Source organism: Paenibacillus sp. GYB004 (assembly GCF_036577605.1).
Taxonomy (GTDB): domain Bacteria; phylum Bacillota; class Bacilli; order Paenibacillales; family NBRC-103111; genus Paenibacillus_AB; species Paenibacillus_AB oceani.
On record NZ_JARBDB010000065.1, the window covers coordinates 115,343 to 173,013 of the forward strand.

Consider the following 57,671-nt stretch of genomic DNA (forward strand, 5'->3'; position numbering starts at 1 on the left):
ATAGACGGTAAAGAATTGGAATTCGTCCTGCTGGACTTTATGCCGGCGTTTCTCGGTGACCATCTGAGACCGTTTTCACGTTCCGTCTTCCATCATGTCACCCAGTTCGAGAAGTCGGGAACTTCTTCGGAATGGCTGCAGCCGTGGCTGCACATCTCCCAGGATAAGCAACTGCTGGTCGAGCAGCTGCTTCAGGATATTCAGGAGGAGATTGAGGAGCGGGAGGAAGGCTACGAGTTTTCCGTTCAGATCAACGTAGTCAAGCTGCTGATCCTGATCGACCGTGAATTCCGTAAAACGGATCGCCAGCGTCATCAAGCCGCCTGCCAGAAGCCGCAATATCAGCAATTCCAGGATGTGATCCGCCATATTCACGAAAATTACGGACAGGACATTCCGCTCGAAAAGGGCGCTTATATCGCCAATATGACGCCGGCCTACTTCAGCCATCTGTTTAAGAAGGCAACCGGGCAGACATTCGTCGAATATCTTCACGAGGTAAGGATCGAGCGGGCCAAAGAGCTAATCCGGCTCGGCGTGCATACGATGACGCAGATCTGCTTCCAAGTCGGCTTCCGGCATCTGAGCCATTTCATCCGTACGTTCAAGAAACGGACCGGCCTGACTCCGACCGAATACAAAAAATCGGTGATGAATAACTAAAAAATGCGTGTTAAAAAAGTCCGGTTTTCAGCAGCGGGAAGATGGGATGAAGCTAGGAGATGAGGAGTGGAGCGCAGTGGAAGCTTTTGTGAGCAGCGGAAGTTCCGGCTGAAATCCATATTTGATGTCGAGTAGGCTTCGTGATCAAAAGCGGACTTTTTGAATATCCTCTAAAAATAAATCAATCGTAATAATAAAATAGTGCAAGAGATGCCAGCCGTTACGCGTTATAGTACGTGTAGCGGTGTTGTTTTTCGATAAGGAATTGTGCTTTGCCGGTTTGAAGGGGCGAATGAGCTTTCCTTACCAATTTTGTCAACTTAAAAGGAGTCGAACTCAAGCCATGAGTATTTTAAAGGTGGGTATTATCGGACAAGGTCGTAGCGGTCGCAACATTCACGGCAACCAGCTGATCCGGATGTCTGACAAGTTTAAGATTACTGCAGTAGCTGACGGAATGGAAGACCGCCGCATCCGCGCGGAGAAGGAATATGGCTGCAAAGCGTATGCTAGCTACGAGGAAATGGTTGCGAACGAAGACTTGGATCTCGTCGTAAACGCTTCCCCAAGCGATTTGCACTATCCGATCTCGCTCGACCTGCTCCAAAAAGGATTCAACGTGCTTTGCGAGAAGCCGCTTGCCAAAACGCCTGAAGAAGTGGACAACCTGATTGCCGCTTCGAAAGCATCCGGCAAAGTGTTGGCTGTATTCCAGCAGTCCCGCTACATGCCGGCATTTCTGAAAATGCGCGAAATTATCGATTCCGGCGTGCTCGGCCGCATCGTACAAGTTGACTTTACGAATAACGGATTTGCCCGCCGCTGGGACTGGCAGACGCTGCAAGAAAATAACGGCGGCAACCTGCTCAACACGGGCCCTCATCCGGTAGACCAGGCGCTGCAGCTGTTCGGAACGGACATCATGCCTCAGATTACTTGCATCATGGACCGGGCGAACACGTTCGGCGACGCCGAGGATTATGTAAAAATCATTATGCGCGGACAAGGTCGTCCGACGATCGATCTGGAGATCTCGTCCTGCTCGACATATCCGAGACCGCAATTTACGATCCAAGGAACGAACGGCGGCTTGACGGGCAATACCCAGAAGCTGCAATGGAAATATTTCAAGTCGGAAGAAGCGCCTCATCAAGAACTGACCCGCGGTCCGCTGTTTAATGCCAATGGCGATCCTGCTTATTGCAGCGAGACGCTGACTTGGTACGAGGATTCGTGGCAGTATGCGGCGGTTGAAGGTCTGTCGATGTTCGACAACAACACGGCGTCGCTGTATTCGATGCTTCACAATTCGCTGACGACCGGTGCAGAGCTCGAAATTACGCCGGAGCAAGTTCGCCAGCAAATGGCTGTTATGGCAGAATGCCGCCGTCAAAACCCGCATGTTTATGCGAACGGCTAATTCGAGATAGAAGGGCCCCAGAACGCTTGATAAAGCGGTTCTGGGGCTTTTTGAAATCTGCCGGAACGTTTATGTTCTTTGCGTGCTAAAGGGAAGCTGAGCCCGAATTTAAGCTGAACCACGCTCTAACGGACATGGTGGAGGCTATTTCGCTAAAAAACAGTTAGTTATGATGTAACGGTCACCACAGCGCTTATTTACTCTGAACCACCTTCAAAAGTGGCATTCCTCATCAAATAGTTGCATCTATGTCCTTTAGAAATTAAATTGATCGAAATTCACCGCAAAAACGGCCGCTGTGTCCGTTAGAGTTTTAGTTCCCTAGGCGCTTGGACTTGTATCCGCCGGGGAAGGTCCGAGCGGCCGGTGTTTGAAAAACAGTAGTCGAGCGCAAGGGGCGAGGGACAAGCCGAACCGGAGCCGGTGCAGAAAGACCGCTGGGCCGCTGAAAACGACCGGGCTTTTTCTGAGCCTAAGGGGTGAGTACGAAAAGTAGGGCGGGTGAGCTCAATCGAGTTTCAAGTGAGTTCAAGCGAGTTTCAAGCGAGACTAACTGGAGGGAAAGAGGCTAGCGAGCAGCCTTTTGATCGTCCAAGACCTGTTCCCGGATAAATGATCCAAGAAGCAGGCTTTTGGCGGAGGGGACGAGCTATGATTGATTAGGCTGAGAAATAGCGGCTTCCGCGTTGAAATTTGATGATTCCGCCGATATTACGAAACAAAGCCTGCTATCTCGCAGGCTTTGTTGTTTCGTGCACAGAGCAACGGGCGCACGATGGTTTATCGCACGCCGGTTGCCTGTTACTCTATGAGGCTTTTTTCAGGTGCTTGCTTCCGGCCTTGCCGCCGCTTTGTTCAGCCGCCGCCTGTCCGTCTCTTCAAAGTACTCGTCTTTTTATGCGTTTGACTTTTCATATGCGGCTGCTGGCCGGCATTAGGTTTATGCGAATTGTTGGCGTTTGCTGCCGCCGCTTTTTTCTCCGCCAGCTTTTGTTTGACTGCATCGGCGAGCGACACTTTTTTGGTCATAGTCCACATCTCCTTTATTAGTAGATATTCCTATTGTATAACGAAATCGTCCGTTTAGCAGAATCGGATGTCCAGATACGGCAAATCATACTCCAGATTGCGGCAAGTAAACTCGATCATCTCCTTGGACCACGGGTGCAGATGGTCCAGATCCAGGCTTCGGAAAGCACCTGAGAGCACAAGCAGCTCCCGCAGCCGGAGAAAATGCGGCAGACGCTGCAGCCATTGTGAGGATAACGTATGCTCCGTGCAATAACCTTCCATGAACGCGTCATAGAAACGTTGAGCGACTAAGTGCCGGCGATCCGTACCGTCGCTAGGAAGCGGCGTCGCGTAAAAAAGCGGATTCGCAATGTCGCATGCAAACCAGCTGTATTCGCATTCGTCGAAATCAAATAATGTCAGCATGCCGCCATCCACATGAAAATTGTTCATATGAATATCGCCGTGAATGAGGCCGAAACTATTGGGACATCGCGGCAGTCCGCTCAGCAAAGACACAAACCGTTCCACGGGCGGCAAAATAGACGCATAGGATTCCGGTACATATTCGTGCAGTTGGGTTACATACTGGTTGTTCTGCCAAGAGCCGCGTACCGGAGCAGGTTTCGGAACCGCATAGGATCGGGACAGGGCATGGATTTTGCCGGTCAGCCGGCCCAGTTCCCGGATCAGCTCGTCGTCTTCCGTATACGAACGGTGATCCGGCTTGCTGCCCGGCGCACGAGCAAACGCTGACGCGATGAAGTAGCAATCTCCCGAGCCGATAGTGACGATTAGCTCGCCGTCCGGAGTACGGACCGGTACAGCCGCATTAACGCCGTGTTCGGTTAAATAGCGAAGCCAGTCCAGCTCGGCCTGAACTTGTCCGGCGCTCCGGTGGGAGCTGTGTATGACTCGCAGGATATAAGGCTTGCCGCCGCGGCTGGAGGCGTACACAAAGTTTTGGAACCCGTGCAGGTTGGTCAAGTCGTTCGGATCAAATCCGAACCGGACGGCACACTGATGGAGCAAGGTATCGTTAAATAACATGCGAATTTGTTGATGCAAGCGAACGTTTCCTCCTTCTATTCGGATTACGAACAGATCGGGGAACCGCTTTTCTCTTCCGGCATCAGCAGCAAAAGCAAGCAACGCTTGAATCGTTGCACGGCAGCACCTCCTTTACATAATTCGAAGCTGTATACATGGGGTCAAGGGGAGTCGGACCCCTGTCCGAGATATCGCGCGGGTACAGGGAGAAGTGGCTGTCACCCTACAGTCAGTCGCCCCGTCACCGGCTGCTCTTCCGACCAGCCGGATTGTCATCGTACGGACAGACTACACTACTCCGCCTCCCGCAACGCCGCCAAATACTTGCGAACTTCTTTCGGGGTTCTGAAGATGACCACCTGGTGACTGGCGCGAACTTCGTCCAGCTTGGTAAGCAGCTTCGGTCTGTTCCGCTTGCGGAAATTCCAGACCCAGCGCAGGAAAGCGAGGTCGAGTTTCTCTTCGCATCCTTCTCCCATATCGGCTCGGGATCGCCCGTGGTACTGCACTCTTCGCTTGATGACGCGGTACAAGCACAAATAACGGGGGAAGTCGAACAGGAAAACCGTATCCGCCCGGTCCAGCCGCGTATCCAGTGTCCGCGAGTAGTTGCCGTCCATGATCCAGCTGTCCGTCTGCATCATCCGCTGCAGTTCCCGGTCAAACGATTCCGCTTCTGTGGCGATCCAGCCCGGCTTCCAGTAATATGCATCCAGATGGACGACCGGCAAGCCTGTACGTTCACCGACCTGCCTGGAGAAGGTTGACTTGCCCGACCCGGCGCATCCGATTACGATGACTCGTTTCAATGTCCAGCTCCTTTCCTGGTCTGCCCGCGTGAAAAATGTTCGTTGTGCGTCAGTTGGTATCTCCCAAGTAACATGGACCATTCTTCCCGGCTTGCAGCAGCTTCGATATCGTATCCGGATACAGCCTGATTTCATCCAGCTTTGCAATCTCGACCCATTCGGCGCCCACTTGAGCGGAATCGGGGTTGGAACCGGAGAAGCCGCCGGTTTCTACGCCAATCAGCTCGCAGCTGAAGTAAAACTCGACCTGATGCACATCGGCGTCCCATTCGGCGAATTGATGGTTTTGTCCGATGTATTCCCTCACATGAAGCAGCTCGCCTACTTGCACCCGCCGGCCGATCTCCTCCAGACATTCGCGGACGACGGCGTCTTTCAGCTCCTCCTTCGGCTCCTGACCGCCGCCGGGAAACAAATAAAAATACCCTTTGTCATCTTTGTTTTTGGTTAGCAAAATATGTCCGTCACGGATCAGGACCGCCTTTGCGGAATTGCGAATCGGTTTCATTGGAGATCCTCCGTTTTCTGGTTCGTTGGCTGAAATGAGAAGACGAATCGGTCCGGCCTATTCGTGCCGGGTAGCGGATAAGTCCGGCTATTAAGAAGACGAATCGCCTTGACGGTCGGTTGACTTGAATGGTTCTGCGGGCTCCAGACTGAGCAGATCGGAGTAGCTGCTGCCCCGGTGTTTTAGAAACTGGTCCAGAAAGGAGCCGGCGAGCCGTTTTATCGTCACGTGCTTCGCCTCAACATCTTCATTTTGATAATGGAGGGGCACATCGCTAAAGGTCATATGGTCGGCTCCGATGATTTTGACCATCGAAAGAAACCCGGAATACGAGTCGGTAAGCTGTCTGACGCCCTCGATGAGAGGGAGAGCCACCTCATCCGACATCTGGCCTTTGAGTGAATCGGCAGTCGTATTTTGCTCCCTCAAGATGAGCAGGGGAACGTTGGCCCGTCCGTGATACTCCTCCCGGATCAGGTGAAAGCTGGGATCAAGCAGGATGCCTGTGCGCAAGCGGGAATCCCGGCTCAACGCTACGTACGCTCCGGCTCCGCCTAGCGAATGGCCGGCCACGGCGACGGACGTTAAGTCGAACCGCATGCTTATAGGAGCCGTCCCATTCGAGTGATTCCAATCCTCAAGCCGGTCCAGCACGAAAAGCAGATCGCGTACCCGCTGCTCCAGAAGCGCTTCCCACAACTCCTTATCGTTATTGCGTATCTGGGAAACGAGCTCCGATTGCCGCACCAAGCGGCCGTCGGGCAAAACCGAGAAAATCGATTCGTAAGGGGAGCCAAGCGTCACGACAACATAACCGCGGTTCACAAGCTCCTTTGCGAAATATGTATACATATCTTTGACGACACCGAATGCCGGGCTGAATAAAACGACCGGAAAAGGGCTGCCGGCTTCCGACACTTCGGCGTTTTCGCATATTCCGGTCTCCATCCGTTTCATATAGTCCGGGTCGACCCCCATTAAAGCGAGCAGCTCCAAAGCTTTTTCGGAAGAGGGGGCGAACAGATCGGCGTAGCTGGAAGGACGAACGGAATCGCCAGGCCAACCGTCGGAGTGCGCCGGGTAAAAAAGGGTGACCGGGATCGTTCTAACCTTCGCGGACTTACCGGGTGCTCCGGCGTCCCACCTCGATTCGTCCCGGAATAGGTGGATACATCGTCCGATGATCATGTTGCCTCCTCCGATGCCTGTACTAATGTTATGATCAAGAATAGCATACATAAGACAAAGGGGAAACGGAAAAGTCGGCTATAGCCGGACTATCGGATCAAGGTACGACGGCCGGAACGTGCAGGCGTAATCGTCGCCGCCTCGCGGCAGGGGGACGAACAATGGTATAATGTTGTTAGATGTGCACACAACCCATCACACGGCGGAAATCGTCGTTTGTACAAAGGAGTGATCAGCAATGAGCGCCGATGTAAACTCTTATCAGCTGGCAACTTTCGCCGGAGGCTGTTTCTGGTGTATGGTGAAGCCGTTCGACAAACAGCCGGGCATCATCCAGGTCGTATCCGGTTATACGGGCGGCCATGTAGAGAATCCGACCTATGAGCAAGTATGCTCGGACCGAACCGGCCATGTCGAAGCGGTGCAGATCACGTTTGATCCCGAGGTGTTTTCGTATGAGCAACTGCTTGACCTGTTCTGGCGGCAAATCGATCCGACGGACGCCGGCGGGCAGTTTGCCGACCGCGGCCATTCGTATTCGACGGCCATTTTCGTCCATAACGACGAGCAGAAAAGGTTGGCCGAACAGTCGAAGCGCAGTCTGGAAGAGAGCGGACGGTTCGACAAACCGATCGTTACGCCGATTTTGCCGGCCGCGCCTTTTTACTCGGCTGAAGCTTACCATCAGGGCTACTACAAGACGAATCCGCTCCGCTATCAGGCTTATTATACCGGTTCGGGCCGCGCGAAGTTTCTGAAGGAGCGCTGGAAGGATGGCAATCGCGACAGCGAGCTGCAGACACGTCTGACCCCGATGCAATACGAGGTTACCCAAAACAGCGGAACCGAGCCGCCGTTCCGCAACGAATTTTGGGATCACAAGGAAGAAGGCATCTATGTCGACATCGTATCGGGAGAACCGCTATTCAGCTCGCTCGACAAGTTCGATTCGGGCTGCGGCTGGCCATCGTTCACGAAGCCGATTCTCGATGAGCAGGTAACCGACCATGTCGATATCAGCCATAATATGATCCGGACCGAGGTCCGCAGCAAAGAGGCCGATTCGCATCTGGGCCATGTGTTCCATGATGGGCCGAAGCCGACCGGCCTGCGGTACTGCATCAACTCCGCAGCGCTGCGCTTCATTCCGAAGCACAAAATGGAGGAAGAAGGCTACGGCCGGTTTCTTTCCTTATTCGGACAGGCGTAAAACTCACAAATACAGATACAGATATGGATGAAGTCGGGCCTTCGAGGTCCGGCTTTTTTCTTTCGGCAGGAGCCATAAGAGCAATTTGCACTCCTTATTTGTTCGGAAACGAGGCTTGTTGCGAAAATAAGAGCGGTTAGCAGCTGCTAAATCGCCCATATCAGAGGATTTCCTCCGAATCTGCAGAAAAAAGAGGCGCAAACCGCTCTTATCCTTGAACTGCCAGAAGGCAAAGCGCGAAATAGAAGCCGCAAATCGCTCCTATCGCATGACAGCAGGTACAAACCGCCGGATAAGAGACGCTGGTACCTGGCGTCTTAACACCATCAAGAAGCCGAAAGATCAGTCCCGCTCACAAATCAGGAATTTGCCAATCGATCTCGTCCATCCCGCGTTCGCGCAAAAACTGGTTTGCTTTCGAAAACGGCTTGCTGCCGAAAAAGCCACGGTAGGCCGATAACGGACTCGGATGCGGAGAACGGATAATAAAATGGCGCGACGTATCGATATGCTGCATTTTCTGCTGGGCGGGACTGCCCCACAAGATGAAGACAACAGGCTTCTCGCGTTCATTAAGCAAAGCGATGATCCGGTCGGTAAAAGCTTCCCAGCCTTTGCCCCGGTGCGAATTCGCGTTGTGGGCCCGGACGGTGAGCACCGTGTTGAGCAGCAGCACCCCTTGCTCCGCCCATTTGACCAGATGGCCGTTGTTCGGGAACTTGCAGCCGAGATCGTCCTGCAATTCCTTATAAATGTTTTGAAGCGACGGAGGGGCGGGTACGCCGGGTTTGACCGAAAAGCTCAAGCCATGGGCTTGCCCGGGACCGTGATACGGGTCCTGACCGAGGATGACGATCTTCGTATCCTCATAACCGGTCAGATGCAGCGCAGAGAAAATATCGTACATATCCGGGTAAACGGTGCCACTGCGGTACTCCTCGGCGAGAAAGTGCCGAAGCTCGGAATAATAGGGCAGGGCGAATTCCGCTTCGAGCAGCGGAGCCCAGTCGTTCTGTAGTTGGACAGCCATAATCTCTCTCCTGATCGTAGGTTGGTTTCTATTAGTTTATCATAGATTGGCCGCCGGTTTCATGTGATCTAAGAAGAACTTTCCATCTTCCAGTATACAAAATCAAAGCGCATACGCCGCGAAAACGGCCCGAACGAGCCAGCATGAAATGCGGACCGGATCATATATATGGGATGTAACGCTTGTCAAGATCGGAGTGGATACGATGAGCCTCAACAGTCCGTATGTGGAGCGGTCCACGTTCCGGGTGACCGGGATGACCTGTGCCGCCTGTGCCGCGCGGATCGAGAAAGCTTTGGGCAGGATGGAAGGCGTCGACGGGGTGACCGTCAATCTGGCGATGGAACGGATGGCCGTGGCGTTCGACAAGGAGAAGATCGGCGTCCCGCAAATCGGGGAGAAGGTGCGGCAGCTCGGGTACGGGATGCAGGAGCTGGCGGGCGAAGGAAGCGAGGGAGGGGAGCTAAGCGGGGACGAGGAACGGAGGCGGCTGCGCAACCGTTTTTTGTGGTCGGCGTTGCTCACGCTGCCACTGTTGTGGACGATGTTTACGCATTGGGCGTTCACTTCTTCCGTTTGGGTGCCGGAGCTTTTTATGGACCCGTGGTTCCAGTTTGCGATGGCGGCTCCGGTGCAGTTCTGGTTCGGCAGACAGTTTTATTTCGGCGCATACCGCGCGCTTCGCGGACGGTCGGCGAACATGGACGTGCTGGTCGTGCTCGGCACCTCCGCCGCTTTTTTTTACAGCCATTATTTGACGACGACCGGAGCCGCCGCTCACGGGCATCATGACGGACATACGATGCTGTATTACGAAACGAGCGCCATGATCATAACGATCGTTCATCTCGGCAAATGGCTGGAGGCGCTCGCCAAGAAACGGACGTTATCGGCGATCCGCAGGCTGCATGAGCTGCAGGCGAAAACCGTCACGCTGTGGACCGGGGGCGGAACCCGCGAGGTGCCGCTGGAGCAGGTGAGCGCGGGCGACATCGTTCTGATCCGTCCCGGGGAACGGGTGCCAGTGGACGGGAGAGTCGTCGCAGGGAGCTCGGCCGTGGACGAATCCACGGTGACGGGCGAAACCGATCCGGCCGACAAACGCGAAGGCGACCGCGTGCTGGCGGGTTCGATCAACAAGACAGGGGCGCTGCGGGTCCATACGAAGGCGGCTGGAAGCCAATCGACCGTCGCTAAAATGATCAAGCTGCTCGAAGAAGCGCAAAGCTCCAAGCCGTCGATTCAACGGGTAGCGGACCGGATTGCCTCGGTTTTCGTGCCGGTTATTGTCGGGCTGGCCGCGGTCACCTTTGCCTACTGGTATTTCGCCGCCCCCGGAGATCCCGCCGCTCCGCTTATTCGCGCCATCTCCGTGCTGGTCATCGCTTGCCCGTGCGCCATCGGTCTAGCGACGCCGACATCGATTCTGGCCGGTACGGGAAGGGCGGCAGCCCGCGGCGTTTGGTTTAAGGAAGGCCGGCATCTGGAGCAGATGCACTTGATCGATACGGTCGTGCTCGACAAAACCGGCACGATCACCGAAGGCAAGCCGAAGCTGATGGAGACGGCGGCAGCCCCCGGGATTCGTCCGGAGGAGCTGCTGCGTATAACGGCGGCGGCCGAATGGAATTCCGAACACCCGCTCGCGCAGGCGATCGTCTCCGAGGCGGTCCGGCAAGGCTTGACGGTGCCTCAGCCGTCCCGGTTCGAGGCGATTCCCGGTTACGGCATACTCGCGCTCGTAGGCGACAGCGAGGTCGTCGTCGGAACCCGGCAGCTTTTGCAGCAGCACGGAGTGCCGATGCAGGAAGACCCGAAGCGGATCGGCAAGCTGGAAGCGAAAAGAATGACCGTGCTGTTTGTCGCCGCAGCCGGCCGGTACATCGGTTTTCTTGCCCTGCAGGACGCGATTCCGGTTTCGTCGAAGGAAGCGGTGAAGCGTCTTGGCCGGCTCGGCCTGGACGTGATGATGATGACGGGAGACAACGAGCGGACGGCGAAAGCGATAGCGGGGGAGATCGGCATACGCGAAGTGTACGCGAATGTGCTGCCCGAAGAGAAGGTGGCGATCGTGCGCAGACTGCAGCAGAAGGGGCGCCGGGTGGCGATGGTCGGAGACGGGATGAACGATGCCGCCGCGCTTGCCGCCGCCGACATCGGCATCGCCGTCGGCTCGGGCACCGACATCGCGATCGAAGCGGCGGACGTGACCCTGCTGCGTCGCGATCTGACAGGGGTTGCGACGGCGGTCCGGATCGGAAGCAAAACGATCGCCAACATCCGCCAAAATCTGCTGTTCGCGCTCGTCTATAACATGCTCTCCATTCCCTTTGCGGCGGCGGGCATCCTCGAGCCTTGGATGGCGGGAACGGCGATGACGCTCAGTTCGATATCCGTCGTATGCAACTCGCTCCGGCTTCACCGGGCGTCGGTGTAACGATTTGGCTGTCATACAGGGTAAGGAGGTCCCGGATTACCGCAATCAGGGCTCCTTACTTGTATTTCGGCATAGATGAAGGATTCCCTCGTAAAAAACAGTTGTAGAACGAAATCGCGTATGATATGATTTGATTGAAATTTACACGAGTAAATTTATGACGGAGTTGTTGATCTTACCTAATTTTCAGGCTCTCTTCCCCCCTCAAGAAACAACGCCCGAGTCTGAAAGTCGGAAATTTCCGTTGATGGAAGCGCAGAAATGGAAACGCTGTCATGATTACAAAGGAGGTATATGTCATGTCAACCAACGGGCAACAGGACTCCACTCCAACATCCGCTGCAAAGATGAGCAGAAGAAAACTGATCGCTTCAATTGGCCTTACCGGAATGGCCCTTGCCGCAGGAGGGAACGTCACACAAGCTCTGGGCGATCCGCCGCAAGGATTGCCCGGCGGCACGAATAACGGCGTTTCCGGCAAAGGGGGAACGATGCGCAAACGAAACGGGAATCGCTTCTTGACCGCCATAGTAACGGCAGATACGATCGATGACTTGCGTGATTTAGCGGGCGTTAGCGACGGTGATACGGTAATGATCACGTCGGGCGGACGCGCCGGATTGTTCCGCTGGGATTCGGGCGATCGGTCGGCTGATTGCGCGAACGACCCGCTGATGGGAATGTATGTGCCGCTGAATGGGAACAACGGGAGCGGCGGCGCATTTATCCGCATACTCGACTCGGAAATAACGCCGCAAATGTTCGGGGCGAGCGGAGACGGTACCGGCGACGATTCTGGAGCCATCAACGCTTTTTTTGCCGCGATCAACACCTTCGGCCTGCGAAGCGGCAAATGCGTCGGACATTTTAGAGTCGGTGCGCCGCTTGCCGCACAGCTCGGGGCTTACAAAGGACTTACGATGGACGCAACGTTCACGTCTTCCTTCGCGGATGAAGGCTATATGCTGAGCATCACAAACAGTTATCGTCTAAATATGGTCGGCAAGCTGGCGCTCATCGGAAACGGTTCAACAATCGCTACAAGGACCAACGGAAAGGGGCTGCTGCTTGACGGCGTATTTCAAGGTTCGATTACGAAGATCGATGTCCGCCAATTTCAGCATAACGGCATCGAGATCCGAAACAATACCGGATTTTCGTCCTTTCTGAGAATCGGTGAGGTGCTGACGTATTTATGCGGCTCGGCAAAAGTGACCGGATCGAACGGGATTTCCGCAAACTGGAGCAACCGGATAGACGCTGGAGGGTCCAGTTTGCCGAATCAGCGGTCCACGATAACCGTCGATACACTCCCTCCTATACTGGATATCACCGATTATGTCTCTATCAACGGTAACCCCTATGCGGTAACGAATGTGGACCGTTCGGCGATGACGTTATCCGTTTATCCGTGGATCGATATCGGACTGAACGCGGGAACGCTAGATTACTTCGTCGGATCGGGAATATTTATCAGGGGCGGGGACAGTTCGGGCGTAAGCTTCGGTACTTTGAATACAACGGCATGCGGAATTGGCGCGAACATATGGGCCTTGTATCCCGGCGAGGTCCAGTATTTCTCCAACGAGAGCTGTGGAATCGGCTATATCCTTGGACGAGCACCAGATTTTGCAACGGTGGGGGGAGGAATAGGCACCCAGTACTGCGAAAACTGTGCGGTGAATTTCCTGAAGGCGTCTGTTTACGGACAAGGGTCGTTCCGTATTGATTCGACGGTGGATCAAGCGCAAGGCTCGAAGCATCGTGCCTTGTCCCCGCGGGACTCCATGGGCGCTTTCAGTGAGCGATACCTGCTGATGAGCGGGCTCCGGATGGGGGCGGCCTACGGCTATGAGACCGAGGCGATGCAAAGCGCCAGCGCTCCGGCCGGATTTTCCACCCTCCTCTTGCGGCTTGGCGGTGGCGGTTATCCGGTCCACTCGATCCGGAAAGATTCCGCCACGATCCGCCTGCAGGATGTGTCAGGTTTGCGCACCGGGTTTGGTCATAACCAGATGTTCCTTTATGCGAGCGGGACGTCCGCGACCGGAGCGCCTGCCGGTACACTCACTTTCCAGCCGCAGGACAGCGGGTACACAGTGAACGGAAGCGGCGCCGCGGCGTTTTCCAATCTGGCGGGACCGACGATGTTCCATTGTTACTTGTCCGGAACGGCCTGGGTCGTCCAGCAGGCAGGAGGGCTCGTATTCAAGGCGGTCCAAGCCGTAACGAGCGTCAGCGTCGCCGCAGGGGATTCGCATACGGTCGATGTGTCCGTATCCGGCGCGGCTATGGGTGATTTTACGCAGAGCTCCTATTCGGTCCATATCGAAACACTGCTTATGTCGTCAGCGGTCTCGGCACCGGGAACAGTCAGATTGAGCTTTTACAATCCGTCCTCGTCCGCGGTCACCCTTCCCGCGGGTACAGCTCATATCCGAATATCCCGTTAAGCGGCGTTTTGCTTAGTCTTCTAACTTATCCGGGAGCTTGTCCGGTCGAGGATCGTTCGTATATTTCGTGCTTCAAGGTGCGGCTCGACAACGGAGCGCCCGTATTCAGATGGTTCATCACTTCCTCGATCGTCGCAACGCCGATCTCCGGGCGGGGATAATGAACCGTGGTAAGCGGCGGCGATGTATGGCTGGACATGAGAATGTTCTCGCTGGATGCGATGGACAGCTGTCCGGGCACGGACACTCCGTTATCGCGGCAGGCGGACAGGACGCCGATAGCCATCAGATCGTTGGCGCAAACGATGGCGGTAAACGGCAAGTCCGTCCCGCCCGACAGACGTTCGGACATTTGTTTGTAAGCCATCTCAAGCGATCCGAAGGAGCCGTGCACCAGCCACTCGTCGCGGAATTCGAGCCCATGTGCCAGCAAAGCCCGGCGAAAATGTCGGAAACGGACGTTCAGGTACGACTCTCTGTTCAATGCTCCCATATATCCGATACGGGAATGGCCGAACCGAATCAGGTGCTCGATCATCGCCCGATAGGCTTCACACCAGTTGATGTCCGCACATGGAACGATATCGTTCGCCTGATCGGGGGTCATGACCGAAAAGAGGGGAACGCCGATTTTGGCGAAATGGTCGACTGTATCCGTTTTTAGTGATTGTCCAAGCAATATAATGGCATCGACGCGTCCCGAAAAGAGCGTTTTCAGATGGTCTTCCTCAAGCGGATCGTACGTTTGGAAGATTAAAGACTGGCCGTCTTTCCCGGCCCGATGCTCCAGTCCAAGCGCAATTCCCGTCTCAAACGGATTGCCGATATGATTAAACAGCACACCGATCTGGTTCGTTCTTCTTGTCTTTAAACTGCGCGCCGTCAAATTCGGACTGTATCCGAGCTCGCGGATCGCCTGAAGCACCTTTTGACGGGTTGCTTCTTTCACGACCGGTTTATTATTGATGACATAGGACACGACGGCGACGGATACGCCTGCGTGTTTGGCCACTTCGTCTCTCGTAACCATGCGTTATTCTCCTTGTAGAGCCGTCTGTTGCAACTCGTTTTCAAGTTAACGATATAGAGGCCGGCGGGTAAAGTCAAGCTTTACGCGCAATTGCGCACAGGTTCGGAAAGAACGAGTCGCGGGTAGTTTCTTAATGTCTATTGACACAAAGACGGGGGCGTTCGTATAATAAGTTCAACCAAAATTTACACGAGTAAATTATATCTAATGTACAATAAAACGGAGGGATGCCTATGGGATTGCAAATAACTCGATGCGAATAAAGAAACGATCGGGAAAGCAGTGAATCGAGGATGAAGGAGGAACAGGGGGCATGAACAAACGTTCTTGCATCATACCGGCACTTACCGTGCTTGCGATAGTGAGCGGCGGCTGCAGCCAGGCTGCCACAAATGATATGCCCAAACAGGAGCCGGTCCGGAACGATCCGGTCACGTTGAAGCTGTTTAATCAAGGAGCCTACTTATTTCCGGAGCTTCAGCAGAAAGTCGAGCGAGTTGTAAAAGCCAAATATCCTCACATTACGCTCCAATACATAACCGGGGCAAAGCTCGAGGAGACGGTGGCAAGCGGGGAAGTACCGGACCTGTTTTTTACGTTTTGGACACAAATCCCGAGGTTAGCTAAAGATTTTGACATTGTGGAAGATATGACCCCTCTCATCCAGAAGCATCAGGTCGACTTGAACCGGTTTAGTCCGAACTTTATGGAAGATGTCAAGAAAACGTCTGGCAAAGGGGAAATATTGGCGCTTCCGTACTATGCGAACTTTTTTGCGATTTATTACAACAAAGATCTATTCGATCGTTTTGCCGTTCCTTATCCGACCGACGGCATGACGTGGGACTCGATGATCGACTTGGCGAAACGGATGAGCCGCATCGAGGGCAACACCGCTTATCCGGGACTGGATCCGTCCAGTTTGTTATGGGTATCGCTGCAGTTCGGAGCTTTCCATATCGATCCCGCCACTAACAAGGCTTCCATTCACACGGAAGTTTGGAAAAAACCGTTTGAACTTATGAAAACGATCTTGACGCTCCCCGGCAACGAAATCAACACAGCCAGCCATTTCATCAAAAATCAGAACGTGGCGATGCTGCTCAATCCGAACATTCTGGATCAGATGGTGAAGGTGAATTTCAACTGGGATCTGGTGCAATATCCGATATTGAAGGAAAATCCGAACAAATACCCGGCGATATCCGTTCACAGCTTGTTCGTCTCCAAAACGAGCAAGCACAAAGACCAGGCAATGCAGGTGATCGATGTGTTTACGTCCGAGGAAGTACAAATGTGGCTGTCGAGGCAGGGCAAAGGCTCGACACTGAAGTCCGAGGCGATCAAAGCCGCTTTTGGAGCAGACGTGCCGCTGCTGAAAAATAAAAACGTCGCAGGCGCATTAAAAAGCCAGCCGCTCGCCATGCCGGCCGTCCATCAATTGGAAACGAGCGCGTCAACGGTTACGAACAAATATTTCGGTTCCTATCTGTCAGGGGAAATGGATTTGAACAGCGCGCTGCGTCTGGCGGATGAGGAAGTCAACAAGCTGATAGAAGCCGAAATGCAAAAAAAATAACAAAACAGGTGATTGTGTGATGTCAAGCATTCAATCTTATAGCGGCATTTACCCGCATCTCGCCGTAACGAACGGGGATACGGAAATGGAGTGCGGAATCGGAGCTGTTGCCGCCTGGGCGGGCAAACTGTGGTATTTGACTTATCCTCCTTCATCACCGAATGGAAGCTCCGGCGACCGATTATACACGTTAAATGAAGACATGTCCGTCGAGGCATATCCCTATAGCGTGGGAGGCACTCATGCGAACCGGATGATCCATACCGAATCGAAGCAGCTTATTATCGGCCCGTACTTTATCGATGAGAAAGGCGGAGTCCGAGTGATTCCGCCCGACAAGATGAAGGGAAGGCTGACCGGCGTCGCGCGCCATCTGACAGACCCGGCGAATAAAGTGTACTTTTTCGCAATGGAATCCGGCTTTTACGAGGTAGATGTTCACTCGCTGGAAGTGTCGGTATTTTTCCTCGATCCGAGTCCGGTGCTGTCGAGCCGGCCGTATCCGTACCTGCTGCCCGGAGAGCATGCCAAAGGCGCCTATACGGGTCAAGGGCGATTTGTCATTACCAACAACGGCGACGGCGGCGCTTTGGCGGAGTGGAACGGCAAGGGGGATCCCGGCAAGACAGAGAGCTGGACGATCGTCGACCGCAACAAATATACCGACGTTACCGGTCCCGGCGGAATCTGTGGAGCAAGCGACGAGTCGTCGCCGATATGGTCGGTCGGCTGGGATCACAAATCCGTCCTGCTGTCCTTGTGCGAGGGCGGAGTCTGGTCCCGATACCGGCTCCCCAAAGGAAGTTATACGCACGAAGCGGACAACGGCTGGTATACGGAATGGCCGCGTATCCGCGAAGTTGGCGAAGGCAAATGGCTGATGGGAATGTTCGGCATGCTTTACGAATTTCCGTCCCATTTTCGCAAGCGGTGCGCAGGGGGATTACGACCGCTGGCCGTTCACCATAAAATGATCGTCGATTACGCCGAATGGAACGGCCGGATCGTGATGGCTTGCAACGACGCATCCCGATTCGACAATCCGATACTGGGCCGTTCGCAATCCAACCTTTTATTTACCTCACTGGACGAACTCCGTCTTCTAAGCAAGCCCCTTGGCTGGGGAGGCGTATGGGTGAAAGAGCATGTAGAGGCGAATGAGCCTTCAGAGCCGTTCCTGCTTGCCGGTTTCGAGAAACGGGTCCTGCATGTGTCCCATAACGAAAAGTACGACGTGACGTTCCAACTGGAAGTGGACCGGAACGGCAGCGGAACATGGGAGCAGCTCGATGTTGTACATGTGTCGGGTCAAGGGTACGCCTATTATATCGTCCCTGATCACGTGCAGGCCGAGTGGATCCGGCTCCGCTCCAATTCCGCGCTCCGGGAAGCGACCGCCTATTTCCACTACTTACCGTCCGCGGGAAAAGAGCAGGATGCGTCGCTGGTAAGGGGCATTACCGGCATCGGGGAACGCGGTCCGATCTCAGCCGGCATAATCCGGCCCGGGTCGGGAAGCGATATGAAGCTTCAATTGGCCGCTGCGGTGATCGAAGACGGAAGGGTGAGCGGGACAGGTTATTACGAGTTGGGTCCGGACATGAAGCTGGTGAAGTGCGATCGTCCCGGCGATGAAGAACGGCTGCGCAACGATTATGCGCCAAGCCTTGATTTTGAAATCGATGAAGCATCGGTCGTATGTACCGACAAGCAAGGCAACCGTTACCGGCTTCCGAAAGGCGACGAACTCTACAGCCAGCCTACTGCGTGCGGTTGGACGCGCGGCGTACGAGAGGTCGTAACCGAGCGAAGTTTGATGAATGTTCACGGAACGTTTTACGAGCTGCCGCGAGATTTGTCCCGAGGGTTCCTTACCATTCAACCGATTTGTTCGCATGATCGTCTAATCTTCGACTATGCTTCGTGGAGAGGGATGCTTGTCATCTCCGGCTGCAAGCTGGGCTCGGGGGAGGGGGGGCGCTGCGTCAAGTCGGAAGACGGGCAGGCGGCATTATGGTTTGGCAATGTTGACGATTTGCGGAAGTTCGGTGCCCCGCGTGGGATCGGCGGACCGCTCAGAAACATGCCGGTTCAGCCGGGCATCGCTTCGGACCCGTATTTGATGGCCGGTTATGTCCACAAAACGCTCAAGCTGCGTCATGACAGCCGCCACGCCGTACAATTTTCGCTTGAGGTCGATGTGCTCGCGGACGGCAGCTGGGTCGGTTACGATCAGATCGAGGTGCCCGCAGGCACCGAAATCGTTCACCGGTTTCCCGACGGATACAGCGCTCATTGGGTTCGAGTCAAGGCGTACTCGGCTTGCCGGGCGGATGCGGTATTTATTTATGAATAAATAAGGACGAAACCTGCGTACGAACCATCCTTTGTCCATATGAACCAAGTCAGAGTTGGATTTATCGGTGTCGGGGGGATGGCGGAGGGGCATATCCGAACGCTGCAAAGCATCGAGCAGGCGGAGCTGACGTGCGTATACGACGTTAATGCGGAACGGGCCAATCAGGTGGGAGCCCGGTATGGGGCGAAAGTATACGACAGTACGGATGCTCTACTGGATTCGGGTCGTTTGGATGCGCTATTCCTCTGTACTCCACCGTGCTGTGCGGCTACGACGACGCGATCGAGACACTGAGGGTAACCGTTGCCGCGAACGAATCCATGGAGTCGGGCCGGACGGTTACTGTGTAGGGCCTGCTATAAATGGAAGGAATGAAGCCTCCGTCACCGCAGCTTATAAAGCCGGCGGTGATCGGAGGCTGTGTTGTAAACGTAAGGGGTTATAATCGGTGGGGTCAAGACAGACGCTCGAATAGGTTCGTTCAACATGCGAACGCTTCTATTTACTTGCCACGGTTCCGTTTGAACTCCTCGATCTGTTTGTTCGCCAGCTCCTCGGCTTCGCGGAACGCCGTGTTCATATCCTTCACTCCGGTCGCAATCGGCAAGGCGGTCCCGGCGTACACATTGTTGACGGAGAACGTATAGTCAGCCGAAGGCGGAATCGGCGCGTTTTTGTATCGGAACAGAGCGGCGTAGTTTTTATCGGGAAATACGGTTTCCTTCCCGTACTCTTTTTTCGTTTCGTCCGTCATCAGAGTCGGGATGAAGCCCCGCCGGGATACCCAGCTCTGGTATTCGTCCGAAATCATAAACTTCAGTACTTCCATCGCCGCGTCTTTTTCTTTGGCCATGTTTGTCAGTCCGAAGTAGAAGGGGGTCGTTTGCGAACCGACGCCTGGGGCTTCGGGGAAAACGGGCATCGTCACCATGTCCCAATTGAACTTCTGCATGGCCGGGATCAGGCTCGGGCTGATATAAATCGCGATATTGTAGGCATACATCGCCAAATCCTGCTTATTGACGAACGCGTCGTTGTTCGGGATCGTCTTCGTCGATTCAAGCTTGCTGCGGACGCCGGCATCCTGCATCGGCTGCACGAACAAGGCGTCGAACAGCTTGCGCCAGCCGGCGTTCGAATAAATCGTCGGTTGGTCCGTCTGATGGTTGACTAGCGGAATCGACAGCTGGTTTTGGGAGATGAATTGGCTCGGAGACGTACTGAGACCGACATACTGGACGCCGTCTTCCGTTCTCGACAGCTTTTTGCCCAGCGCGATCGCCTCATCCCAGGTCATCCCGTCCTTCGGGTAGGCGACCCCGAACTTATCGAAAATATCTTTGTTATAAAAGAGGACGAATTTCATGTCGGTAACGGGAACGCCGTACGTTTTGCCCGCAGAGAACTGTTTCATCGCTTGAATCGATTCCTGCTCCAGACGGCTCAGATCGACGTTATGGTTTTTCATCAGCTCGGTCATGTCGTATTGAAGCCCGGTCGAAAACAAGGTGTTTTCGAAAATGCCGATGTTGTTGTAGAAAATGTCAAACCGCTGGCCTTCGGTAAGCAGCTTGGTCGTAGCCTCCTGAATGGTCCCGGCCGGCATTTGAATATATTTGATCGTATGCTGCGGAAATTTTTTGTACAGCAGCTCTCCGTACTGTCTGTCGAAGAAATCTTGAGGCTGAGTGGAGCCGCCGTAAAAGATGATTTCCGCAGGCGCGGTTTGTGTTTCTGTCGGCTGCTGGACGGCATCGCCTCCGCCGGATTTGCCGCAAGCGGTCAGCAGCAATACGAACGCTAAAGGCACCGCTGTTATTTTTCGGGATGTCATGGACATGCTTGTTCTCCCCCTTGAGATAGAATAGGTTTACTCAACCTAGCACATGGAAGCGTTTACAAAACATCCCCCTCCAATCCGCCGCTTGCAAGCCCGCCCCGTTCCAGAGCGGTATACCAATTGTGCATCTTGACTACATCTTGACGCCGATCATGCCGTCCTCGATGACAACCTCGTAACATTGCAGCTTTTTCTTGACCGGGGCGAGCGCTTTTCCGGTTTTGATATCGAACTCCCAGCCGTGCCACGGGCAGCGGACGATTTCGCCCTTTCTGCCGAAATTGTACTCGTACACTTCGGAGGGGACATTCGTTCCGCACACCGGCCCTTTGCACATCTGGGCTCCTTGATGAGGGCAGTAGTTCAGGACGGCGTAATACTCGTTCCCGATCCGGTAAACCACGACGGAGCGGCCGGCGATCTCGAATACTTGATGCTGATCTTCGGGAATCGAGTCGGCTCTTCCTACCACATGTTTGGTCATGGCTGTTGTTCCTTTCTACAGCTTATACAACTGCTTGGCGTTTTCGTAAAAGATGCGTCTGCGATGCTCCGGCGTCAGCCACTTCAGGATATGATCCGGGGAATCGAAATCCCAGTGCGGATAATCGCTGGAGTAAAGCAGAATATGCTCGGCGTCGATCATCTCGAATATTTGCTTCAAATGGGCGATATTGTTCGGTTCCTCGATCGGCTGCGTCGTAAAGTAGCAATGGTCGCGAATGTATGCGCTCGGCATTTTTTTCAGCCACGGAACTTGAGAACGCAGCGCCGTATAATTTTTGTCGAGCCTCCACATCAGATGCGGCAGCCAGGAGACGCCTCCTTCGATGAACACGAACTTCAGACGCGGGTATTTCTCGAATACGCCTTCGCAAATCAGGCTGGTGAGCTGGGCCATAAAGGTGGTCGACAGGCACGTATGCCACTCGATGTACCATGTCGGATATCCGGCGGCCGTCGGCGGATTCGCCTGGCCTGCGCCTTCGGCTCCGGGATGGATCGCGACCGGCAGTCCGTTCCGCTCCGCCGCCTCGTAGATCGGGTGGAAAAACCGCTGTCCGAGCGGCATCCGCGAGGCGCTGCTGGTTATGACCTGGACGAAGCCCGGATGAGAGCCGAGACGGTCGATTTCCTTCGCGGCCAGTTGGGGGTCCTGCAAAGCTACGAAGATGGAGCCTTTGAACCTGGGATCTTTGTTCAGCCAATGATCGATCAAGTAGTCGTTGTAAGCGCTGGCCGTAGCGGCGGCAAAATCGGGATCGTGGCCGACGGACACGCTGAACAGGTTGCCGGTCAAGACCGCAGCTTCCATATGGTACGGGTCCACCAGCTGTTCGATCAGGAAATCCGGGTCCGATCCGACGGCGCCGCCTCCGGGAGGAGTGGCGTCCTTTCTGCCGACCCCGACAGGGGAGTAGTATCCGGAGTACATGAGGCCGAGTCCCCCGCGTTTGACCCGGTCCTTCCAAGTATCCGGCAAGTAGGGCAGCAGGTCCCGGTCGCTTCGTAAGGAATTGTGGACGTCACAGTCGATAATTTTCAACGTTTCATTCAAAATGGGTGTCTCTCCCTTGCTGGATGATGGCGCTGAATTAAGGTTACTTTTCCGGAAAAGTCGCTCCGCGCGTACATTCAATTTATCATGATTGCGTTTTCATATCCATGAACGATAGCGATTCTTTTTGAACGATTCAACCATTTCCGCGCGCCGTCTGGCCCGACGGGAAGTCGGAAAAGCGTTAGCCGTCCGTTCCGCAGCCTTCGAAAAAGGACATCGGCGCCGGACGTAGAATGGAATAAGCACGATCCAAGGGGATGGACAGACCCGCTGTGAATCGAAGGAGGATGGGAACCGTGTATACGCTGAAGTCGGTCCTGTACGACGATCGCATCGAGAAGTGGCAAATCCGGGAGGAGAGGGTGCATCATCATATTCTGATCTTCATCACGGGCGGTCAAGCGATCTATCATTCGGGCGGAGAAGTGTTCGAGCTTCATCAGGGGGACGTGTTGTTTATTCCGGCCGGTACGATCCGTTCGTGTCATAACGACGCCAAGGGACCGCATCAGAAATATTCCGCGCACTTTACGACGGCCGGGGAAGCGGACAAGACGGTGGAGGCGCTGCGCCAGCGCGGCATGTTCAAATGGAACATCCATAACGCCGACTATTTCCGGCAGCGGTTCTCGATGCTGCTGCTCCAATGGTTCGATCAGACGCCGGGCGGGCTGCTCATCTGCCAAGGGATTTTGCTGGAGCTGATCGGGAGACTGATCCATGATACGCAGCAGCAGATCCGCTCCGCCGTCAAGAAGGATCTGATTCACAAGCTGCAGGCTTATATCGTCCACAACAAGTCCAAGCCGATCCAGCTGTCCGATCTCGCGCGCCATATCGACCGCTCCCCGAATCATGTCACAAGAATTTTCAAGGAAGTGCTCGGACAAACCCCGATCGACTACATTCACCAGGTCAAAGTATCGGTAGCCTGCGAGCTGCTGAAGAGCAGCGGCATGACGATCGCGGAAATCTCCGATTATCTCGGCTATTGCGAGCAATCTTACTTCCACCGCATCTTCAAAAAGTTTACCGGTGTCGCTCCCACGGCCGTGCAGAAAGGGCATCCGATCGCTTTCGTCCCGCTTCCGGGAGTGAGCGGCGCGGCTCGCAAGTGAGAACTCTTTACAGAACTAGCAAATGGTTAACGTTTTTTCGGATTTAACCGAGCCGGCAGGCAGGAAAATGTTGTCTTTCAGAGAATGAAAGAAGGGAGAACATCAATACATAGAAGTCGGGAGATGAGGAACATCCGGAAATTTCGTGTTGGGGGCTGGGCCAAATGGCTCATTCTTGCTCTGCTGGTCGTAGTAGTAGGTTGTCAATCGTTGGGCGGGTTGGATCTGAACCGCGCACTGATCACCGGGATGGATACGGAGTCCATGCAGCAAAGCGTTACCGTGTCGCTGCATATGAAGACGGACCCGTCCAAGCTGTCGGAAGAAACAAAAGCGATGGTCGACTTGTGGAACGACGCCAAGCTCGAAATTCGCAATATGAAGATGGAGAACTGGGACCGGATGTCGCTGCAAGGCCAGCTGACGTTGGCCAAAGGTGCGATTCCGTTCCAGGCGTTTATGAACAGCGAGCATCTCGTGCTGAAAGTGGACGGACTCTCCAAAGCGATCGTCATTCCGCTCACGGAGCCGGACGGTTCGACGGCCGCATTTGCGGCGGTGACCGAGAAGCTGCAGAAGGAGTATCAGGCCAAAGGAATTGACAAATCGATGGCTTCGCTGATCGTCTCGAACTTGCCGAATCCGAAATCGATCCAGGTGACGTCCGGGACGGAGAAGATTCAAAACGAAAACGTCAACGTGTACAAGCTGGAGACGAGCCTTGACGGAACCGAACTGGTGCCGCTCACCAAAACGTTTATCCGCAACTTGACGAAGGACGACGCCAACTTCAAAAAGTTTATCGGCGAAATGTACGATGTGCTGTGGCCGGTGCTGAAGCCGTATCTGGAGAAGGAAGACGAGTCTTCGCCCTTGCTCCCGGGTGCGCCATTCGGATCGCCGTTCGGCAGTTCGATGGACGGATTGAAGGAAAGCTTGATGGAAGCGGCGTCCGACAAGGAGCTCGCGGTCGATATGATCCATACGACGGCCAAGCAGCTGCTGTATATCGCGCTGATCGGCATCGATAGCGCCGGCAGGTCGGATGAGCCCGGGATTCAAGCGATGCTCAGCAAGCAGACTCAGGTGAAAGCGCGGCTTGCGTTCGATCAAAGCTTCAACCTTCGCAAATCGGAGCTTGATCTCGCATTTCCTGCGCCGGACGGCGGGGACCAGGGAATTACCGCCCTGCAGTTCAACATTCAATCGGAAACTTGGGATATTAACAAACCGGTGAAGGCGGACGTTCTGGATGCCGGCAAGACGCCGTTCGTCATGGGAACAAGCCGCTCTCCGGCAGAACTAATGGAAGAGGTCGATCCGGAATCGCTGCTCGGCGAGCTGATCGCTCTCGAGATGAACAAGTATGAGCCGGCCACGGTATATATTCCGCTGCAAGTATCGGATGAATTCGGCCCATACGAGGCTTATTTGCACGAAGGCATCTCCTATATCGATTTGGAACTGCTGGCTGCTTACATGGGAGCGGACGTTTCTTATGAGGACGAAGCGATTACAGTGACCGGTATGTGGTTTACGACGATCGAGCTTGCCGCCGGGAGCTCGGAAGCGGTCGTGGACGACGAAGCGTACGAGATGGACGGTCCTGTCATCAAGCAAGGCGAATCGTATTACGTTCCGCTTCGATTTATAGCCGAGCATCTGTACGGCGAGGTCGATTACGACGCCGAAAGCGGACTGATCGAGCTGGTGCTTCCGGAATAAGGTAACGTTAGCAAAAGGATAGCACACAAACAGACCGTCAGGGCATCGATTTCCCGACGGTCTGTTTTGTTTACAGCGGCACGCTCGGAAACGCACAAACCCGCCGCTTACTTCACGGAAGCCAGCCGGAGCGCCGCATGATGGGTCGGGCCGATGCCTTTGCCGATCTCCAGACCGGAGGCGATGGCGGCCGTGATAAACCGTTTCGCTTCGGAGACGGCGTCGTTTACCGCCAGTCCCTTGGCAAGTCCGGCCGCTATCGCCGAAGCGGTCGTGCAGCCGGTGCCGTGCGTATGCTTCGTGCGAATACGCGGCGAGCGGTACAGGTTCGCCTCCGAGCCGTCGTACAACACGTCGACGGCTTCTTCTCCGTCAAGATGGCCGCCCTTCAGAAACACGTAACGCGAGCCCAGCTCATGAAGCCGCTTCGCCGCCTCGATCATCTGCTCGACGCTGCCGATCTCCTGCGAACCGAGTATCGCGCACGCTTCGGGCACGTTCGGCGTGAGAACCGTCGCGATCGGCAGAAGCTCGCGCCGCAGCGCTTCCACGGCTTCCTGCTGCAGCAGGGCCGCGCCGCCTTTGGCGATCATCACCGGGTCCAGAACGAGCGGATACGGCCCGTACCGGTTCAGCTTGTCCGCCACGAGCGAGATAATATCGGCCGAGAACAGCATGCCCGTCTTGACCGCATCCGTCCCGATATCGGAAAGGACGGAGTCGATCTGCTGGCCGATCGCTTCCAGCGGCAGCGGGTACACGCCTTGAACGCCGAGCGTATTTTGGGCGGTGATCGCGGTGATGGCGCTTGTTCCGAACACGCCAAGCTCCTGGAACGTCTTCAGATCGGCCTGGATGCCTGCGCCGCCTCCGGAGTCGGAGCCCGCGATCGTTATCGCCTTAGGGATAGTCATTCGGTTGCCTCCTCTAACGGACAAAGTTGGGGTCTACCTTAAAAACGTTCGGGTGCGAATGCTCCGAGCGGCAGTCCGGCCGTTTCACGGCCTTCCATCAGGTCGGCGATCACATGAGCGGTTACCGGGCTGAGCAGGATGCCGTTGCGGTAATGGCCGGCGGCGAACAGCAGCGAATCGGAGCGGCTCGACGCTCCGAGCAGCGGAAAGCCGTCGTGGGTGGCGGGGCGAAGGCCGGCCCACTCATGGAAGGGCCGCATGCCGCCAAGAAACGGGAACAGCTTTCCGTTCCAGCTTTTCAGCCGGTCGATCCCCTTGCTAGTGACCGACGTCTCGAAGCCGGCTATATCTTCCGAAGCTCCGCAGACGAGCGAGCCGTTCCGTTTGCCAACCACATAACCTTGACTGCAAAAGACCATGTGCCGGACCGGCATATCCGGCGTCTCGTAAGCGCATATTTGCCCGCGGATCGGGTACACCGGGATGCGCATGTCAAGTGCCGCTTCCATCAGTCCCGCCCATGCGCCGCTGGCCACGACCAGCTTGTCGCTGCGGAACGTGCCGCCGGACGACGGGCAGCACACCTCGGCGCCGCCGCTCCAGCGCGTGACCCGGACTTCGCCGAGTCCGTCCCGGATCTCGACGCCGAGCTTCCGGCAAGCTTCTTCCAGCGCTTTCACGTACCCTGGAGCGTATACGTGCGATTCTCCGGGGTAATACAAGGCGCCCGCCGCTTCCGGGGCGATATGCGGCTCCAGTTCCCGCAGTTGCCGTCCGTTCAGCAGCTCGCTTGCCGCGCCGTAATCGTCCTGCCAGCTTTGACGGGATCGCATGGCGAGCACGTCGGCTTCGTGGTAATGCACGTATAAGCTGCCGGTGGCGGAATATTCGAAGTCGAGACCGGACACGTCTTTGACGGCCTGCTGCCAGTCCGGATACAGCTTCAAGCTTTGCAGGCAAAGCTTGAAGAAAGGGTCCGGCTGCTCCGTATTTTCGGAGTAAGGGGCGAGCATCCCCGCCGCCGCTCCCGACGCTTGACCGCCGCAGCGTCCCTGCTCCAGCACCGTGACGGAGAAGCCCCGGCGGCGCAATTCGAAGGCGCATGACAGGCCGATCACGCCGCCGCCCAGCACCATTACATGTTGTGTCATTGCAAGACCAGCTTTCCGATATAGGGTTGTTAGTCGGGGGTAGAGATAAACTGCTCCAAGCCGCTGCTTGCCGAAGCGTAACGTTTCTTCGGAATCCTTCCGGCCAAGTACGAGAGGCGTCCGGCCTCGATCGCCAGCTTCATCGCCAGCGCCATCCGGACCGGGTCTTTCGCCTTGGCGACCGGCGTATTCATTAAGATTCCGTCCACGCCGAGCTCCATCGCCTGCACGACATCCTGGGCCGAGCCGAGTCCGGCGTCCACGATGACTGGGACGCCGGCTTCCTCGACGATCAGACCGATATTATACGGGTTCAGGATGCCGAGTCCGGTGCCGATCGGCGCTCCGCCGGGCATGACGGCTGCCGCGCCCGCTTCTTCGAGACGTTTGCACAGGATCGGGTCGTCCGATGTATAAGGAAGCACGACGAAACCTTCCGCGGCCAGAATCTCGGTTGCTTTTAACGTTTCGATCGGGTCGGGGAGCAGCGTTTTTTCGTTGGCGCTGATCTCGACCTTGATCCAGTTGCCGATGCCGGAAGCCCGGGCGAGCCTGGCGATCCGTACGGCTTCGTCAGCCGTGCGGGCTCCGGACGTATTCGGCAAATACGTGAACGATTTGCCTTCGAAATGTTGAAGGATCGCGTCATCGCCCGGCGCGTCCAGGTTGATGCGGCGGATGGCGAAGGTGAGTACCTGAGCTCCCGACGCTTCAATTGCGGCATTTTGCACGAACGGATTCGGATAACGGCCGGTGCCGAGAAAAAAACGCGAAGCCAGCTCCGTTCCGCCGATGAGAAGTGGATCTTGATGCATACCGGGTTCAGCCTCCTCCGACAAAATGTACGAGCTCGATTTTCATGCCCGGAGCCAGCCCGGCGGCGGTCCAGGTTTCCTTCGGTACGATCGCGCCGTCGATTTCGACGACGACCATCTTATGCTCCAGCCCGTAAGCACGCAGCAGGCCGATCACCGTTTCCCCGGCTTCTATTGTACGGGTTTGTCCGTTTACGATAACGTCCATAGTCTCCTCCGCTGACCGTCACTGCGGCGATGCCGCAGCCGAATTGATTTTATCCAGGAACGACCGGCAAGTGCCCTGAATGTCCGGGCTTCCTACGATCTCGCTGATCGCGCATATGCGGCGGGCTCCCGCCTCCAGCACCTGATCGACGTTGTGCAGCTTGATGCCCCCGATCGCCACGAACGGGATGGTGATTTCAGCCGCGACCTGCCGGACGTAAGAGGTAGTGACCGGAGCGACAACGTCTTCCTTGCTCTTGGTCGGGAATACCGGTCCGACACCGATGTAATCCGCGCCGTCGCGCTCGGCCTGCCTCGCTTCCTCGATGGCGTGAGTGGATATGCCGATGATTTTGCCGCCGACGATCTTGCGGGCGTCCGCCAGCGGCAAATCGTCCTGCCCGAGATGAATGCCGTCGGCATCTACCGCGAGCGCGATATCGATATAATCGTTGACGATGAACGTTACGCCGTAACGAAGCGTCAGCTCACGCAGCGCTTTGGCTTTCGCCAGCACCTCGCGGCGGGGGCTCTTTTTGTCCCGCAGCTGGATGATGTCGCATCCGCCCTTGATCGCTTCCTCCATCACTTCGATCATCGGCTTGCCCGGGTGGAATTCCTCTCCGGTGATGGCGTACAGCTTGAATGGTTTCATATCGCCTGCCTCCTTCTATAATCGATCAGAGCCCGATATAGCGGGCGTATAACGTTTTGGCTCGTACGGGGTCCTCGGTGCCTTGCACGAGCACGCGCCCGTCGGGAAACAGGACGAGGCGTTCGCCTTCCGGCAGCTCGGCCTTCAGCAGGAACGGGTTGGACTGGATTCGCGCGACGCGTTCCAGCTTTTCTTTCCAATAATCGAGATCGAATCCGCTGCGGGCCCGGATCTGGATCGTCTCGCGGCCGCACAGCGAAGTCGCGTCATCGAGCCCAATCTCGTCAAGAGCAGGGTAGCGATGACCGCGACATACCGGGCAGTCCGGCTTCGAAGAAGGGAGCTTCATCTCGTACGACTGATTGTGCCACGCGTCAAATGTGATCAGCGTGTTCCGGCGGGCGGCGGTATCGCCGACCAGATGCTTCAGCGCTTCGGTTGCCTGATACGAAGCGACGATATCGACGACGGGAGAGATGACCCCGATCATGTCGCATGTCTCCCCGGAGCTGTCTCCGGGTTGAATGAGACACCGCAGGCAGCCGGTATGTCCGGGGACGAAGATCGCGCTCATCCCCCGGGAGGCGACCGCGCCGCCGTATACGAACGGAATTTGGTTCTTGAAGCAGGCATCGTTTAATAAGTATCGGGTATGAAAGTTATCCGTCCCGTCCAGCACAAGGTCCATGCCTTCGATCAACTGATCGATATTGGCTGCGGTCGTATCGGCGACGATGGCTTCCAGCTTGACGCCGGAGTTGATCTTGGACAGTCTTTGCTTGGCCGCTATGGCTTTGGGAATGGAAGCCGCCGCATCTTCTTCGTCGTACAGCATCTGCCGCTGCAAATTACTCGTTTCGACGTAATCCCGGTCGACGAACCGGACGGTTCCGAGCCCCGCGCGGACCATATGGTTAGCCAGCACGGTACCGAGAGCGCCCATGCCTACGATCAGTACGGCGCATTCGGAGAGCCGGCGTTGTCCGCCGGGGCCGATCGGTTTGAATAACATTTGCCGGGAATATCGGCTGGACGAATCGTTAGTGGTCATGATGGCGGGTGCGCCTCCTTGCTCCAGGAAATACAGGAAAACGGATCAACCTCGGAAAGAACGCAACTGAGCCTATTCCTGCCGCTCGCGGAGGCCGCGTCGGCCGCGGAAAAACGGTTCGCTACGCCTTCCGCAACAGCAAAAAGGCCGCCTGCCAGGGCGGCCGCATATCGACGCTCGATTTGTTGAAAGAGTCAAGAATCGGTTGCGCCACTTCCCTACGCTGGTCTCGCTCCAGTTCAGGTTCAAAGGGTCCGAAGGTCGTATCTTCATCTCAGCCCAAGACTGGGCACCCCTAGTGATCTTGAAATATGAGGTTCATCTTTAACCTTACAACGATCGTGCCGGTTTGTCAACGGCGGCGGCATGCCGCAGTAGGGCACGTCCCGGCCGGCGCTTCCCGACTTGACTGCGCAACGGGGGGAGGCTACCATACGGATAAGGAGGTCGAATCCAGTGAAGGACGAATCGACATTGCAAGCCGAAGGCTCCGCATGCTGCAATACCGGCGGCGAGGAGGAACGCAAGAGCCACCATTCCGACAAATTAAAAAGCAATCTGATCACCCGGCTGAACCGGATCGAGGGACAAATCCGCGGTGTGAAGGGACTCATCGAGAAAGATACGTATTGCGACGACATCCTCAATCAGATCGCGGCGATTCAGGCAGCTCTGAACGGCGTCGGCAAACAGCTGCTGGAAGGTCATCTGAAGTCGTGTGTCGTGGAGCGAATCCGCGAGGGCGATCAGGATATTATTAACGAGCTGCTCGTCACGGTCAACAAGTTAATGAAATAACACAGCAGGACCGAATCCGGAAGCGGAAAGAACGGGGTATGCGAACTGCCTGCTTTCCGCTTGCGGATTAATTTCATTTTATTAACAAAATTCTCATTGACTACCCTACTACCCGAGCTATACTTATATACAAGTCTTATACTTGTGAATAAGAGGAGTGATAGCGATGAGCCGGGAACAAAATCAGTTCGAGTTAATCGGACGTCCTTGCCGCAATTTCAACATTCTTGCAACCGCAGTGATGACAGACCCGCTCGACGGACGGGAGAAGCTGGTGCTGTCCAACTTCGCGGCCGGACAGACCGGCAATCTGATCCTGATCGATACGCGCTCGATGGAAGCCGAGTCGATCGAACTTCCGGGGGATGAAGGAGCCTGGGGACTTGTTAATTGGCGCAATGAAAAGCTCGTGGTTGGGACGTGTCCGAACTATGCGTATATGCATGCCCTGGACTTGAAGACCCGGACTTGGGCGGAGCCGCTGAAGGCGGCAGACGAGAAATATTTCTGGGATATGGCAATCGGCTCCGACGGCAACGTATACGCTGGAACTTGGCCCGGCTGCTCCTTATACCGCTACGATCCGGCGCTGCATACGCTCGAGAAGCTAGGAAGGGCGTCGGACAACGACAAAAATTTATACAGCCGCTACATTAACGGCAGCGCGCCCGGTTATATTTTGTTTACCGGAGGTTACGACGAGCCGTTTTTGAAAGCGTTTCATATGGAAAGCGGGACGTTTCGCGATTTCGGAACACCGGGATTTACCGTGCGCGAAGTAACCGACGAGTACATATGCACCGTACAAGGAGACCGCTTCGAATTTTATCATCCGCAAACGCTGGAGCCGCTCCCGGATACCGCAGGCTGGAAGGAAAAGCTGACTGTATTGGAAGCGGCGCTGCCGAACGGCAAAAGCTGCAGGGCGATCCCGCTGGCGGACGGGCGGTATGCGGGGGTGCGCGGTCAAGATCTGTTTATCGCGGACAGCCTGGACGAGGTGCCGGAACTGGTCCGCATTCCGACGGAGGCGCCGGCCACGCGCATCCATACGCTCGTATCGGACGAGGCGGGCGGGATATGGGGAGCGTGCGGCTTCGGCCAGACGATCTTCCATTACGATCCGTTGACCGGCTCCGCCTGGAACTCGTCCTCGGTATGTGATTCCGGCGGAGAAGTGTACGGGATGGTGTTTGTGGACGGTAAATTGTATTTGACGGCTTACGTCGGCGGAGATCACATCGTGTATGACCCGGCGAAGCCGTGGGATCAGCTGAACAACCGGAATCCGCAATCGCTTCGGGCGCTGAGACCGGATTATATCCGTCCGGAAGGACGAAGCGTGATCGGGCCGGACGGCGGGATCTGGACCGGGTGGTCGGCCAAATACGGCACGTATGCAGGGGCGCTGTCCAGAATCGACCCGGTTACGCTGGAGGTGGATTCCTGGAGCCATCCGATCGCAAACGATCAGCAGGTGGCCGGAGTAGCCGCAGACGACCGGTATGTTTATTTTACGACGAACGGCGGTGCCAGCGGACTGCCCTATCGCGATGTGATCTGCCATTTCGGCGTATGGGAGCCTGGCAAAGGACTCGTGCACGAGACCCGGTTCGCCGCAGGCGTACGCCCCGGCTCCGCGATTGCGGCTATGTGCGCCAAAGTATTTGTCAAAGCGGGCAGCGCGATTCTCGTATTCGATCGGGCCCGGTTCCGATTCGAGCAATCGATCCCCGTCGAGGGGGGATGCAGCTGGATGACGGCCGCCGGTCCGGATTTGCTGGCCGCGTTTTGCGGCAGCAGGCTGCTCTTCATCGACCCGCACAGCGCTGTCGTTATCCGGACCGTCGAGCTGCCCGGCTCCGTCAGGGCGGCAACGTATACAGCGACAGGCGATCTGGCGTTCGCCGTAGAAGAGGCTCTCTATCGCGTGCCGTCCGGATTTTTGCAGTCGGTACGTTCTTGAGCGATGCGGTGCAGTGATGGCCGGTATTGATTTTGGTTTGGTTATCTTTATAAGCAGTACCCAATCTACCCCGTTTCCTTGGAGACGGGGTTTTTGCCGTTTAAGGTGGTAAGTAAGATCAGATAGAACCGTGGTCATCATCGATCCACCAAGCAACGGGAGCAGCAGCGTGGTGTGCGCCGGAATCAATGGTCACCGATTATGTAGCGGAAGCGCGGTTTCCGTTATTCCCGTAACAGGCCTATTTGTTGGGCTATAACGGAAGTCTGGTTTCCGCTATTTCGGATTTTTAAGGTGAAATGGCCGGTTGCACTGGAAATAACGGAACTAATTGTTCCGCTAAACATCGATTTTCTGCTTCGCACAATAAATAACGGAAGTAAAACTTCCGCTAAGAGGCGTCACAGGCACCGTCTGGAGCCGTTTTTTGCAAAGACATGCCTTGAATCGGCTGCACGACTGCGGATGCAAATGCGGATGGGGCGGCGGCTGGAGCAAAACAGCCGTATTCTTCGATGCATTCACGGGAATGTCGGCAATACCCGATCATCGTCGGATGTTCTCTCCGGCTGCACGTTATAAGCGTTGTTCATCAGAAAAAGAGGGTTCAATATGCAATATTCTCAATAATTAGTATGTACTAATTAATAAAATACCTATTTAAAACGACATATTTTATGGTATAGTACGTATTATATAAACAACATTAGTAGGGGAGGAATCGGTATGACAGTGGGGATCGGAATTAACGGAATGGGAAGAATCGGGAGGTTGCTCGTCCGGCGGGCTTTTATGGAAGGGAAATTGAATATCCGGGCCATCAATGTGCTGCATCCGGCCGACTCGGTTGCGCATTTGCTCAAGTATGATTCAGTTCACGGCCGCTGGGATGCGGACATTCGTACGGAAGACGGCAATCTGGTGATCAATGGCTATACGGTGCGTCTTTTATCCGAGCGCGATCCGCAGCTTATTCCTTGGAACGACTGCGGGGTCGATCTGGTGCTGGATGCCACCGGCAAATTCAACGATGCCGCGGGAGCGTCGAAACATCTGGCGGGTGGAGCGCAAAACGTAATCGTTACCGCACCGGGTTCCGGACTCGATCTGACTGTAGTCATGGGAGTAAACGACCGCAGCTATGACCCGGACCGGCATAAGCTGATATCCGCCGCCTCCTGCACGACAAATTGCGTGGCGCCCGTGCTCCGCATCGTTCACGAAATGTTCGGCGTTAAACGTGCCTGGGTGACGACTGTTCATGCGTATACGAACGACCAGAATCATCTTGACAATCCCCACAAAGATTTGCGGCGCGCCCGTTCCTGTACGCAATCGATCGTTCCGACGACGACGGGCATCGGCAAAGCGCTGGCCGGCGTATTGCCTCATCTGGCGCCGGTCGTTGAGGGCGTGTCGCTGCGCGTCCCGGTGCCGAACGTATCGTTGTGCGATATGACGCTGGATTTGGGAGAAGAGATAAGCACGGAGTACGCGACCGCCAGATTGCGTTCCGCTTGCATGAGTCCGCTATATTCCCGGTATGTAGGCTGGAGCGAGGAGCCGCTGGTTTCCACAGATTACGTAGGGTGCGACAAATCGGCTACCATCGACGGGTTATCGTTGTCTGCGGCCGGACGGCAGCTCAAGCTGCTCGCCTGGTACGATAACGAATGGGGGTATGCATGCCGTGTAATCGATACAGCAGAGATGGTGGTTGATGCCGGGCTCAAATGGTCGGAGGACAGGGAAGCTGCGGTTTTGGAGAATGTGTAGGTTAGCGCTTGCGCTCCGTTCTTTGGGCAGGCGGTTACGGGGCGGGGGACACAGCCGAGCCGTTGGTTGAATAATTAATCATGTAACTGCATTACGTTACGTAGGTTATCCGCAGAGCGCCGGTTTCATACGATAATAACGATTTACTGTCTGTCTATGGACGGAAGAAGATATTCCCTTATCCGCGCGATTAAGTTAGGATCGATCGATAACGGGTTGTTGCTTCTTCCGTCTTTTTTCGATAACAGAAATTTGTCCGCCGCTGCTCCGCTACAAGTAAGAGACGTTAAGTCTTTTTCCCATAAATAAGCGGATTTGGATGAAGTGAAATCTGACAACAACCTGACACGAGGCCGGCTGGAAGTACGGTTTTGCATGCCGTCGATGAAATACGCTAACGAAAATGGAAGCATATTTTTTAGGACCCCCTCTTCACAAACCGGTATTTTAGTTGTATTATGTACATGTATTATACAGATTCAAATGATGACAAAAGTACGAGATTGAAAGTCCGGGCCATTATTTTTAAGCAGCTTGGAAGCGATTGCAGAAAGGGGTTTCAAATTCGGCTTTACAAAGCACTGCACATTCACACTCGACATTACGGGAGGTCAACAGACATTGAAAAAACAACTTAGACAACTAGCGGCAATATCGATTGCGTCCGCACTTGTGCTGAGCGCTTGCGGCAAAACGGACAACAAACCGGCAGCCGATCCGGGTGCGACACCGGGGGGCGAGCAGAAGAAAGAAAAGCTTTCCTTGTACTGGATGACGGCAGCGCTGACAAACAACTCCAACTTGCCGTCCGGGGACAAAGACTTTATTAAGAAAACGATCGAAGAGAAGTTTAACGTTGAGCTGAAGCTCGATTATATGGCCATGGGCGAAGAATTCTCCAACAAGCTGAACCTGCTCCTGGCAGGAGGCAACGCTCCCGATATGTTCCATGCCGACGGCGCCAAGTCGAACGGTTACATTATCGACGGTGCGGTTGCCGACCTCTCGAAGTATGTTACGCCTGAGAAGATGCCGAACTATTTCAAGTGGGTAACTGCGGAAGAATTAAAGCGTTATCAGGTTCAGAACGTATTTAAGCGCGCGCCGGTTCCATTCCCTAAAGATTATTACGGCGTCTACTATGTGCGTAAAGACTGGATCGATGCGCTCAACAAAAAAGATCCGAACCTGAAGCTGAAAGTTCCGACCAACTACGACGAAATGATCGCCGTTATGAAGGCGTTCACATTTAACGATCCGGACGGCAACGGCAAAAACGATACGTACGGCTTCTCGACTGCAGGCAGCGGAACGACGATTCCGAACGACCTTCCGGAATGGTTCAAAAACGGCATGACCCCAGGCTTCTTCATCGACAAGGATAACAATTTCATCGACAGCGGAACGAACCTGAGAACAGCCAAAGTATTGGACGATATCCGCAAAACGCTTGATTTGAAAGTTATCGATCCGGACTGGTTCCTGAATAAGGGCGGCGATGTGACGAACAAAGTTCAGCAGGGCAAGGTCGGTATTTTCTTCAGCGGCGTCCGGGATATTGCGTTCGACAACTCGAACAACAGCGTCCAGAAGAAAACCCAAGAGATTACAGGCAACAAAGACGCGAAGTTCGAAGCGTTCCATATCGCCGGCGACGTTCCGGTCTCGTATTCGCCGCTGCCGGGCGTTCCGTTTATGTTCAACGTAAAAACTTCGGAAGCGAAAATCCAGCGTTCGATCGAGATTCTCGACTGGCTCGCAAGCCCGGAAGGCTGGCTGCTCGCTAACGTCGGTAAAGAAAATGTCCACTACAAAAAGAACGGCGGCAAAATTGAGCTGATTCCGGATGCGATCCAAAAAGACATTATCGCCAACGGCAACTTTACGGAAATTTGGGGCGGGGTGTTCTCTTATAACGTGAAAAACCCGGCCGCAATCGGCCTGGAGATCATCGATCCGCGAGAAACGGATCATGACCGGGCGATTCTGGAAGTGTTCAAGAAACTCAAATTCTACACGCTCGGTACGAACGTCGCTCCTCCGACAGGTCTCGATATCGGCGCGTACCGCAAAGAAATGCGCGCACTACAAGTGAAGCTGCTGTTCGAAGAGAAAGATTCGTCCAACTGGCCGAAATATCTCGACGAGCTGTTGAATAAATATAAAGCGAAGGCGATCTTCGATTCGTATGCCGAGCAAGTAACGGCGGCACTCGGCAAAAAGGTTACGTTTAAATCCGACTGATAGGATTCGATTGGCAAGCGAACGGCTGCGGGACGAGGCAAGTGTCCCCGGCCGTTTTTGCCGTTTCCGGGCGTGACGTACAAAGCAAAAGCTCCGCTAAAAGCGGAGCCTTGAATGATCCAGGATCAACTGATTTTTCAGACGGGTCAGGGCACTTCTTCGATCGAAACGTCGTCCAGCCAGGCGGGACCGTCGGTTTGCTGGTCCGACTTGAAATAGATCGACACGTAACGCGCCGTCGGAGCGGCCGTAAACGTTACTGTGTACGGCGTCCAGTCGGAAGACGGCAACGCGCCGGGGTGCCACGAATAACTGATGCTGCCGTTCGAAGCGTTGATCTGCCTGACACCGAGCGATACGTTGCCATTCGTCGAGTTGTTTTTGATCCAGCCTTTTACCTGATACTTCTGGCCCGGTACGACCGGAATCCATTTAGTAGCTCCGGTATAGATGACATGAAAGGCGTTTGCCGGTTCCGGGTCCAGCCGAATCGACCGGCTGCCGCCGTGCGCCGTGCCGGAGTCCCATACGCCTCCCGCCGTCTGCCAGCCGTCGGGGTACGGTCCGCCCGGGGCTATCGTCTCAAAGCCGGGATTGTACGCCGCAGGCGGCTTCTCCCGTACAGCGACGATACGGTCGACGTACAGGTTGTGAATGGCGCCGGAAGCGGCAGGCTGGAACCATAAATAGTGAACGGACAATTCGGGATTGAACTTATACACCCATGGCATCTCGATCGCGTGGTATTCACCGTCCGATACTTCGCCGAACGTTACGCCGACAGGCGCGGGCTGCGACGGATATAGGCCGAACCGGAAAGCTCCGGCTCCGGACGAGCCGCTGCCGGGGTCCACTCTCACATAGGCGTACAGCTTCCATCTGCCCTCGCGCGGGAGATTCGTGTGGTTCATCTGGATGCCCCAAGCCGTCGAGCTGCCGCTCAGACGGGCGGCAGCCTGATCGGACGCTTTCACATCCTGCACTACGGCCGCACCGGCATGCAGCCGGAAATCGTAATCTTGCAGCTCGATCCAATCCTCATCCGGCAAATTTTGCACGATATCCGGGATGGGGGACGAAGAACGCTCCACCTCCAACAGCTGATACAGCTGCGCAAGTTCGCCGTTTTCAATCCGAAAGCTCTGCATGTTTTGCGTGAGGCTTTTGAACCTTTGCAGTCTATTCGTGGTGTCGAGATTCCAGACGATATTGCGCTCGCCCGCTTCTTGGGCAAATTCGGCGCGTCTGTGCAGGATGATCAGATCGACGCCGATTCGCATTCTCCGCACCCGATCCAGAAGGGCCGGATCTCCGGCAGCGGCGGCTTCCGCTTGCTCGAACAGTCCGTCCGCCTGGTGCATCGTATCGAAGGATAGATAGGGCGAAGAGATCGGTGTAGAGGTCGTCAGCGATGCGCCGCTATCCTCCAGCGACTGATGTATCGCCTCGATGTATTCACTGACAGACGAAGAAGCGGCACCGTAGTAACCGTTTATAAATTCTTCGATTAATGCATTCACGTCCTCATCCGGGTTCCACAGCAATCTCGCTCCGACCCACGTGCGCAGCTCGTCGAACCCGACGCCGACCGGTCCGCGGGCGCCGCCGGTCTGTTGACCGAAATACCCTTTAACGGCAGGGGATAACGCGAGAAATTGGATCGTATCCGCCATGGCGTACAGATTCGGATAAGGCTGCAGGTAGCCGCCTCCGCTGAAGTTGGTCAAATAATCCCAAAAGACAAGTTGATCCGAAAGGGCAGCCCATTTTGCGATTTGTTGTCCGTCCCGTTCATTCCCGGCACCATCCAGCGATTTCCCGTGATCTTTGTCTATGGGGGCAAGCGTCACTACTACATTGTCCGGAAGTGTCAAGCCTGTCGGCGCGGGATAACTGAACTGATAAGCCAGCGTGCCGATGCGGGCATCGGGTATTTGCGTCCGGACCCGGCTCGCCACATCGCCCACCATATCCAGGATAGGAGCGGCCAGCGTGCCGCCGTGCGCGTCCGCAAACGATCGGCTCGCCGGATCGGGGACCCACGCCGCATCCTGCTGGCTGAAGCCGTAGGACGGGTCGAGTCCGTTCGCTTGCCGATGTCCGATTCTCGATACTAAAGCTTGGGCGGCGATACGGCGCACCTCCTCGTCCATAGCCAGCACCTGTCCTCCAGAATGATAGACCGAATCCGTGACAAGCGCATGAAAATTATGAACCCCGGTCGGCACGTAATCGGACCAGCTGTTGAGACCGGCGGCGGATGGAGTCTGCGTGCGGTAATGCGACTTCCCGTTCAACAGATTGTGCGCCCGGAACTGCTCGTTATTGCCGTCGTTTACAAACATTTCACGGTATTGGAAACGTGGAATCTGCACGTCATAGCCAACGGATACTTTCAATTTGGGCTTATCGGGAATGAACGTGTATGTCGGGGAAAACCACTTCACGCCGACATAGCGATCCAGAAAGTAATTGACACCGTTCATCGTCCCGCGCGAGCTGCTTCCGATAATTTGAATATAAGGTCCGGCTGATTGAATGATAAATCCGTCTTCTCCGAGCGGCTCGGCATGATTCCCCTGCAGCGCAAAGCTGTCCGCCGCGGGGTGTTGTCCCACGAGAAAGGCGGGGCCGATTGGGGTCCCGTCGCTGATCGTAAGATCGAACGGCGCTCCGGATACCTGTGTCAAATAATCCGCGAGCTCTTGCGCCGCATGCTTCACGATGGCGTCCGCCGACTCGCTGACGTACACGCTGTACATCACATTGCCGTTATGGGCCAGCACCTTTTTTCCGTTGCCGTTCGTTTTGTTCAGCCAAGCGTTTCCTTCCGCCAATGCCAGGCTGTAAAAAAGGAACGACGCCGCAACTAGCATCAGTATACCTGCCGCAATCTTTCTCCTTGTCACCATGGTCACTCCCGTTCGAGACGAAATGATGGCCTTGCGACTTTCGGACTCCGATCCAATCAACTTTCGTTTCACCTGATCGAAGAAAGCGAAGCTTCTTCAGTAGGGCTGCTCGGTCTTTGCTTTTGCTTCTGTTTTTGTTTAGCGCCTCCTTTCTTACTCCCGTAGATAGTAAAACAAGCCGTATATCGATCGTGCATCATCTACTATATAGAATCGAATGTAGGTGTGCCATTGCCGCGATGGACTTCTCCTTTGCCGATACGGTCATGTCAGCAAAAAATGTCCAGACTGTCTCCGGTATTGGCATGCGGCTAGCGGCCCGTTCCTGTAACATAGAATTCGAGATTCGGGTAATGAGAAAGGATGATCGGGATGATCGTGGAAGTCGGATGCGCGAAAGTGGATATTACGCCGGAGATGCCGGTGCCCCTCGCCGGTTTTGCCGTCAGAGGCAATGCGCCGTATGAAGGGATTCGAAGCCGGATTTATTTAAGAGCGGTTTATATGCGCCAGCCCGGGGAAGGCGGAGCTGTCCGCACGGCGCTTCTCGTATCGGCGGATTTGCTGTGGTGGGGCTCGGACCGGGTTCCCGGCTTGTTAGCGAAGCTTAAGGAAAGATGGGGACTCGAGAAGGAAACGGTCGTGCTGCACGGCACGCACAGCCATTCCGGCCCTCAGACTGGCTTCGGATTTCACCGTCTGCTCGGTGCGGCGGACGCCGGATATGTCGGGTATTTGGAGGATAAGGTGATGGAGGCGGTCGAAGCGGCTGCGGCGAACGTTGAACCGGTTACGATCGAGCGCGGAGCGGGCGAGTGCCGGATCGGCGTACAGCGGCGCCGTTATGCGGACGGCCAGGCGTTCGGCGGGGAATACCCGGACGGGCTGATGGACCCGGAGCTTTCCGTTATCCGTTTCCGGACACGGGCTGGCACGGATAAAGCCATAATCGTTCATTACGCCTGCCATCCGGTCACGGCGCATCAGAACTACGTATCTTCCGAATTCACAGGGACAGCGGCGGAGGAGATGGAGAGACGTCTCGGGGACGGAGCGTTATGTCTCTACCTGCAGGGAACTTGCGGGGATATCAATATATTCAAGTCAAGCGCTCCGGCGGCATTGACGGACGACTACGACCAGATCCGGTATTTCGGGATGAAGTTTGCGGACGCTGCAAGCGCGGTTCTGAACAGCCGGATGAGCGGGGTGAAGCCGGTTCTCCTGCAGGGATGTTCCTACAGCGTACCCTTACCGCTGAAGCCGCTCGAGTCCAAGGAGGAGCTGGAGGCGATTGCCGGGAAGCGGCAGCAGCCATACGACGAATGGGCGGTTGAGATGCTGAGCCGGGGGGATACTAGGGCGACAGAACTCGTATTGGAAATGAACCGGCTCGACATTGCGGACGGATTCGCCATCCTCACGATGAATGCGGAAGTGGTCGTCGAGTACGGGTTGTATATTAAGGAAATATCGTCCGGCAGCGTATGGCCTGTCCCTTATTCGAACGGCATGATCGGGTATGTGCCGACGAGGGAACAGATCCGGTGCGGCGGATACGAGCCGTTGCTGTCGACTTATTATTTTTATATGCCCGGAAGGTTTGAGGAAAGCATTGAGGACACGCTGCGCGGCAAGCTTGACGAGATAGTCGGAGGCTGAAACGCAATCGGCGTATTTTATTGGTAATCGATTCGGTCCGGTTCGGTTCGGGAGCTTATCTTTCGAATGTTTTGCTTGACAGGTTCACAACCGGATGGTATGTTCTATAACATAGTAAACATATAGGAATTAAAAGAATTATACAAATATACAATAAAGCGGTAGACGAAGCGCAGTAGGGAACACCGCCAGAAGGAGACGATTTGCGATGGAACGGGCGATTACGATTCAATACGGTTCGATTGAGCTGAAGGCGACTTTGCACTACCCGGCTGCGGCCGGCGAGTCCAAGTGCAGCGAGGGCGGACAACGTCCGCTCATCGTCATCTGCCACGGCTTTATCGGCAGCAGAATCGGAGTCGACCGCCTGTTCGTGGGCGCTTCGCGCAAGTTCGCGGAGGCCGGCTATATGGTGCTCCGGTTCGATTATGCGGGATGCGGCGAAAGCACCGGCGAATACGGGGAGAACGGACTCGATTCGATGATCGATCAAACCCGCGTCGTCCTCGATTATGCGCTGGGCATCGATTATGTCGACGTGAACCGGGTCATTCTACTTGGCCACAGTCTGGGAGGAGCGGCCGCCTTGCTTACGGCCGCTCTGGACCGGCGCGTCAAGACGCTGGTGATGTGGTCGGCAGTCGCTCATCCTTTCAACGATATATTGCGGATCGTCGGGCAGCAGTCGTATGACGACGCGGTCCGGTACGGATCGTCCGATCATATGGGCTACACGCTTCGTCCCGCCTTTTTCGAATCGTTGTCCGCCCAGCAGCCGTTCGCCCAAATCCGCAAATTTACCGGAGACGTCTTCCTGGCCCACGGTACATCCGACCAGACCATTCCGGCCGACTATTGCTCGTTATACCAGAAGCTGTTCTGGATGCGTTCGTACGGGCAATGCGATATGGAGCTGATTTTTCAGGCCGATCACACGTATTCGACCGGGGAAAGCAAGCGGGAGCTGTACGACAAGACGCTGCACTGGCTCACGTATAACGAAAAGCGGAAGCGGGAATGGCATAACTGGGAAATATGACGTACGGATACGGGTAATAAGCGTTCGTCCGCTCGGTTAGCGGCGCTGGCGGTTCCGGCTTAGGGGTATTGAATGTACATTTCCCGGTAGGACGGAGTCAACCGTTTGCGCAGCCGGATCTGCACGATGCCGTTGTCGTAGGAAGCCTGCCCGGATTTTAACCCTACCATCGCAGGCAGTCGTACGATCTGCTTGTTGCCCATCGGGCCTTCGATTTTTAAATATTGTCCGTTCACGAACAATTGCAGCTTGCGGGCATCTACGTAGTCCGGTATCCGAATCCGGACTTTTACGTATTTCCCCGTTTCGGTTATTTCGGGCCTCAGCAGGCCGGAGGATTGGGTTCGCGCCTCGGGCGGAACGGCCGCCTCCGGTTTTTTCGGATCGGGAACCGCCAGATCCACAACCCCCCGCACGAACCGTCCGATCCGGGAAGCCGTTTCCGTACCCATTCCCGGTATCGCGTTCGGGAACAAATCGTCGAACAGCCTCTCGAACTTCCTCCAGTCAAAGTCTTGGTCCCCGCTGCGGGATGGTCCTCGCCATTCTTTTTCCTTGTTCAAGCGTCCTCGCTCCTTTCTGATCTACACCCTTATCGAGGTTGTTCAAAAAGTCCACTTTTGATCACGAAGCCGATCAGGAAGCCTGCTCGATATCGAATATGGAATTCAGCCGGAACTTCCGGTGCTCACAAAAGCTCTCCACTGCGCTCCGCTCTTCATTTCCAGGCTTCATCCCATCTTCTCGTGCTGAAAACCGGACTTTTTGAACACGCACTTATTATGTATAAATATGTGTGTTCGCCCTTAGAAGTTCTTCGCTGCTTGACGTGAAAACGTCATCAAATATAATGTGACGTCATATATATTAGAGGTCATTCGGAATATGCAGATTCCGGACTGTCGGTTCCGGTTTCCCGTTCGACAAAATTAGACGAATGTGTCTTGTTTCCTAGGTTTTTCACCGCTTTATCGACCCGATGTCAAAGGAAGCCGGCGAAACATTTTTGGATTTTGCGCAAAATATATATTGTGTCATAAATAATTTTATGGTATGTATTATATGAGGAATTCGCATGTGGCATTTTAATAATGACGAACTATTCGAATATGGAGGCGATCCGGCATGAAACCGATCGGTCAAAGCGTTAAGTTAGGTCTTATCGTATGTCAGCATTGCGGCCGTTGGATTGACGAAGTGGAAACCGAAAAGGTGACGGTGCTGTACGGCTGCTGCCGCGAGGATTCTTGCCGGAACGGAAAGCGACAGGGGGATATCGAACATGATTAACGGAAACGGACTGGTACAATCGTTCGAGCAAGGACATGCGGGAATGAAGATGGAGCTGGGCGGCAAAGGAGCGAACTTGGCCGAGATGACCCGGGCCGGGCTTCCGGTGCCTCCCGGATTTACGATAACGACTCAGGCTTGCCGTGACTATTATGCTTCCGGCGAACAGCTGCCGGCCGGGCTGATGGACGAAGTGAACGTTGCCCTGCGCGAGCTGGAGAAGAAGCAGAATAAACAGTTCGGCGACGCTGCACGTCCGCTGCTCGTCTCGGTTCGATCCGGTTCCGTGTCGTCCATGCCCGGCATGATGGATACGATCCTTAATGTCGGTCTAAACGACGTTACGGTACGCGGAGTGGCGGAAGCCACACAAAATCCGCGCTTCGCGTACGACTGCTACCGCAGGCTGGTCCAGATGTTCGGCAACGTGGTATTCGGCATCGAGCCGATCCGTTTCGAGAAGCTGCTGCATGAGACGAAAACGAGCTGCGGCGTGGAGCACGACCGGGACGTCAGCGCCGAAGGCTGGAAACAGCTGGTGGACCGCTATAAGGAGCTGATCGCTTCCAAAAGCGGCAAGCCGTTCCCGCAATCGGTCGACGAGCAGCTGCAGCTGGCGGTGGAAGCGGTATTCCGTTCCTGGAACAACTCCCGCGCCCGCGTCTATCGCAAAGTAAACCGGATTCCCGACGAGCAGGGGACGGCGGTTAACATTCAGGCGATGGTATTCGGCAACAAAGGGGACGATTGCGGAACCGGCGTCGTTTTTACCCGCGATCCTTCTACGGGAGAGAAGCGGCTGTACGGCGAATACTTGACGAACGCGCAGGGCGAAGACGTCGTCGCGGGCGTCCGTACGCCGCTGCCGATCGCCGAATTGGAGCGGGATATGCCGGATGTATTCGCCAGTCTGAAGCATACTGCGGAGCGGCTGGAGCGGCATTACCGCGATATGCAGGACATCGAGTTTACGGTTGAGCACGGCACGTTGTACCTGCTGCAGACGCGCACGGGCAAACGTTCCGCGCAGGCGGCGATGAAGATCGGCGTCGATCTGGTCGACGAGGGGATCTTGACCAAGGAAGAAGCGATAGCCCGGATCGAGATCGGACATCTCGACCAGCTGCTTCATCCGGCAATACCGGCCGATGCCGTGCTCGACGTATTGGCCGTAGGGCTTCCCGCTTCGCCGGGCGCGGCGACGGGGGAAGCGGTATTCGATGCGGATACGGCGGAGGAGAAAGCCAAGGCCGGCCGCCGGGTTATTCTGATCCGGTCGGAGACGACCCCGGAAGATATTCACGGGGTGCTGGCAGCCGAGGGGGTACTTACGAGCCGCGGCGGGATGACGAGTCACGCCGCCGTTGTCGCCCGCGGTATGGGCAAGCCTTGCGTATGCGGATGCGAGGAAGTCCGGATCGACGCGGATACGCGCGAGCTTCGCGCAGGTGAGACGATTATTCGCGAAGGCGATCCGATATCGATCGACGGCTCTACGGGACGCGTGATCCGCGGCGAGGTGCCGCTGAGGGCGGGAGAGATGTCGGCGGAGCTGTCCCGTCTGCTCGAATGGGCGGACGGCATCCGGACGCTTCGCGTCGCGGCGAATGCGGACAATCCTGCCGATGCGGCGAAAGCCCGCGAATTCGGCGCGGAAGGGATCGGCCTGTGCCGAACCGAGCATATGTTCCTGGCGCCGGAGCGGCTGCCTGCCGTCCGCGAGATGATTCTTGCGGAGACGAAGGAGGAGCGGGAAGCGGCGCTTGTGAAGCTGCTGCCGATGCAGCAGGAAGACTTCGAGGGGATGTTCCGCGCGATGGACGGCTTGCCGGTTACGATCCGGCTGCTCGATCCGCCGCTGCACGAGTTTCTGCCGAACGCCGATGAGCTTCGGGCTCGCGCTGCGGAGCTGGCGGCCGACATCCGCAGCGGCGGCGATCCGTCCGGAGAGCTGCGCAGCCAGGCGGCGGAGCTGGAGACGATGCTCCGCAAGGTGAAGTCGCTGCACGAGGCGAATCCGATGCTCGGTCAGCGCGGCTGCCGGCTTGGCGTCTTGTTCCCGGAAATTTACGATATGCAGACGGAAGCGGTGTTCCGCGCCGCTGCGGTATGTATCCGGGAAGGCGTGCACGTAGGGCCCGAAGTGATGGTTCCGCTTGTCGGCCATGTGAACGAGCTCCGGTTTTTGCGGGGGCGTATCGAACAAACAGCGGAAAACGTACTGGGCGAGCTGTTAAGCCGCTGCCCGTACAAGGTAGGCACGATGATCGAAGTGCCCCGGGCCGCTCTGACCGCCGCGCAAATCGCCGAGTGCGCCGATTTCTTCTCGTTCGGCACGAACGATTTGACGCAGATGACGTACGGCTGCAGCCGGGACGATGCGGAAGGCAAGTTTTTGACCCACTACGTCGATCATAAGCTGCTCCCGGCAAACCCGTTCCAGACGCTCGACCGCGACGGCGTCGGCCAGTTGATCGAATGGGCGCTGGAACAAGGGAAAGCGGTACGCGGCGATTTGAAGACAGGCGTATGCGGAGAACATGGCGGCGATCCGGAGTCGATCTTTTTCTGCCATCAGGCCGGGCTCGATTATGTGAGCTGTTCACCTTACCGGATTCCGCTCGCCCGCATCGCCGCCGCTCAGGCGCGGCTCGCTCTAGGGCCGGTGGAGCGGCAGCCGGCGGCCGCGCGCATAGCGGTTGCGGCGGGCAGATAAGACCGGATTGCTCCGCCTTGATACGGGGGAGTTGCAAAAAGTTGCCGCACGACAGTGGCATTTGTCCCGATTCCAAGCTAACATAAGAGATAGGGATTTCGGATGAGCCGAAAGCTTGCGCTTTCGGCTTTCCGTTCGAAGGAGGGCTGTTATGCAATTATCTCAGCGCCAGATGGAGATTGTCCGGCTCGTGCGCCAGCACGCGCCGATTACCGGCGAGCAGATCGCCGAAATGCTCAAGCTGAGCCGGCCGACGATCCGTTCCGACCTGGCCCTTCTCGTCATGCTCGGGACGCTGGACGCGAAGCCGAAGGTCGGCTATTTCCCGGGACAAGCGTCCTCCCGCGAAGCGAGCGGAACGCCGGACGCCGCGGAGCTGAAAGTGAAGGACGTGCAGTCGCTGCCGGTCATCATCCGCGAATCGGCTACCGTGAACGATGCGGTCGTGACGTTATTTATGGAGAACGTGGGCTCTCTGATCGTGGCCGACGAATCGAGCGCGCTGCTCGGGGTAATCTCCAGAAAAGATTTGCTCAAAGTGACGCTTGGCAATCCGGGTGCTTCCACGATGCCGGTCAGTCTCGTGATGACGCGTCATCCGAACGTCGTGACCGCCTCTCCCGAGGAGACGGTCATCGAAGCCGGGCGTAAAATGATCGATCATCAGGTGGACAGCCTGCCTGTCGTCGTCCGCCATCCGGACGATGCCGGCAAATGGGAAGTAATCGGCCGCATCACCAAGACGACGATGACCAAGCTGCTGATCGGCTGGACCGGTACGGTGGAAACGTAACAGATAGGAGGAGCAGAGATGACCGGAGAACGCCAACAGGTCATATACATTTGCTCGGATGCGGTTGGTGAGACGGCGGAAGCGGTAGTGAGAGCGACGATTCGCCAGTTTGACGCGCACCAGGTAAAGATCAAGCGGGTAGGGCATATCCGCAACGAAGACGAGATTCGTCTGCTGATGGAGGAGGCGGCGGGCAGCGGCGGTTTCGTCGCCTTCACGCTCGTCCAGCCGGAGCTGCGCGAGATGATGAAGGAAGAATCGATCCGGCTCGGTGTGCGGGCCGTCGATATTATGGGACCGATGATGCAGGCGTTTATCGATACGTTCAACGATTCGCCGAAGCGGAAGCCGGGTCTGCTGCATGAGATGGACGACGCTTATTTCCGCCGGGTCGAAGCGATCGAGTTTGCCGTGAAGTGCGACGACGGCCGGGATTCGAACATGCTGCTGCAGGCGAATATCGTGCTGATCGGGGTGTCCAGAACGTCCAAGACGCCGCTCAGTATCTTTTTGGCTCATAAAGGCTATAAGGTGGGCAATTTTCCGCTCGTGCCGGAAGTGAAGCCGCCTCAGCAGTTGTTGCAGCTGCCCGGCAACCGGGTGGTCGGACTCACGATGGACGCCGAGCAGCTGCTCAAGATCCGCACCGAGCGGCTGCGCGCCGTCGGACTTCCGTACGGAGCCAAATACGCAACGCTGCAGCGCATATCGGAAGAACTCGAATATGCTCACGATATTATGAAACGGATCGGCTGCCCGATCATCGACGTCACGGATAAGGCGATCGAAGAGACGGCCGGAGTTATACTCGGTTACTTGTAATAACGGCGAAAATAAAGGTTGTCTATCCCGCCCCTCTCCTTTATCCTAGAAAAGGGTAAAAGTGCGAGTTCAAAAAGTCCGGTTTTCAGCACCGAGAAGATGGGATGAAGCAAGGAAATGAGGAGCGGAGCGTAGTGGAGCTACGCGAGCACCGTAAGTTCCGGCTGAGTTCCATATTCGATGTCGAGTACGCTTCCAGATCGGCTTCGTGATCAAAATCGGACTTTTTGAACAACCTCTAAAAGACAATCGGATAAAGCGAGGGATTCTTCGAGATGAGCAAGCTGAAAGTGGGCGTTATCGGCGCCGGATCGATCTCCGAACTGCATATGGGTTCTTACAAAAACAACCCGGACATCGTGATGCACGCCGTATGTGATCTGAATGAGCAGCGGGCAAGAGCGTTGGCTGACAAATACGGGTTCGCCCGGGTCTACACGAATATTGCGGAGATGATGGCCGACACCGAGCTGGAAGCGGTCAGCATCTGTACCTGGAACAATACGCATGCCGATTTGGCCGTTGCGGCGCTGAATGCAGGCAAGCATGTGCTGGTGGAGAAACCGCTCAGCACGACGGTGGAGGAGGCTTTGCGCGTCCAGGAGGCGGTACGCCGTACGGGCAAGCAGGTTCAGGTCGGCTATGTCCGCCGCCATGGGGCCAATACGCAAATGCTGAAGCAGTTTATCGACAACGGCGACTTCGGCGAGATTTATTATGCGAAGGCGTCGTGCATCCGCCGTCTCGGCAATCCGGGCGGCTGGTTCGCGGACAAGTCCCGCTCCGGCGGCGGTCCGCTGATCGATCTCGGCGTGCATATGATCGACCTGTGCTGGTACTTGATGGGCCGTCCGAAAGTGAAGTCGGTCAGCGGCAATACGTATTACAAGCTCGGCAACCGCGCCAACGTCCAAAATTTGAACTTCTACAAGGCGGCCGATTACGATGCCAGCAAAAATACGGTCGAGGATATGGCGAACGCGATCGTACGGTTTGAGAACGGCGCTTCGCTGATGGTTGACGTCAGCTTCTCGCTGCACGCGAAGGAAAACGAAGTGTCGGTTCGTCTGTTCGGCGAGAAGGGCGGAGCCGAAATCGAGCCGGAGATCACGATCGTAACCGAGAAATATGATACGATCCTAAATGTGACCCCTCAAGTCAACTCGCTCAAGCTGAACGTAACCGAAGCGTTCCAAAATCAAATCAATCATTTCGTCTCCTGCTGCCTGAACGGCACGACGCCGGACAGCTCCGTCGACGACGGGGTCGAGATGATGAAGATTTTGTGCGGGATTTACGAATCCGCGGAGCAGGGTAAAGAGATTTATTTCTGATCTTGCGGCTTTGTGTCCGCGAATGGCTTCATTATGGAAGAATGAATGTGAGAAACGCCCCGATCTTTTTGTGAGATGGGGGCGTTTTTGCGTATTGGTTTATGAGGAAAAGCGATTTTGAGCTTTGAAAATGGCTGGCAAAAGAGGCTCGGGTTCGTAAACCAGGATCAATTGCCGTACTGCCCGTGAGCTTCGCGGGTCCGTCCGGCTTCAAGCGGTAGCATGAGCCTGCTTGCGCCTCCCGATATCGCGTCCCCGGCCGAGCGGGATGCACATCGGCGTCCCGAACTCCGGATCGGGTACGATTCGGCATTCCATCTCGAACACGTGGCGGATCAGCTGTTCGTCGACGATCTCCTCCGGCTTGCCGCAGGCGTATACGGTCTTGTCTTTCACAGCCACGATATGATGCGCATAACGGCAGGCAAGATTAATATCGTGAAGCACCATGACGATCGTCCGGTTCTCCAGCTCGTTCAGCTCGAACAGCAGGTCGAGCACTTCAATCTGGTGGGTCAAATCGAGATACGTCGTCGGTTCGTCGAGCAGGATCGTCCTTGTCCCCTGGGCGAGCGTCATTGCGATCCACGCCCTCTGCCGCTGACCGCCCGACAGCGAATCCACCGCTCTTTCCGCCAGCTCCTCGGTCCCCGTCGCCTTAAGCGCACGCCTCACCATCCGCTCGTCTTCCTCAGACCATGTCTTCAGCCACGACTGATACGGATACCGCCCTTGCTTCACGAGCTGGAGCACGGTCAACCCTTCCGGCGCCGAAGGACCTTGCGGCAATATCGACAGTTGCCGGGCCACTTCCTTGGTCGACATCGACGAGATATTCGCGCCGTCCAGCAGGACAGCTCCGGAATCCGGCTTTAAGAGCCGGGCCATCGAACGGAGCAAGGTCGATTTGCCGGAGCCGTTACCGCCGATGAGGACCGTAATTTGTCCTTTCGGAATCGTCAGGTCGAGATTTTCGATAATCGGCTGCTCGCCGTACGAGAGCGTTAACCGGTTCGTTTCGAGGGCTTTCATCGTATATCCTCCCGTTTCGTTAAGTGAGCAAGCTTAGGGACTATTGCAAAAATACCGTTTGGCGTACAGCTCGTCAGAGCCGGCAAGCATACGCTGACAAATAGCAGGCACATGATTTCGCAGCCGTTTTTATGCGTTGCGGTTTTTGTACAACAGGTATAAGAAAAACGGCGCTCCGATCAAGGAGGTGAAGATGCCGACAGGCAAATCGAGCGGCGCAAATGCGGTTCGGCCGATCAGATCGGCGGCGGTCACGATGATCCCTCCGATCAAAGCGGACGCCGGCAGCAGTCCTCCGAACGAAGGGCCGACGAGCTTGCGCGCGATATGCGGCGCCAGCAGGGCGACGAAACCGATCGCTCCGCCGACGGCAACGGCCGCTCCGGCCGTTCCTACGCACAGGGCGAGCAGGAGCAGACGATCGCGTCCGACCCGACTGCCGACGCCGGAAGCCGTATCATCCCCAAGCTGCATCACATTCAGCGTTCGTCCCATCGCAAAGGCGAGCGGCAATAATACTGCGGACCAGATTAGCAGCGTCCAGACGTTGCCCCAGCCGGAGCCGTATACGGTACCGGTCAGCCAAGTGAGCGCTTTGCTCGACGAGTAAAACGGGCTTTTGACGATCAGCAGCGTCGTTAACGCCTTCATGCTTGCTTCGATCCCGATGCCTACCAGAACGAGCCGCATCGCGGATACGCCTTTTTTCCAGGCGAGGATATAGATGATCGCAGTCGCCGCTACAGCCCCGAGCATAGCGGTGAAAGGCAAGTACACGATGCTGGCCGCCGGCAGCAGCGTAATGAACAGTACGGCCGCTGCCGACGCTCCGCCGGTAATGCCCATAATATCGGGGGACGCGAGCGGATTGCGGATCATTCCTTGCAGGATGGCTCCGGCTGCGGCAAGCAGCATGCCTACGAGCAGAGCGGTTAATATTCGAGGCAGTCGGAATTCCAGGACGACGGTCGCTTCCGCTTCATCGCCCATCCCCAAAAATATTTTTACGACCGACCACGGGTTTATTTTAAGCGAGCCGATCGCCGAGCTGACAATAACGACGGCAAAGGCCAGCACAAGCAGAACAGTCGTAACGAGCAAAGCTCTCTTATCCAACAGCCCCGAAGCGCGGAGCTTTTTGCTGCGAAATGTGACGTATTTGCTCATCGCTTCGACCACCCCTTACGCGCCGCATAGACGAAAAACGGCGTTCCGACCAGAGCGGTCATGACACCGATCGGCATCTCGCCCGGCATGGCGATGAACCGTCCGGCGATATCGGCCGCGATCAGCAGAATCGCTCCGACAAAGGGGGAATAAGGAATGATCCAACGAATATCGTTTCCTATTAAGGTCCGGCAAATATGAGGAGTCACGAGCCCGATGAAGGCGATCGGACCGGCTACGGCGACCGAGGCGGCGCATAAGGTCATAATGATCAGTCCGGCAACGGCTTTTACAAGCAGCGTACGCTGTCCGAGCCCTTTGGCGACTTCGTCGCCGAGCAGCAGCGTATGTACGGGACCGGATACGGCTATCGCGCCGATCCAGGCGGTGGCCATAAAAGGCAGCACGTCCAGCAGTAGCTCCAACTTGCGGCCTTGAACGGAACCGGCGAGCCAGAACAGAACTTCTTCCATATTGCGTTTGTCGATCAAGAGCAGCGCGTGGATCATCGACGAAGCCAGTGCGGTGACGGCGGCCCCGGCCAGCGTAACCTTTAACGGCGACAAACCGTCCTTGCCCGCCGAGCCGAGGATGTATACGACGATTCCGCTTGCAACCGATCCGATGAAAGCGATCCAGGTGTAGTCGCTTAACGAGCTGACCGAGAAAAAGGTAACGCCGCATACGATCGCCAGTCCCGCTCCCGAGTTGATGCCCATCAGGCCCAGATCGGCCAGCGGATTTTTTGTCAGCGCCTGCAGCAGCGCACCGGCTATCCCGAGACTCGCTCCTACGGCCGCGGCGATAAGCGCGCGCGGGACACGATGCTCCTTGATGACGATATGTTCGTTGGAACCGTTAAAATGAAAGTAAGCGTCGACAGCCGTCCGCCAGTTCGTGCTGATTACTCCATATACGATGCTTGCGTACACTGCTAGAGCAAGCAAGACAAGAGCAACCGCAATCCCGAACAGCTTGCCGTTAACGCTTCTGATTAGCGATGACATAGATGGCCTCTTTCTATAGGAAGAACCGCATAAAGTCTACATCGTTCAGTGTAGGGGATACCGGGAGTTCTGTCAATGAATTTGATATTCATTCTCACCGTTTGGAGCAACTAAATTTCTCTGATTTCCGATAAAAAGGAAACATTTTTTAGTTGACAAGCTGGGGGCTGGGGTGTATCATATGTTTTTGTTAATGATAATCATTATCACTACAGGGGTCGGAATCGTACAAATCGATATATGCGGAGGGAAATGGATATGATTCATAAGAAACGGCTCGGCAGCGTCGTACTGACAGCTGTCATCGGCGCCGCTGTCGCACTCGCAGGTTGTTCGGATAAAAAAGCGGCGGATCCGGCTGGAACCGGCTCAGCAGCCAGCGGAGGAGGAGCGTCGGCCGGTTATACGGTCAAACACGCGATGGGAGAAACTCCGATTCCGGCTACGCCGAAAAAAGTCGTCATCTTGACCAATGAAGGTACGGAAGCTTTGCTGGCGCTTGGCGTCAAACCTGTCGGAGCGGTGAAATCGTGGGTTGGCGAACCCTGGTACGATCATATCAAATCCGAGATGGAAGGCGTCAAAAACGTCGGCACCGAAAGCCAGCCGAATATCGAGGAGATCGCCGCTCTGAAACCGGATCTGATCATCGGCAACAAAATGCGGATCGAAAAAATATACGACCAGCTGAGCAAAATCGCTCCTACCGTTTATTCCACCGATCTGCGAGGCAGCTGGAAAAATAACTTCATGCTGTACGCCGAAGCAGTGAACAAAAAAGCCGAAGGCGAAAAAGTGATCGCCGACTTCGACAAGCGCGTCGAGGATTTGAAGAAAAAAGCGGGAGACAAGCTGAAGCAGCAAGTGTCGCTCGTCCGCTTCATGCCTGCGACCGCCCGCATTTATTATAACGATACGTTTGCCGGCATCATCTTCAAGCAGATCGGCATTGCCCGTCCGGAGAAGCAAAATAAAGAAACGTTTGCGGACGATGTTACAAAAGAACGCATTCCGGACATGGAAGGCGACGTGCTGTTCTACTTCACTTATGAGACGGGAGACGGCAAAGCTTCCAAAATGGAAGAAGAATGGATCAAAGACCCGCTCTGGAACAACTTAAATGTCGTCAAAAACAAAAAGGCTTTTAAGGTGAGCGATACGATCTGGAATACGGCCGGTGGCGTCAAGGCGGCCAACCTGCTGCTTGACGACTTGTACAAATTTTACGAAGTGCAAAAATAAGGCTGGAAACGAAGGGCGGTTCCCGGTACGAATCCGGGGTGACCGTCCTTTGTGGTTTCGTTGACCGCCATCCGTTTTTCGGGCATTATTAGGTTACGAAGCAAAACCGGAGAGGAGACGGGGACATTGAGCGCGGATCGGAACCAATATCGGACGGAGAGCAGACGGCGTCTCGTGATGCGCAAATCGCTCCAACTGCCGATCCGGTTTTACCGGAGATGGATATCGCCGCTGAAGCCACCGACATGCCGGTTTTACCCGTCCTGCTCCGCCTACGCGCTGGAAGCGATTGAGGTGCACGGACCGGCCAAAGGCAGCTGGCTGGCGGTCAAACGCATTTGCAAATGCCATCCGTTTCATCCCGGAGGAGTGGATCATGTGCCTCCGCGGGCGGACAGTGGAATAAAACGTTCCTGAAATTTCAGGGGCGCGCCAAGAAGGAGTCGGCCATCTTGCCGCTCCTTTTTTTGTTAGATCCACTCATTGCGAATGGCTGCTTCGACAATCTGCCCGTCTCTATATGCCGAAAATACCCGCAAACCCGTAAACCGGAAAGCCCAATACCCCAACAGCCCAATACCCCAACAGCCCAATACCCCAACAGCCCAATACCCCAACACCCCAACACCCCAACACCCCAACACCCCAACACCCCAACACCCCAACACTCCAAAAACCCAAAAACCCAAAAACACAAAAACCCAAAAGCACAAAAACCCAAAAGCACAAAAAAACGAACACCAGAAGTCCAAAAGCAGGAAGCACCCGAAGCAAGCGGGAGAACCGGTTTTACCAGTTGGGCGGATCTGGAATTTTCGGGATAAAGAACAAAAACACCGTTCTAAAAAACAAAGAAATGGAAGGCGGAGCTCGTTATAATGGCTGTAATACCTCTGTAGTACCGCGTTATTCGATCATTCGTATAAGGGAGGATTGGAACATGACGGAAAACGGAAACGGAAGCGAGAGCCAAAACCAGAGCCAAAACCAGAGCCAAAACCAGAGCCAAAACCAGAGCCAAAACCAGAGCCAAAACCAGAGCCAAAACCAGAGCCAAAACCAGAGCCAAAACCAGAGCCAAAACCATAACCAAAGCCGGGTACACGATGGCGAAGGGAGAGGGACGAAACTGGCGAAGGCGGAGGCCGAAACCAAACCCGGTTGGAGCCGCAGAAGGCTGCTCGCCTCGATCGGGGCGGCGGGGGCGACTATCGCTGCGGCGGGGCTGCTTGGAAGGAGCGATGTCGCATACGGCAATAGCCACAGCGTAACCGATAGCGTATACGAAATTAACGGCAGGCGGCGTGTACCTGACTTGTTGAGTATGAATCTCCTAGTTGCCGTTACGATAGCCGAATTAAGAGCGATGACCTCCCCCGAACCGGACGTTGTGTACTACGTGAGCGATTCCGGGAAAGAGGGACACTTTCATTACGACCCCGCCGATTCCGCAACCCCGGATAATACGGGAACCGTGATCGTCTCCTCTAGCGGGGCAAGGTTGAAACGAATCCTCGAAGTAGGGACGGTGAATGTCGCCTGGTTCGGTGCCGCAGGGGACGGGACAACGGACGATGCGCCGGCGATTCAGGCCGCCCTCGATGCGATCCCGCCGGGAGGAGGCACGCTGCTAGTTCCTCCAACCGGGTCGTTTTACGCGCTCGCAAGCCAAGGGCTGTCGATCGAAAACCGGAATCATCTGGCCATCTGCTCATCCGGAGCAACGCTCAAATTCAAGGACGGCACACCCGACATCAAAAACAGGGATATGAAGCAAAGCAACATTTTATTAAAAAATTGCCGCCATATTCGCTTGGAAGGGCTTATTCTGCACGGCAATGTATCCGGTAGGGTGGCCAATTCCGGATCGGAAAGCTTCCATTCCTGCTTAAGTATCATCAAGTGCGAAGATGTCCGAATCAGCCACTGCACCTTTACGGAAGGGATGACTGACGGGATCTACATCGGCGGCATTTATTCCGGCCCGGCATCTACTGGCACCGCTGCCGTCAGCAAACACATCTCCATCGATTTCTGCATCGTCAGTCTATGCCGGAGAAACAACATCTCGATTGTGGCGGCGGACGGCGTAACGGTGTCGAACTGCCTGATCAGCGAAGCCGGCAAAATTCAAGGAACCGCTCCTCGAGCGGGCATCGACGTAGAGCCGAATAAAGGGTGGTACGGGACCAGCAAAAACATCGTCCTGCAAAATAATACGGTGGAGTATAGCGAAGGCACCTACGGCGTAACCGTCGGAGGAAGCGGCAACGAAAACGTGGTTATCGACGGCAACCGGATTACAGGCAACAAAACGGGATTGAATTTCAACAATAATGCCGATGCTCCAGACAATCGAAATGTGCAGGTCATCAACAATACGTTTACCCGGAATATTACGGGAATGCGGATGGTGAGCAAAAACGTGGATACGATTTGCGGCAACCTGTTTGCAGATAATGAAAGCGTCGGTCTGGTCTTGTTCCATAAAACCGACGGACTAAAAATCATATCGAACAAATTTTCCCGCAATGCCAGCTACGGAATTAGCGGAGGGTATCCTTCCGCCAACACCGAAAACAACGTCATTTCCGTTATTATTTCTGAGAACGAGTTCCAGGACAATGCTTCCGAGGCGACAGCGGCGTCCGGCGGCGCATCGGTCAGGCTTTATATGCGCGATTCATCTTCCAAAGTAATCTTCAATAACAACGTTCAATTCAATTCCGAGGATGCCCTGTACAAAATGAAAGGGGTCTGGGTCGACCAGGATTGCATCGCCCGGGCGAACGGCAATACGGCCTGGAACTTGTACGATAATAATAAACCGCACGAACGCTTTGCCGGCGCCGGCAACTATTCCGCGGATGCCGCCGTACCGGAGTTATAGGTAATCGATTACTAATTCACGGTTCAAAATGAAACGGCTGAAAGGCAACATCAAAAAGGGGAGCTGAATTCTAAACATGAGAAAAAAATGGCTGGCGTCAACCGCCGCGTTTATACTGCTGTCGGCCTGCTCGGGCCCTAATGAGAGCGCTGTCAAAGATCCGGACGCCCGGCCTGCAGCCGAGCCGCCCAAGCCGGTAACGCTAAACGTGTTCACTGACGCTTCGGCGGCGATCGATATCGAACAGGAGCTGGTGCAGAAAAAGTTTCCTCATATTACGCTTAATGTGATCAAAAACGGCAAGGACACACGGATCGAAAACGTCGTCGGAAGCGGGCAGCGTCTCGATCTGATCAACCACAGCATGGGTTCGATCTGGAAGCTGCTCGATCTTCAACTGCTGTCCGACTTGACCCCTTACATCGAGAAGTCCAAATTCGATCTGGGCCGGTACGTCCCCGGTGTCGTCGAGTCGATGAGAAGCTATTCGACCAAAGGGGAGCTGATCGCGCTTCCTTACGAACTGAACAGCAGCGTGCTGTTTTACAACAAATCGATATTCAACAAATTCGGCGTTCCGTATCCGAAAGACGGCATAACGTGGGACGAAGTGTACGATCTGGCCAAAAGGTTGACGAAACAGGACGGCGGGGTGCAGTATAAAGGTTTTCAGTTCCAGCATCAGAACCTGACGTGGAAAAATCAGCTCGGCCTTCCGGTCGTCGATGCGGCGACGAACAAAGCGCTCGTCAACACCGACGGATGGAAACGGTTTTTGGAGACGATGGGCCGGTTTTATATGATCCCCGGCAACGAATATACGGACTCGGACACCAACAATTTTTTGGTTAAACAAGTATTGGCGATGCGGGTAGGTCCGAACATTTTGTCCTCGATACCGGAAGCCGTTAAAACGGGGCTGGACTGGGACGTCGCGGCGGTACCGTTGTTCGCGGGGAATACGAGCGGCGGTTCGCAACTGATCGCGCCGTTTTATTCCATCCCGGTCGGCGGCGCTAACAAAGAAACGGCGTTTCAGGTGATGGAGTTTCTGCTGTCGCCCGAAGTGCAGCTCCTGAAATCCAGAAGCGGCAAAATGCCGATCGTCAACGATCCGGCCGCCATCGAGGCGTTCGCTGCGGACATTGACGGAATTCAAGGAAAAAACATGGGGGCGTTTTTCAAGGAAACGATCGG

The 57,671-nt window shown here is 55.4% G+C and carries 46 protein-coding genes and 1 riboswitch (2 of these 47 running past the window's edge); of the genes, 25 read left to right on the forward strand and 21 right to left on the reverse strand.

Annotation, left to right across the window (positions count from 1 at the left end; translation table 11 throughout):
- Both PV433_RS29495 and PV433_RS29500 read left to right on the forward strand, forming a co-directional pair.
- On the forward strand, positions 1–663 hold the 3' portion of the coding sequence (locus PV433_RS29495) for an AraC family transcriptional regulator (RefSeq protein ID WP_332075575.1). It extends 267 nt beyond the left edge of the window; 663 of the gene's 930 nt are visible here — the last part of the coding sequence; its start codon lies off the left edge, out of view; its stop codon occupies positions 661–663.
- Between the two features lie 343 nt (positions 664–1,006).
- Positions 1,007–2,083 carry a Gfo/Idh/MocA family protein gene (locus PV433_RS29500; RefSeq protein WP_190930019.1) on the forward strand — a complete coding sequence of 359 codons (1,077 nt, stop codon included), beginning with the start codon at positions 1,007–1,009 and terminating at the stop codon, positions 2,081–2,083.
- Positions 2,084–2,938: 855 nt separating this feature from the next.
- Here the strand turns inward: PV433_RS29500 and PV433_RS29505 are convergent.
- From PV433_RS29505 to PV433_RS29525, 5 genes are all read right to left on the reverse strand, one after another.
- Entirely contained in the window at positions 2,939–3,112 is a 174-nt protein-coding gene (locus PV433_RS29505) for a hypothetical protein (protein WP_332075576.1), read from the reverse strand.
- A 54-nt stretch (positions 3,113–3,166) separates the two neighbouring features.
- Complete coding sequence (locus PV433_RS29510) at positions 3,167–4,162, reverse strand: phosphotransferase enzyme family protein (protein WP_332075577.1); 996 nt, start codon at positions 4,160–4,162, stop codon at positions 3,167–3,169.
- Positions 4,163–4,437: 275 nt separating this feature from the next.
- Positions 4,438–4,953: a DNA topology modulation protein gene (locus tag PV433_RS29515; RefSeq protein ID WP_332075578.1), complete on the reverse strand. Its 516-nt coding sequence runs from the start codon at positions 4,951–4,953 to the stop codon at positions 4,438–4,440.
- 49 nt (positions 4,954–5,002) lie between these two features.
- On the reverse strand, positions 5,003–5,461 hold the full coding sequence (locus tag PV433_RS29520) for an NUDIX domain-containing protein (RefSeq protein WP_332075579.1): 459 nt from the start codon (positions 5,459–5,461) through the stop codon (positions 5,003–5,005).
- 90 nt (positions 5,462–5,551) lie between these two features.
- Positions 5,552–6,649 carry an alpha/beta hydrolase family protein gene (locus PV433_RS29525; RefSeq protein WP_332075580.1) on the reverse strand — a complete coding sequence of 366 codons (1,098 nt, stop codon included), beginning with the start codon at positions 6,647–6,649 and terminating at the stop codon, positions 5,552–5,554.
- A gap of 238 nt (positions 6,650–6,887) precedes the next feature.
- Here PV433_RS29525 and msrB point away from each other — a divergent pair, with 238 nt between their 5' ends.
- Entirely contained in the window at positions 6,888–7,859 is a 972-nt protein-coding gene (msrB, locus tag PV433_RS29530; RefSeq protein WP_332075581.1) for a peptide-methionine (R)-S-oxide reductase MsrB, read from the forward strand.
- A gap of 352 nt (positions 7,860–8,211) precedes the next feature.
- Here msrB and PV433_RS29535 read toward each other — a convergent pair whose 3' ends face one another.
- On the reverse strand, positions 8,212–8,889 hold the full coding sequence (locus PV433_RS29535) for a uracil-DNA glycosylase (protein WP_332075582.1): 678 nt from the start codon (positions 8,887–8,889) through the stop codon (positions 8,212–8,214).
- A gap of 148 nt (positions 8,890–9,037) precedes the next feature.
- On the opposite strand from PV433_RS29535, the gene PV433_RS29540 reads away from it, so the two are divergent.
- Together PV433_RS29540 and PV433_RS29545 are read left to right on the forward strand one after the other, a co-directional pair.
- On the forward strand, positions 9,038–11,326 hold the full coding sequence (locus tag PV433_RS29540) for a heavy metal translocating P-type ATPase (protein WP_332075583.1): 2,289 nt from the start codon (positions 9,038–9,040) through the stop codon (positions 11,324–11,326).
- 299 nt (positions 11,327–11,625) lie between these two features.
- On the forward strand, positions 11,626–13,779 hold the full coding sequence (locus PV433_RS29545; RefSeq protein WP_332075584.1) for a hypothetical protein: 2,154 nt from the start codon (positions 11,626–11,628) through the stop codon (positions 13,777–13,779).
- Between the two features lie 25 nt (positions 13,780–13,804).
- Here PV433_RS29545 and PV433_RS29550 read toward each other — a convergent pair whose 3' ends face one another.
- Positions 13,805–14,809 (reverse strand): LacI family DNA-binding transcriptional regulator, encoded by a 1,005-nt coding sequence (locus tag PV433_RS29550; RefSeq protein WP_332075585.1) that lies wholly within the window; start codon positions 14,807–14,809, stop codon positions 13,805–13,807.
- A 313-nt stretch (positions 14,810–15,122) separates the two neighbouring features.
- Between PV433_RS29550 and PV433_RS29555 the strand changes: the two genes are divergently transcribed.
- The 3 genes from PV433_RS29555 to PV433_RS29565 are packed head-to-tail and all read left to right on the forward strand — an operon-like array spanning position 15,123 to position 19,041.
- Positions 15,123–16,388, forward strand: coding sequence for an ABC transporter substrate-binding protein (locus PV433_RS29555; protein ID WP_332075587.1), 1,266 nt, complete (start codon positions 15,123–15,125; stop codon positions 16,386–16,388).
- A gap of 19 nt (positions 16,389–16,407) precedes the next feature.
- The gene (locus PV433_RS29560; protein ID WP_332075589.1) at positions 16,408–18,744 is read left to right on the forward strand and encodes a hypothetical protein; all 2,337 of its coding nucleotides are present in this window, start codon (positions 16,408–16,410) and stop codon (positions 18,742–18,744) included.
- A gap of 39 nt (positions 18,745–18,783) precedes the next feature.
- A complete protein-coding gene (locus PV433_RS29565) occupies positions 18,784–19,041 on the forward strand; it encodes a Gfo/Idh/MocA family protein (protein ID WP_332075590.1) in 258 nt (85 codons plus the stop codon).
- Between the two features lie 208 nt (positions 19,042–19,249).
- Here the strand turns inward: PV433_RS29565 and PV433_RS29570 are convergent, their stop codons facing one another.
- The 3 genes from PV433_RS29570 to PV433_RS29580 all read right to left on the reverse strand — a co-directional run bounded on the left by PV433_RS29570 (position 19,250) and on the right by PV433_RS29580 (position 22,145).
- The gene (locus tag PV433_RS29570; RefSeq protein WP_332075591.1) at positions 19,250–20,587 is read right to left on the reverse strand and encodes an ABC transporter substrate-binding protein; all 1,338 of its coding nucleotides are present in this window, start codon (positions 20,585–20,587) and stop codon (positions 19,250–19,252) included.
- A gap of 133 nt (positions 20,588–20,720) precedes the next feature.
- Positions 20,721–21,071, reverse strand: coding sequence for a Rieske (2Fe-2S) protein (locus PV433_RS29575; protein ID WP_332075592.1), 351 nt, complete (start codon positions 21,069–21,071; stop codon positions 20,721–20,723).
- A 15-nt stretch (positions 21,072–21,086) separates the two neighbouring features.
- On the reverse strand, positions 21,087–22,145 hold the full coding sequence (locus tag PV433_RS29580) for an amidohydrolase family protein (protein ID WP_332075593.1): 1,059 nt from the start codon (positions 22,143–22,145) through the stop codon (positions 21,087–21,089).
- A 299-nt stretch (positions 22,146–22,444) separates the two neighbouring features.
- Here PV433_RS29580 and PV433_RS29585 point away from each other — a divergent pair, with 299 nt between their 5' ends.
- Together PV433_RS29585 and PV433_RS29590 are read left to right on the forward strand one after the other, a co-directional pair.
- The gene (locus PV433_RS29585) at positions 22,445–23,266 is read left to right on the forward strand and encodes a helix-turn-helix domain-containing protein (protein WP_332075594.1); all 822 of its coding nucleotides are present in this window, start codon (positions 22,445–22,447) and stop codon (positions 23,264–23,266) included.
- Positions 23,267–23,389: 123 nt separating this feature from the next.
- A complete protein-coding gene (locus PV433_RS29590) occupies positions 23,390–24,991 on the forward strand; it encodes a copper amine oxidase N-terminal domain-containing protein (RefSeq protein ID WP_332075596.1) in 1,602 nt (533 codons plus the stop codon).
- Positions 24,992–25,098: 107 nt separating this feature from the next.
- On the opposite strand, the gene thiD is transcribed toward PV433_RS29590, so the two are convergent.
- Genes thiD through PV433_RS29620 form a run of 6 tightly spaced genes read right to left on the reverse strand, consistent with a single transcriptional unit; the run spans position 25,099 to position 29,784 of the window.
- Entirely contained in the window at positions 25,099–25,905 is an 807-nt protein-coding gene (gene thiD, locus PV433_RS29595; RefSeq protein WP_332075597.1) for a bifunctional hydroxymethylpyrimidine kinase/phosphomethylpyrimidine kinase, read from the reverse strand.
- Between the two features lie 38 nt (positions 25,906–25,943).
- The gene (gene thiO / locus PV433_RS29600) at positions 25,944–27,056 is read right to left on the reverse strand and encodes a glycine oxidase ThiO (protein ID WP_332075598.1); all 1,113 of its coding nucleotides are present in this window, start codon (positions 27,054–27,056) and stop codon (positions 25,944–25,946) included.
- 29 nt (positions 27,057–27,085) lie between these two features.
- The gene (locus PV433_RS29605) at positions 27,086–27,871 is read right to left on the reverse strand and encodes a thiazole synthase (RefSeq protein WP_332075600.1); all 786 of its coding nucleotides are present in this window, start codon (positions 27,869–27,871) and stop codon (positions 27,086–27,088) included.
- 7 nt (positions 27,872–27,878) lie between these two features.
- Positions 27,879–28,079, reverse strand: a complete 201-nt coding sequence (gene thiS / locus PV433_RS29610) for a sulfur carrier protein ThiS (RefSeq protein WP_332075601.1) — start codon at positions 28,077–28,079, stop codon at positions 27,879–27,881.
- A gap of 18 nt (positions 28,080–28,097) precedes the next feature.
- Complete coding sequence (gene thiE / locus PV433_RS29615) at positions 28,098–28,733, reverse strand: thiamine phosphate synthase (protein WP_332075602.1); 636 nt, start codon at positions 28,731–28,733, stop codon at positions 28,098–28,100.
- 25 nt (positions 28,734–28,758) lie between these two features.
- Positions 28,759–29,784 (reverse strand): ThiF family adenylyltransferase, encoded by a 1,026-nt coding sequence (locus tag PV433_RS29620; RefSeq protein WP_332075603.1) that lies wholly within the window; start codon positions 29,782–29,784, stop codon positions 28,759–28,761.
- Between the two features lie 198 nt (positions 29,785–29,982).
- Positions 29,983–30,091: riboswitch (TPP riboswitch) on the reverse strand.
- 167 nt (positions 30,092–30,258) lie between these two features.
- On the opposite strand from PV433_RS29620, the gene PV433_RS29625 reads away from it, so the two are divergent.
- The 4 genes from PV433_RS29625 (at position 30,259) to PV433_RS29640 (ending at position 36,568) form a co-directional block, all read left to right on the forward strand.
- Positions 30,259–30,582, forward strand: coding sequence for a metal-sensitive transcriptional regulator (locus tag PV433_RS29625; RefSeq protein ID WP_190930102.1), 324 nt, complete (start codon positions 30,259–30,261; stop codon positions 30,580–30,582).
- Positions 30,583–30,748: 166 nt separating this feature from the next.
- Complete coding sequence (locus PV433_RS29630) at positions 30,749–32,548, forward strand: hypothetical protein (protein ID WP_332075604.1); 1,800 nt, start codon at positions 30,749–30,751, stop codon at positions 32,546–32,548.
- Positions 32,549–33,274: 726 nt separating this feature from the next.
- Positions 33,275–34,324 (forward strand): type I glyceraldehyde-3-phosphate dehydrogenase, encoded by a 1,050-nt coding sequence (gene gap / locus PV433_RS29635; RefSeq protein WP_332075605.1) that lies wholly within the window; start codon positions 33,275–33,277, stop codon positions 34,322–34,324.
- A 621-nt stretch (positions 34,325–34,945) separates the two neighbouring features.
- Positions 34,946–36,568: a hypothetical protein gene (locus PV433_RS29640; RefSeq protein ID WP_332075606.1), complete on the forward strand. Its 1,623-nt coding sequence runs from the start codon at positions 34,946–34,948 to the stop codon at positions 36,566–36,568.
- A gap of 146 nt (positions 36,569–36,714) precedes the next feature.
- Here the strand turns inward: PV433_RS29640 and PV433_RS29645 are convergent, their stop codons facing one another.
- Entirely contained in the window at positions 36,715–39,480 is a 2,766-nt protein-coding gene (locus PV433_RS29645; protein WP_332075607.1) for a DUF4838 domain-containing protein, read from the reverse strand.
- Between the two features lie 372 nt (positions 39,481–39,852).
- Here PV433_RS29645 and PV433_RS29650 point away from each other — a divergent pair, with 372 nt between their 5' ends.
- Together PV433_RS29650 and PV433_RS29655 are read left to right on the forward strand one after the other, a co-directional pair.
- Entirely contained in the window at positions 39,853–41,142 is a 1,290-nt protein-coding gene (locus PV433_RS29650; RefSeq protein WP_332075608.1) for a neutral/alkaline non-lysosomal ceramidase N-terminal domain-containing protein, read from the forward strand.
- Positions 41,143–41,350: 208 nt separating this feature from the next.
- Positions 41,351–42,181, forward strand: coding sequence for an alpha/beta hydrolase family protein (locus tag PV433_RS29655; protein WP_332075609.1), 831 nt, complete (start codon positions 41,351–41,353; stop codon positions 42,179–42,181).
- 59 nt (positions 42,182–42,240) lie between these two features.
- Here PV433_RS29655 and PV433_RS29660 read toward each other — a convergent pair whose 3' ends face one another.
- Entirely contained in the window at positions 42,241–42,744 is a 504-nt protein-coding gene (locus PV433_RS29660; RefSeq protein ID WP_332075610.1) for an Hsp20/alpha crystallin family protein, read from the reverse strand.
- A 562-nt stretch (positions 42,745–43,306) separates the two neighbouring features.
- Here PV433_RS29660 and PV433_RS29665 point away from each other — a divergent pair.
- From PV433_RS29665 to PV433_RS29685, 5 genes are all read left to right on the forward strand, one after another.
- Positions 43,307–43,471: a GapA-binding peptide SR1P gene (locus tag PV433_RS29665; protein ID WP_190930050.1), complete on the forward strand. Its 165-nt coding sequence runs from the start codon at positions 43,307–43,309 to the stop codon at positions 43,469–43,471.
- Positions 43,464–46,187 carry a pyruvate, phosphate dikinase gene (gene ppdK, locus PV433_RS29670; protein WP_332075611.1) on the forward strand — a complete coding sequence of 908 codons (2,724 nt, stop codon included), beginning with the start codon at positions 43,464–43,466 and terminating at the stop codon, positions 46,185–46,187. Before PV433_RS29665 ends, ppdK begins: the two co-directional genes overlap by 8 nt.
- A gap of 151 nt (positions 46,188–46,338) precedes the next feature.
- The gene (locus tag PV433_RS29675; protein ID WP_223836834.1) at positions 46,339–46,980 is read left to right on the forward strand and encodes a helix-turn-helix transcriptional regulator; all 642 of its coding nucleotides are present in this window, start codon (positions 46,339–46,341) and stop codon (positions 46,978–46,980) included.
- Positions 46,981–46,998: 18 nt separating this feature from the next.
- Positions 46,999–47,802: a pyruvate, water dikinase regulatory protein gene (locus tag PV433_RS29680; RefSeq protein ID WP_332075612.1), complete on the forward strand. Its 804-nt coding sequence runs from the start codon at positions 46,999–47,001 to the stop codon at positions 47,800–47,802.
- A 275-nt stretch (positions 47,803–48,077) separates the two neighbouring features.
- Positions 48,078–49,136, forward strand: coding sequence for a Gfo/Idh/MocA family protein (locus PV433_RS29685; RefSeq protein ID WP_332075613.1), 1,059 nt, complete (start codon positions 48,078–48,080; stop codon positions 49,134–49,136).
- Between the two features lie 210 nt (positions 49,137–49,346).
- Here the strand turns inward: PV433_RS29685 and PV433_RS29690 are convergent, their stop codons facing one another.
- The 3 genes from PV433_RS29690 to PV433_RS29700 all read right to left on the reverse strand — a co-directional run bounded on the left by PV433_RS29690 (position 49,347) and on the right by PV433_RS29700 (position 52,342).
- Complete coding sequence (locus PV433_RS29690) at positions 49,347–50,168, reverse strand: ABC transporter ATP-binding protein (protein WP_332075614.1); 822 nt, start codon at positions 50,166–50,168, stop codon at positions 49,347–49,349.
- 129 nt (positions 50,169–50,297) lie between these two features.
- Complete coding sequence (locus tag PV433_RS29695) at positions 50,298–51,335, reverse strand: FecCD family ABC transporter permease (RefSeq protein WP_332075615.1); 1,038 nt, start codon at positions 51,333–51,335, stop codon at positions 50,298–50,300.
- On the reverse strand, positions 51,332–52,342 hold the full coding sequence (locus tag PV433_RS29700; protein ID WP_332075616.1) for a FecCD family ABC transporter permease: 1,011 nt from the start codon (positions 52,340–52,342) through the stop codon (positions 51,332–51,334). Before PV433_RS29700 ends, PV433_RS29695 begins: the two co-directional genes overlap by 4 nt.
- A gap of 258 nt (positions 52,343–52,600) precedes the next feature.
- Between PV433_RS29700 and PV433_RS29705 the strand changes: the two genes are divergently transcribed.
- The 4 genes from PV433_RS29705 to PV433_RS29720 form a co-directional block, all read left to right on the forward strand.
- Positions 52,601–53,584, forward strand: a complete 984-nt coding sequence (locus PV433_RS29705; protein ID WP_332075617.1) for an ABC transporter substrate-binding protein — start codon at positions 52,601–52,603, stop codon at positions 53,582–53,584.
- Between the two features lie 177 nt (positions 53,585–53,761).
- Entirely contained in the window at positions 53,762–54,001 is a 240-nt protein-coding gene (gene yidD / locus PV433_RS29710; RefSeq protein WP_190930104.1) for a membrane protein insertion efficiency factor YidD, read from the forward strand.
- 523 nt (positions 54,002–54,524) lie between these two features.
- Positions 54,525–56,474: a right-handed parallel beta-helix repeat-containing protein gene (locus PV433_RS29715; protein WP_332075618.1), complete on the forward strand. Its 1,950-nt coding sequence runs from the start codon at positions 54,525–54,527 to the stop codon at positions 56,472–56,474.
- Positions 56,475–56,550: 76 nt separating this feature from the next.
- A protein-coding gene (locus PV433_RS29720) for an ABC transporter substrate-binding protein (protein ID WP_332075619.1) crosses the window boundary here: on the forward strand, positions 56,551–57,671 show its 5' portion. Its footprint extends 160 nt past the window's final position; only the first 1,121 of its 1,281 coding nucleotides appear in the window; it begins with the start codon at positions 56,551–56,553; its stop codon lies off the right edge, out of view.

What these genes read in the sequence shown, in the direction of transcription:
- PV433_RS29500 (WP_190930019.1), top strand. Translation starts at nt 1,007, where the DNA reads ATGAGTATTTTAAAGGTGGGTATTATCGGACAAGGTCGTAGCGGTCGC.
- PV433_RS29505 (WP_332075576.1), bottom strand. Translation starts at nt 3,112, where the DNA reads ATGACCAAAAAAGTGTCGCTCGCCGATGCAGTCAAACAAAAGCTGGCG.
- PV433_RS29520 (WP_332075579.1), bottom strand. Translation starts at nt 5,461, where the DNA reads ATGAAACCGATTCGCAATTCCGCAAAGGCGGTCCTGATCCGTGACGGA.
- PV433_RS29525 (WP_332075580.1), bottom strand. Translation starts at nt 6,649, where the DNA reads ATGATCATCGGACGATGTATCCACCTATTCCGGGACGAATCGAGGTGG.
- msrB (WP_332075581.1), top strand. Translation starts at nt 6,888, where the DNA reads ATGAGCGCCGATGTAAACTCTTATCAGCTGGCAACTTTCGCCGGAGGC.
- PV433_RS29535 (WP_332075582.1), bottom strand. Translation starts at nt 8,889, where the DNA reads ATGGCTGTCCAACTACAGAACGACTGGGCTCCGCTGCTCGAAGCGGAA.
- PV433_RS29540 (WP_332075583.1), top strand. Translation starts at nt 9,038, where the DNA reads ATGCGGACCGGATCATATATATGGGATGTAACGCTTGTCAAGATCGGA.
- PV433_RS29545 (WP_332075584.1), top strand. Translation starts at nt 11,626, where the DNA reads ATGTCAACCAACGGGCAACAGGACTCCACTCCAACATCCGCTGCAAAG.
- PV433_RS29550 (WP_332075585.1), bottom strand. Translation starts at nt 14,809, where the DNA reads ATGGTTACGAGAGACGAAGTGGCCAAACACGCAGGCGTATCCGTCGCC.
- PV433_RS29555 (WP_332075587.1), top strand. Translation starts at nt 15,123, where the DNA reads ATGAACAAACGTTCTTGCATCATACCGGCACTTACCGTGCTTGCGATA.
- PV433_RS29560 (WP_332075589.1), top strand. Translation starts at nt 16,408, where the DNA reads ATGTCAAGCATTCAATCTTATAGCGGCATTTACCCGCATCTCGCCGTA.
- PV433_RS29565 (WP_332075590.1), top strand. Translation starts at nt 18,784, where the DNA reads ATGAACCAAGTCAGAGTTGGATTTATCGGTGTCGGGGGGATGGCGGAG.
- PV433_RS29570 (WP_332075591.1), bottom strand. Translation starts at nt 20,587, where the DNA reads ATGTCCATGACATCCCGAAAAATAACAGCGGTGCCTTTAGCGTTCGTA.
- PV433_RS29575 (WP_332075592.1), bottom strand. Translation starts at nt 21,071, where the DNA reads ATGACCAAACATGTGGTAGGAAGAGCCGACTCGATTCCCGAAGATCAG.
- PV433_RS29590 (WP_332075596.1), top strand. Translation starts at nt 23,390, where the DNA reads ATGAGGAACATCCGGAAATTTCGTGTTGGGGGCTGGGCCAAATGGCTC.
- thiD (WP_332075597.1), bottom strand. Translation starts at nt 25,905, where the DNA reads ATGACTATCCCTAAGGCGATAACGATCGCGGGCTCCGACTCCGGAGGC.
- thiO (WP_332075598.1), bottom strand. Translation starts at nt 27,056, where the DNA reads ATGACACAACATGTAATGGTGCTGGGCGGCGGCGTGATCGGCCTGTCA.
- PV433_RS29605 (WP_332075600.1), bottom strand. Translation starts at nt 27,871, where the DNA reads ATGCATCAAGATCCACTTCTCATCGGCGGAACGGAGCTGGCTTCGCGT.
- thiS (WP_332075601.1), bottom strand. Translation starts at nt 28,079, where the DNA reads ATGGACGTTATCGTAAACGGACAAACCCGTACAATAGAAGCCGGGGAA.
- thiE (WP_332075602.1), bottom strand. Translation starts at nt 28,733, where the DNA reads ATGAAACCATTCAAGCTGTACGCCATCACCGGAGAGGAATTCCACCCG.
- PV433_RS29620 (WP_332075603.1), bottom strand. Translation starts at nt 29,784, where the DNA reads ATGACCACTAACGATTCGTCCAGCCGATATTCCCGGCAAATGTTATTC.
- PV433_RS29630 (WP_332075604.1), top strand. Translation starts at nt 30,749, where the DNA reads ATGAGCCGGGAACAAAATCAGTTCGAGTTAATCGGACGTCCTTGCCGC.
- gap (WP_332075605.1), top strand. Translation starts at nt 33,275, where the DNA reads ATGACAGTGGGGATCGGAATTAACGGAATGGGAAGAATCGGGAGGTTG.
- PV433_RS29645 (WP_332075607.1), bottom strand. Translation starts at nt 39,480, where the DNA reads ATGGTGACAAGGAGAAAGATTGCGGCAGGTATACTGATGCTAGTTGCG.
- PV433_RS29650 (WP_332075608.1), top strand. Translation starts at nt 39,853, where the DNA reads ATGATCGTGGAAGTCGGATGCGCGAAAGTGGATATTACGCCGGAGATG.
- PV433_RS29655 (WP_332075609.1), top strand. Translation starts at nt 41,351, where the DNA reads ATGGAACGGGCGATTACGATTCAATACGGTTCGATTGAGCTGAAGGCG.
- PV433_RS29665 (WP_190930050.1), top strand. Translation starts at nt 43,307, where the DNA reads ATGAAACCGATCGGTCAAAGCGTTAAGTTAGGTCTTATCGTATGTCAG.
- ppdK (WP_332075611.1), top strand. Translation starts at nt 43,464, where the DNA reads ATGATTAACGGAAACGGACTGGTACAATCGTTCGAGCAAGGACATGCG.
- PV433_RS29675 (WP_223836834.1), top strand. Translation starts at nt 46,339, where the DNA reads ATGCAATTATCTCAGCGCCAGATGGAGATTGTCCGGCTCGTGCGCCAG.
- PV433_RS29680 (WP_332075612.1), top strand. Translation starts at nt 46,999, where the DNA reads ATGACCGGAGAACGCCAACAGGTCATATACATTTGCTCGGATGCGGTT.
- PV433_RS29685 (WP_332075613.1), top strand. Translation starts at nt 48,078, where the DNA reads ATGAGCAAGCTGAAAGTGGGCGTTATCGGCGCCGGATCGATCTCCGAA.
- PV433_RS29690 (WP_332075614.1), bottom strand. Translation starts at nt 50,168, where the DNA reads ATGAAAGCCCTCGAAACGAACCGGTTAACGCTCTCGTACGGCGAGCAG.
- PV433_RS29695 (WP_332075615.1), bottom strand. Translation starts at nt 51,335, where the DNA reads ATGAGCAAATACGTCACATTTCGCAGCAAAAAGCTCCGCGCTTCGGGG.
- PV433_RS29700 (WP_332075616.1), bottom strand. Translation starts at nt 52,342, where the DNA reads ATGTCATCGCTAATCAGAAGCGTTAACGGCAAGCTGTTCGGGATTGCG.
- PV433_RS29705 (WP_332075617.1), top strand. Translation starts at nt 52,601, where the DNA reads ATGATTCATAAGAAACGGCTCGGCAGCGTCGTACTGACAGCTGTCATC.
- yidD (WP_190930104.1), top strand. Translation starts at nt 53,762, where the DNA reads ATGCGCAAATCGCTCCAACTGCCGATCCGGTTTTACCGGAGATGGATA.
- PV433_RS29715 (WP_332075618.1), top strand. Translation starts at nt 54,525, where the DNA reads ATGACGGAAAACGGAAACGGAAGCGAGAGCCAAAACCAGAGCCAAAAC.